The following is a 57,010-nucleotide window of genomic DNA, read 5'->3' as shown; positions in this document are numbered from 1 at the left end:
ACAGTCCCATCGTTCCGATCCTCTCGGTTTCGGGAACACGGAGGCGTCGGCTCGCACGAAAAGCCGATGATTCCGCCATGTTCGATTGCTGATGGAGCGCTAACCAGCGCACGGTACCGACGTTCCAAAAAAGCTCGCATCGCTTGCGCTGGAACAATGCCGACTGCGGGCGGACACGAAATCATGTCAAGATGCGGACGCGCGTTCCGGGCAGGTGCCCCGACTCATATGCTTAACGCGCGCCCGATATGAACCACATATGACAAAAGCGGCGGTCCACCGCAGAACCTATCGGTCGAACGCAGAACCTATCGTTGTCAAGGGCTGCACAAGTCGCTGTTTTTGCCTTAAATGAGCTACAACATGCCTAGCGGTCGAAGCCCATTTCGGGCAGTGATCGCGCCCGACCGGTCAATGTCTGGCCGATCGGTCTTGCCCCCCGCCGGGAGGATGAATGCACGGACTGCTGCCCGCGCTGAAGCGCGGCTTCAAGAGATGGATCGGCTGGCGACGGCTCGGTGTTGCCGCGAGCGTCTTCATCATCGCCTTCGCGATCACCACGCTTGCGCGCACCCTCAAGGACATCGATACCGGCGTCATCCTGACCGCGTTGACCGAGATTCCCCGCGGGAATATCGGGCTGGCGGCGATCTGCGTCGTCTTCGCGTTCTGTACGCTGACCTTCTACGACTATTTTGCACTGCGAACGATCGGCAAGAAGCATGTGCCCTATCGCATCGCAGCACTCTCCAGCTTCACGTCCTATTCGATCGGCCACAACATCGGCGCCACCGTTTTTACCGGCGGCGCGATCCGCTTCCGGATCTATTCGGACTACGGGCTGAACGCGATCGACGTCGCGAAGATCTGCTTCCTGTCAGGCCTGACCTTCTGGCTCGGTAACATCTTCGTGCTCTCGATCGGCATGGTCATCCATCCGGATGCCGCCTCATCGATGGATCAACTGCCGTCGTCGATCAACCGGCTGATCGGGCTCGGCGGCCTCGCCTCGATTGGCGCCTATCTGGTCTGGCTCTGCATGGGCGAGAAGCGCCGCGAGCTCGGCCAGAAGGGCTGGAAGGTGGTGCTGCCCTCGGCGCCGCTGACGCTGGTCCAGATCCTGATCGGCGTGGTCGATCTCGGCTTCTGCGCGACGGCGATGTACCTGCTGATGCCGGCCAATCCGTCGATCGACTTCATGTCGCTGGCGGTGGTGTTCATCCTGGCGACGCTGATCGGCTTTGCCAGCCACGCGCCCGGCTCGATCGGCGTGTTCGATGTCGCCATGCTGGTCGCGCTGCCCGAATTCGGCCGCGAGCAGCTTCTGGCGACCCTGCTGGTCTTCCGCATCCTCTATTTCGTGATCCCGTTCGGCCTCGCCATCTCCATCATGGGCGCGCGCGAGCTCTGGATGAACGTGGTGGAGCCCTGGCAGGAGCGGCGGCGGCTGGCCGAGGCCTGCGCGCAAGGCAACCTGCCCAAGCAGGTAGCAGCGATGGAACGCGAGCGGTCGTTGCGACAGGCCAGCAAGCGGTAAGGCGGGCGGGCGACCGTCAGACAGAGGTTGCGGGCGGCGCAGCAATGCTCTCTTATTTCCGCCTCAACTTTGCCGTTGAACACGCGGGCCATGATCCCTTTTTCCTTTCGTACCCTTCCCGCAGGCCTCCTGCTGCTTGCCGGGATTCTGACGTCTTTGCCGCTCGAGCGCGCCGCCGCGCAGGGCGCCGGTGCGATGCAAATATCCTGGGAGGTGCGCAACCGCTTCCGCCTGTTCCGCGAGGAGCGCGACTTCCAGCTCCATGTCGAGAACGCGCGTAACCGCAGCATCCTCGCCGCCGAGCAGTCGCTGGAGCTCCAGAGCGAGGGCCGCGGCTGGGCCCGCAACATGGTCAACCGGCTCTGCATCGACCTCCAGGGCCGGGTCAACCAGCCCTGCACCCGCGACAACGTCAAAGAGAATTACCTCACCCCGACCGATCATCCGGTGACCGTGCGCCTGACCGGCGCAGTGCCGGTCGGCGCCACCTGCGCCTGGTCGTTCGACGACGGCGACGGGCCGCAGACCTCGACTTTCGATTGCGCCGAGCCGATCAACCTGCGGGTCCGCTACGGCAAGCAGACGGTCGCGAGCGTCGACGTCTCCTCCGGCTCCGATCCGACCCAGCGCGTCCAGGCCGAGATCCAGGTCCGCGACATCTTCGTCGCCGGGCTCGGCGACAGCATCGCCTCCGGCGAAGGCAACCCGGACCGGCCGCTGGCGCTGTCGGACGAGGGCTTCTGCTTCCGCTCCTATCTCGGTACCGCCGGTGCGCAATACTACCGGCCGAGCCGTGCCGGCTATAAAGGTGGCCGCGCCTGCGAAGCACCCGACACGCTCGCCAACTGGCAGCATTACGGCGCGCTCTGGTTCAACTCGCCCTGCCACCGCTCGCTCTACAGCTACCAGGCCCGCACGGCTCTCGCGCTCGCGGTGCGCTACACCCACATCGCGGTGACCTTTCTGCCACTCGCCTGCACCGGCGCCAGCATCGGCGACGGTCTGCTGGGCTCGCAGCGCGCCCGCGAATGCCCGCCCGGCAAGACCGGCGTCTGCAACACCAGCGTGAACGCCCAGGTCGCCGAGCTGCGTGAGGCGCTCACCGCGGCGAAAAAGCGCCAGCCGGACCGCACGCTCGATCTCGTGCTGCTCTCGGTCGGCGCCAACGACGTCTATTTCTCCGGCCTCGTCGCCGACGTCATCGTCGACACCGCGACCGAGCGCGCGCTGTTCCGCCGCTCCGGCGTAATGGCGAGCGTCGACGATTCCCGCGATGCACTGGCGCGCGAGCTGCCGCAGAATTTCGCCAAGCTGCGCGAGGCGCTGAAGCCGCTCGTCAGCGGCGACCTCTCGCACGTGGTCTATGTCTCCTACGCCAATCCCGCGCTCGCCGATGGCGGCGTGCCCTGCCGCGGCGGCCGCGCCGGGTTCGACATCCATCCGTCCTTCAACGCCGATCCGCAGCGCCTGGCCCGCGTCTCGACCTTCGTCGACACCGAATTCCTGCCGCAGCTGAAGAGCCTCGCCACCTGCACGCGCGGGGCGCTGTGCCGCGATCCCGAAACCGACCGCATGACCTTCGTGGACTCGCACCAGGCGGTGTTCGCCGATCACGGCTTCTGCGCCCATGCGGGCAACGATCCCGAATTCGACCGCACGTGTTTCGCCGAGAACGGCCAGAGCTTCAATCCCGATATCGTGAGCGCGGCGAGCCAGCCGATGCTGTGCGGCCGCGGCGCCTCGGAGTATCGCGCCTACCTGCCGCGCGCGCGCTGGATCCGCGATGCCAACGACAGCTATTTTGCCGCGATGACCTATCCGCAAGGCCTGCCGGCGGCGAGCCAGCCGACCGACATCCACGACGCCACCTGGGGCGTGCTCTCCGCCGTCTACGGCGGCGCCGTGCATCCAAGCGCGGAAGGCCACGCCGCGATGGCGGACGCCGCACTGCCGGCCGCGAGCAGCGTGCTCGGCCTCGATGCCGTGCCGCCCGGCGTGACACGCGGACTGTTGGCGCCGCTGCTGGGCACGCAGCAATAGCACGACACTGCTCCCACATACTCGGTGTCATCGCCCGCGAAGGCTGGCGATCCAGTACTCCGTGACAGCGGTGATTGAATCGAGAGGCTGCGGCGTACTGGATTCCCCGCTTTCGCGGAGAATGACAGTGGTGTGCGGAGCACGACCTCGCGCATCACGATCGCACATTCTCGTCACCTCGTGATCGTTCCCCGCACCTGCCGTTCCATCGATCCAAAAACGGCATCGATCGATACTCCCTTGAACTTGGACACTTTGCCGCGCGCGCCTCTAGGAGTCGCAGAGAGGAAACATTTCGAGTTCTAAGGAGGCGCGTGATGAGCGCAGTGGTGTCGTCCGCAGCGGACGTGAGGAGGTCTCGCGTCAGGCTGTTCATCGTGACCATGTTGTTCCTGGTTACGACCGTGAACTATGCCGACCGCGCCACCCTGTCGATCGCGGGCCCCGCACTCTCGAAAGAGCTGCATCTCGATCCCGTCGCCATGGGCTGGATCTTCTCGGCCTTCGGCTGGTCCTATGTCGCGGCGCAGGTGCCGGGCGGCTGGCTGCTCGACCGCTACGGCTCGCGCCTCGTCTATGCCTTCAGCATCATCGTCTGGTCGCTGTTCACGATGATGCAGGGCTGGGTCGGCTTCCTCAGCGCCGGCGCCGCCATCATCGTGCTGTTCGCACTTCGCCTCCTCGTCGGCGTCGCGGAAGCGCCCTCGTTCCCCGCCAACGCCCGCATCGTCGCCGCCTGGTTTCCCGGCAATGAGCGCGGCACCGCATCGGCCTTCTTCAATTCGGGACAGTATTTCGCCACCGTGATCTTCGCGCCGCTAATGGGCTGGATCGCGCATGATTACGGCTGGCGCTTCGTATTCTTCGTGATGGGTGGGCTCGGCGTCATCATGGGCCTGGTCTGGATCAAGACCGTCTACGGCCCGAAGGAGCATCCCGGCATCAACGAGGCCGAGTTCGATTACATCAAGGAAGGCGGCGCGCTGGTCGATCTCGACGCGCCCAAAAACGATCTGGTGCAGGAGCGTGCGCCCGAGTCCGGCTCCGGCTGGGATCACATCCGCCAGTTGCTCTCCAACCGCATGATGCTCGGCGTCTATCTCGGCCAGTACTGCATCAACACGCTGACCTATTTCTTCCTGACATGGTTCCCGGTCTACCTCGTCAAGGAGCGCGGCCTGTCGATCCTGCAAGCCGGCTTCGTCGCGACGCTGCCCGCGCTGTGCGGCTTCATCGGCGGCGTGCTCGGCGGCGTCATCTCCGACGCCATTCTCCGCAAGACCGGCTCGCTCACCATGGCGCGCAAGATCCCGATCGTCGGCGGCATGCTGCTGTCGATGTCGATCATCGCCTGCAACTATGTCGACGGACAGGCGCTGGTGGTCGGCTTCATGGCGCTCGCCTTCTTCGGCAAGGGCATCGGCGCACTCGGCTGGGCGGTCGTCTCCGACACCTCGCCCAAGGAAGCCGGCGGCGTCTCCGGCGGCCTGTTCAACACCTTCGGCAACCTCTCCTCGATCAGCACCCCGATCGTGATCGGCTACATCCTGGCCGCGACCGGCTCATTCAACGGCGCACTGCTGTTCGTCGGCGCCAATGCGCTGGTGGCCGCGTTCGCCTATCTCGTGGTGGTCGGCAAGATCGAGCGGGTGGTGCTCAAACGTTCCTCCTGAGGGCTCCCGCGGGAGCTTGACCAGGCAACTCAACGGCGGCTCCTCAGCCGCCGTCTTTGTTTTGGGGATGATCGATGCTAGAAGTGCCGGGGAAACGCCTTATCCATCTAAGGCATGTATCGATGTTCGACCTCAACCAGCTCCGCTGTTTCGTCACGGTGGCCGAAGAACTGCATTTCGGCCGCGCCGCCGCGCGACTGAACATGACCCAGCCACCGCTGTCGCGGCAGATCCAGGTGCTCGAGCACATCATCGACGCGCCGCTGCTGGAGCGCACCAGCCGCTCGGTGCGCCTGACGCCGGCGGGGCGCAGCTTCCTGCCCGAGGCAAGGCGCATCCTGAAGCTTGCGGAAAGCGCCTCGCAAGTCGCCCGCCGCATCGCGCTCGGCAAAACCGGCTCGCTGAAAATCGGCTTCACGGCGGCTGCCGCCTACGGCTTCCTCCCGGAGCTCGTCGCCGCCTGCCGCGCCAAGCTGCCCGAGGTCGATTTCTCGCTGAAGGAGATGGTGTCCGGTGATCAGTTCGAGGCGCTCAGCTCCGGCCAGATCGACGCCGGGCTGTTGCGGCCGCCGATCGCGCGCCCCGAAGTGGCCAGCCGCCGTGTCGTCGCCGAGCCCCTGCTCGCCGCGATCCCGAAGAAGCATCCGCTGGCGAATGCCGAGACCATCACCATCAAGGATTTCGACGACCAGCCCTTCGTGATGTACTCGCCCTATGAGAGCCGATATTTCCACGATCTGCTGGTGGCGCTGTTCACCCGCGCCGACGTGCTGCCGCGCTATGTGCAGCATCTGAGCCAGATCCATTCGATCCTCGCCATGGTCCGCGCCGGCCTCGGCCTTGCCATCGTGCCGGCCGCGGCTGCGAGCCTGAAGATCTCCGACGTGCGACTGCGGCCGTTGAAGCTGCGCACCCGCGTCCCCGTCGAGCTGTTCATGGTCTGGCGCCGCGACGACGAGAACCCGCTGCTCTCCGCTCTGGTCAAAATCGCAGGCGAATTGTCCTCCGCGGAGGTAGCGGACGATTGATGCTCAATCCGCATCGGTCGATATAGGCTTTGGCTTGGACGCGCATCGAACGGTCTCCTAAACAACGGCGCATGGACGCGCAGGCTTCGGCCCGCGTCCTCCACAACACGCAAATTAAGGGAGCAGCGCCCATGAGCAAGATGACCCCGCAGGAAATGGCCCAGAAGATCGGATCGGGCCTCCTGTCCTTCCCCGTCACGCCCTTCAAGGCGGACTATTCGTTCGATGAGGCGACCTACCGCGCCAACATGGACTGGCTGTGCGGCTATGACGTTGCCGGCCTGTTCGCCGCCGGCGGCACCGGCGAGTTCTTCTCGCTGACGCCGACCGAGGTTCCGCAGGTGGTCAAGATCGCCGTCGACGAGACCAAGGGCCGCGTGCCCGTGCTCGCCGGCACCGGTTACGGCACCGCCACCGCGCGCGAGATCGCGATCGGCGCGGAAAAGGCCGGCGCCGACGGCCTGTTGCTGCTGCCGCCCTATCTGACCCATTCCGAGCAGGACGGCCTTGCCGCCCACGTGGAAGCCGTGTGCGCCGCCGTGAAGATCGGCGTCATCGTCTACAACCGCGACAACGCCATCCTGCAGCCCGATACGCTGGCGCGCGTCGCCGAGCGCTGCCCGAACCTCGTCGGCTACAAGGACGGCATCGGCGACATCGAGCTGATGACCCGCGTCTACACCAAGCTCGGCGACCGCCTCACCTATATCGGCGGCCTGCCGACCGCGGAAACCTTCGCGCTGCCCTATCTCGACATGGGCGTGACGACCTATTCCTCGGCCGTGTTCAACTTCGTTCCAGAATTCGCCACCAACTTCTACGCCGCGGTGCGCAAGCGCGACCATGAGACGATCCATGCCGGCCTGAAGAACTTCATCCTGCCGCTGATCGCAATCCGCAACCGCAAGAAGGGCTATGCGGTCTCGATCATCAAGGCCGGCATGAAGGTGATCGGCCGCGATTCCGGCCCGGTCCGCCCGCCGCTGACCGATCTCACCGAGCAGGAGGTTGCGGAGCTGACCGCGCTGGTGAAGAATCTCCCCGCCATCCGATCGTCACAACAAGCTGCAGAATAACAGACAACAACAGGGAGGAGCGTGCGATGGCCCAGACTGAGGTCTCCGGCGCACCGGTCGTCACATCGATGCGGGTGATCCCGGTCGCGGGCCGCGACAGCATGCTCCTCAATCTGAGCGGCGCGCACGCGCCGTTCTTCACCCGCAACATCGTCATCCTCACCGACAATTCCGGACACACCGGCGTCGGCGAGGTACCGGGCGGGCAAAAGATCTGGCAGACGCTCCAGGATGCCCGCGATCTCGTGATCGGCAAGACCGTCGGCGCGATGAACAACATCCTTGCCGACGTCCGCACGGCGTTCGCCGACCGAGATGCCGGCGGCCGCGGCAAGCAGACGTTCGACCTGCGCGTGATGATCCATGCGGTCACGGCGATCGAGTCCGCACTGCTCGACCTGCTCGGCCAGCACCTCAACCTGCCCGTCGCCGCACTGCTCGGCGAAGGCCAGCAGCGCAAGAGCGTCGAGACGCTCGGCTATCTCTTCTTCGTCGGCGACCGGCGCAAGAGCAAGCTTGACTACGTCAGCGGCGAGACCGGCAAGCCCGAATGGTTCAACCTGCGCCACCAGGAGGCGATGACGCCGGAGACCGTGGTGCGGCTCGCGGAAGCCACCCACGACCATTATGGCTTCGCGGACTTCAAGCTCAAGGGCGGCGTGCTCCGCGGCGAGCAGGAGATCGAGGCCGTCACCGCCATCGCAAAGCGCTTCCCCAGCGCACGCGTCACGCTCGATCCCAACGGCGCATGGTCGCTCGACGAGGCGATCAGCCTCTGCAAGGGCATGCACGGCATCCTGGCCTATGCCGAGGATCCCTGCGGCGCCGAAGCCGGCTTCTCGGGTCGCGAGATCATGGCCGAGTTCCGCCGTGCCACGGGCCTGCCGACCGCGACCAACATGATCGCGACCGACTGGCGCCAGCTCTCCCATGCACTACGCTTGGGGGCGGTGGACATTCCGCTGGCCGACCCCCACTTCTGGACCATGCAGGGCTCGGTGCGCGTCGCCCAGACCTGCCGCGACAACGGCCTGACCTGGGGCTCGCACTCCAACAATCACTTTGACATTTCGCTCGCGATGTTCACCCATGTCGGCGCCGCCGCGCCCGGCAAGGTCACCGCGATCGATACCCACTGGATCTGGCAGGACGGCCAGGCGCTGACCAAGGAGCCGCTCCAGATCAAGGGCGGCAAGATCGCCGTGCCCGAGCGGCCGGGCCTCGGCATCGAAATCGACCGCCCGGCCATCGAAACCGCGCATGAGCTTTACAAGAAGCATGGACTCGGCGCCCGCGATGACGCTACTGCCATGCAGGACCTGATCCCCGGCTGGACCTTTGACGACAAGCGTCCTTGCCTCGTGCGTTAAGAAAATCTCGGAGGACTACATGACTGCGATCCTGAAGAACTTCATCGGCGGCGAATGGGTCGACGGCTCCGGCGTCACCAAGAACATCAACCCCTCCAACACCAACGACCTCGTCGGCGAGTACGCCAAGGCCGACAAGGCGCAGACCGAGAAGGCGATCGCGGCAGCCAAGGCCGCCTTCCCGGCCTGGGCGCAGTCGACGCCGCAGGTGCGCTATGACGCGCTGAACAAGATTTCTCTCGAAATCCTCGCCCGCAAGGAAGAGCTCGGCCGCCTGCTCGCCCGCGAGGAAGGCAAGACGCTCCCCGAGGGCATCGGCGAGGTCGCGCGCGCCGGCCAGATCTTTGCGTTCTTCGCCGGCGAAGCGCTGCGCCTAATCGGCGAGAAGGGCGCCTCCGTCCGTCCCGGCCTCGACGTCGAGCTCACCCGTGAGCCCGTCGGCGTCGTCGGCATGATCACGCCCTGGAATTTCCCGATCGCGATCCCCGCCTGGAAGATCGCGCCCGCGCTCTGCTACGGCAACACGGTGGTGTTCAAGCCGGCCGAGCTGGTGCCGGGCTCGGGACATGCGCTGTCCGAGATCATCACCCGCTCCGGCATTCCGGCCGGCGTGTTCAACCTCGTGGTCGGCTCCGGCTCCGTCGTCGGCCAGACCCTGCTCGACCATCCGGATGTGGCCGCGATCTCCTTCACCGGTTCGGTGCAGACCGGCCGCAAGATCGCGCAGGCCTGCGTGCTGTCGAACCCGATGAAGAAGTTCCAGCTCGAGATGGGCGGCAAGAATCCGCTGGTCGTGCTCGACGATGCCGACCTGAAGACCGCCGTCGAGGTCGCCGTCAACGGCGCCTATTTCTCGACCGGCCAGCGCTGCACCGCCTCCTCCCGCCTGATCGTCACCGAAGGCATCCACGATCGCTTCGTCGCGGCGGTGGCCGAGCGCCTGAAGGGCCTGTCGGTGGACGACGCGCTCAAGGCCGGCGTGCATATCGGCCCGGTGGTCGACCAGAGCCAGCTCGACCAGGATCTGCGCTACATCAAGATCGGCCAGGACGAAGGCGCAAAGCTCGCCTTCGGCGGCGAGCTGCTCAAGCGCGAGACGCCCGGCCATTACCTCCAGCCGGCGCTGTTCACCGAGGCCAACAACAATATGCGCATCGCGCGTGAGGAGATTTTTGGCCCCGTCGCCGCCGTCATCCGCGCCAAGAACTACGAGGAAGCGCTGGCGATCTCCAACGACACCGAGTTCGGCCTCGCCTCGGGCATCTGCACGAGCAGCCTGAAATACGCCTCGCACTACAAGCGCAACAGCGAGTCCGGCATGGTGATGGTCAATCTGCCGACCGCCGGCGTCGACTATCACGTGCCGTTCGGCGGCCGGAAGGGTTCAAGCTACGGCGCCCGCGAGCAGGGCTCCTATGCGCGCGAGTTCTATACCACGGTGAAGACCGCCTATACCTATCCGGGTTGATAGGACACGATCGTAGGGTGGGTTAGCCCGCGGCTGCGCAACGCGCGGTCCGCTGGCGTAACCCACCTCTTCTGCCTCCGCGGATGAAGACATTGGTGGGTTACGCTACGCTAACCCACCCTACACTTTCGGAGTCCTCCCATGGACCAGGACGTCGCAGCGAAAGAGCAGCCCCGCTACATCAAGCTCAACGAGCGCGACAATGTCGCGATCGTGGTCAATGATTTCGGGCTTCCCGCCGGCTCCCGCTTCGCCAGCGGGCTGACGCTGCGCGCCTTCGTGCCGCAGGGGCACAAGACGGCATTGGTCGATATCGCGCAAGATCAGCCGATTATCCGCTACGGCGAGGTGATCGGCCACGCGTTGTCGCCGATCCTGGCCGGCGAATGGGTCGACGAAGCGCGCATCCGCATGCCGGAGGCCCCTGCCCTCGACAAGCTGGAAATCTCGACCGCCGTCCCCGCGCCGCTGCCGCCGCTCGAAGGCTTCACCTTCGAAGGCTTTCGCAACACCGACGGCTCGGTCGGCACCAAGAACATCCTCGGCATCTCCTCCTCCGTGCAATGCGTCAAGGGCACGATGGAATACGCCGTGAAGCGCATCCGCGCCGAGCTGCTGCCGAAATACCCGAACGTCGACGACGTCGTGCCGCTGACGCACGCCTATGGCTGCGGCGTCGCCATCAATGCCCCCGATGCGGTCGTTCCGATCCGCACGCTGCAGAACATCGCGCAGAACCCGAATTTCGGCGGCGAGATCCTGGTCATCAGCCTCGGCTGCGAAAAGCTCGCGCCCGAGCGACTGGTGCCGGAGGGCGTCAGCGATGCCATCGTGCGCATGCAGGACGAAGCCTTCGACGGCTTTGGCGCCATCGTCGATGCGATCATGACCCAGGCCGAAGCCCGCCTGAAGATCCTCAACACCCGCACCCGTGAGACCTGCCCGGCCGCCGACCTCGTCATCGGCCTGCAATGCGGCGGCAGCGACGCCTTCTCCGGCGTCACCGCGAACCCCGCGCTGGGCTTTGCCGCGGACCTGCTGGTGCGTGCCGGCGCGACCGTGATGTTCTCCGAGGTCACCGAAGTCCGCGACGCGATCCAGCTCCTCACCCGCCGCGCCATCAACGAGGATGTCGGCCGCGCGCTGGTGCGCGAGATGGCCTGGTACGACTCTTATCTCGCCCGCGGCGGCGCCGATCGCAGCGCCAACACCACGCCCGGCAACAAGAAGGGCGGCCTCGCCAACATCGTCGAAAAGTCACTCGGCTCGATCGTCAAGTCCGGCTCGTCTGCCATCACCGGCGTGCTCTCGCCCGGCGAGAGGGCGACGCAGAAGGGCATGCTATTTGCGGCGACGCCCGCGTCCGACTTCATCTGCGGCACGCTCCAGCTCGCCTCCGGCATGACGCTGCAGGTGTTCACCACCGGCCGCGGCACACCCTACGGTCTTGCGGCTGCGCCTGTGATCAAGGTTGCGACCCGCACCGAGCTCGCGCGCCGCTGGAAGGACCTGATCGATTTCGATGCCGGCAGCATCGCCACCGGCGAGAAGACCATCGAGGAAACCGGCTGGGACCTGTTCCGCCTGATCCTCGATGTCGCCAGCGGCCGCACGAAGCCGTGGTCGGACCGTTGGGGCATCCACAACGACCTCACGCTGTTCAATCCGGCGCCGGTGACCTGAGCATGATCCGGAAAAGTGCAAAGCGGTTTTCCGAAAGATCATGCTCAAACAATAACCTAAAGCGCGATGACGATTCATACCAATCTCATCGCGCTTTAGAAGCCGGGCCAACCGGCCTCACTGACCGTCGATCAGGTGCATGTCGCCCAACGTGACGGGCAAGCTGCGCGTGATGAGATCCGTGATCGCCGCGCGTAGCCGTTCGCTCGTAGCGGGCCCCTCGAACGTCGCGTCGATCGGTCCGCTGGGTCCGGCGAGCCGCATGGTCCCCGTGTTGTCGAGCGGCGCGGCCGCCCGCTTCTCGATCACGTCGAACGACTTGCCGTCGATCACGCGCACCTCGTAGAGCGCGTGGATCAGGCCGTAATCCGCAAGCAGCGTCCGATATTGGGCGAGCCCGATGCCCTCGACGTTGCGGCCGTTGCCGAGCTTCGATCTGGCCCGGGTGATGACGATGTACGCATCCAACCCCTGGGGCGCGACATCGCTGCGAACCAGCTCCTTGAACGGATCGCTGCGCAGGAGATTGACGGGCGCAACCGCCGAATCCCTGATCGCGGCAAACGCGGCGCGTCGGTAGCTCACCGCCTGCACGCGAAAGCGCCGCCGAGCAGTTTCGTCGCCTGCTGGACGATCAGCTCGTCCAGACCCCAAGCGCTGATCGAGAGGCTTTGCCCGGCGTTGCCGAGCGCGATCAGGCCGGCTTGCGTCAGGCTCATCTCCTCGCCGATGGCCGAGACGATGCCGACGGTCTTGATTGCCTGGAGCCGAGTCGCGCGCGTCTCGAACGCCGCGGCCGCGCCGAGGGCGATGCAAGCGATCGCCAGGCCAACCCATAGAAAAGCAATGCGGCGCATGGTGACCTATCGAATCCTGAAATCGAATGAATAGGACGCACCGAGGCCGATCGTCGTCTGGTTCGACGATCCCCGCAGCTTCACGAGCGGGCTGTCTGCGGCGTCGCCCAGCAGCTTCTCGTACTCGACATAGGCATGGACTTCCCACTGCGGATTGATGCGATAGGAGATCTGGCCGCCGAAGCCGACCGAATGCGCACCGCCTCTGGCATCGTACATCGGCAGCCCGGACGCCACGGACTGCACGGCGTCGACGCCGAAATAGGGCGCAGTCGCCTTGGTGCTTTTCCAGGTGAAGCGCGGGCCGGCCGAGATCGTGAGCCTTTGGATCAGCGGCACGATGACGTCGGCGGAGACATCGGCGACCGTGCCGGTATTTCCGCCCATGCTCTGGCGCAATTCACTGCGCAGGCGCAGCCAGTCGACCGGGAAATATTCGACGAACCCGCCGAGCTCGTATGCGGCCTTGACGTCGCCAAGGCCGGTCAGCTCGGCATATTTATCGCTCCTGCGCGACGCGACGTATTTGAACGCAGGGCCCGCGCGAAAATTTCCGACGTCGAACAGCGCGATACTGGCGCTGTCGCGGGGCCCGCGAAACTGGTCGACCGATCCGGCACGGCGAATGGAGAAGATCGGGATCGGCATGAGCTTCCCGTTCTTCGATCCGACGAAATCCGGCGTGTACTCGCCGCCGATGCCGACCATGACGGTCCAGTTGCCGGAAGGTGACGGCAGCATCGGCACGTCGAACGGCGGGGCTGGCAACGTGAACCCCGTCTGCGCCGATGCCGACTGCGGGATCGCCAGGATTGCGCCGAACGCGGCGAGGAAGGCGGTCAGCAAGGTCTGCTGCGCTCTCGCCGCAGGATCGAGAGCAGCTTCGTCAAAATGCTTCATTTACAGGGCCCCGGACCGGCCTTGCTGGCCTGGTCGACTCGTGTAGTTAGGAGCCACAGCATGTGGTCCGGCAAAATTGCGCCAAGATTGCAAGGGGCAGACAGCGCCCCGATCCATTCGCGGCGCATGCCGGGCGCGCCGCCGGATCAATGTTGCCCGAACATTGCCGGGCCGCGCTCACGCTCGCAAACTTTGAGCGCTAGAGCCGGTCGGCGCCCGCGTTCCTGCCTTTTATTCGCCAAGCTCGCTGCCTTAATGGGAACCCTGCGCACGAGCCGGAACGCCAGACTTCGGCCAGGGAGCGTCACGCTCAGGGTTTTGTTGCCCCAGCAGAGTCAAGGACGACCCGCGTGCGCTCCCTCGTAATCGAAGACGAACCGCAGATCGGCGCCTATGTCAGCCGCCTGCTCGGACAATTGCACGGCATTGTCGACGTCGTCGGCTCGATTGCCGATGCCCGTCAGGCGCTGGACAATTTCAAATATGATCTCGCGATCATCGACCGGATGCTGCCCGATGGAGATGCGCTCCAGGTGGTGACGGCGCTGAGCCGATCGGCGGACCGTCCCGCGATCATCATGCTGACCTCCAAGGACGCCAAGGAGGATGTCGTCGACGGTCTCAATGGCGGCGCCGACGACTATCTCGGCAAGCCGTTCGAGCCGCAGGAGCTCATTGCGCGGGTGCGCGCCGTGTTGCGGCGGCCCCGGCAGCTCGCGCCCTCGGTGCTGTCGCTCGGCAATGTCGAGCTGCATCTCGGCAGCAACGAAGCGGTGGTCGCCGACACGAAAATCCTGCTGCGCCGGCGCGAGGCGCTGATCCTCGGAGCGCTCCTGATGCGCCGCGACCGCGTCATCACCCGCGCCGCCCTGATCGAGGAGATCTACGGCTTCGACGACGAGATCGAATCCAACACGCTCGAAGCGCAGGTCTCGCGCTTGCGGAAGAAACTGACCGAGCTCGGCGGCGATGTCGAGATCCGCAGCATGCGGGGCATCGGCTACATCCTGCGGCTGGCAACACCGCGATGACGTCGATTGCCCGAACGTTTGCGCTGTCGCTTGGCATCGCCGCGACGACGATCTTCCTGATCATGCTCGGTGTCTTCATCTGGCGCTACCCGATGGAGGAACGCGAGTTCAGGGCTTGCCGCGTTGTGGTCGCCGTTCTCGATCGCGCCACAGTGATCGAAGGGCAGAACCTGACGGTACGTCCGACTCCCGCCCTCGAGGAGCTCAGGACGGACAGCCCGAACCTCTGGTACGTCGTGTCCGCTGGCGATCTGGTCAGCGAATACGGTAGCGAACGCCGGCCCGCCCTCCCCTTCGCGTTTCCCTATCACGGGCCGATCGGCTCGTCCGTCTTCAGCACGCTCGACCAGAAGAGCACCTTCTGTCTCGCCGTCGCGCAACGGGGCCCGTTGCAGCTTACGATGATGGTCGGCGCCCCCCAGGTCCGCTTCGGCCGGATTGCCAGGAACTTCCTTGCCCGCAGCATTTTCGGGATCATCACGCTGGCGCTGGCCTTTGCGGCGACGGTTGCCATCGGCTCGATGCTGGCCGCACGTTTCGTCTCGCGCGGCATCGAACGGGTGGCGCATCGCGCGCTCGCGATCGACCCATCGGCCCCGCAGGGCCTGATATCCCTGTCCGAAGTCCCCACCGAGCTGAAGCCGCTGGTCGCAGCACTGAACCGCGCCTTCGGCGAGATCGACGCCTACATCAGGATGCAACGCCGCTTTCTCGGCAACGCCGCCCATCAGCTACGCACGCCGCTCACGCTGCTGCGCGCGAAAATCGAGGACGTGCCCGAGCCGGCGCTGAGGGCGGAATTGGTGCGCGACGTCCGCCGCCTGACGTCGCTGGTCTCCGCCATGCTCGACCTGGCGCGATTGCAAAATCATGCGATCGAGAAGCGACCGATTGATCTTGCCGAGATCACGCTGGACGTGCTCGCCGATTTCAGCCCCTCGGCGCTGGACGCCGGCATAGAGCTTGCGCTGGAACACGCCGAAGAAGGTCCGTTCCTGGTGCAAGGCGTCGACGCCGCGGTACGCAGTGCGCTTGCCAATCTCGTCGGCAACGCGCTCATCCACGCCCATGGTGCGCGGCGCATCGTTGCGACGGTTAGCCGCGGCGACATCTCGATCGACGATGACGGCGCGGGCCTGCCCGACGGTGCGGAGCACAGGCTGCTCGAGCCATTTCAGACCGGCAACAGCGCGGGCGACGGCGCCGGCCTCGGCCTGTCGATCGTCCGCGAGATCATGGCCGCGCACGGCGGAGAGCTGGTCATCTCCTCCGCGCCGGGCCGCGGCACGACGATGAGCTTGCGCTTTCCCGAGGCCACCGCGACGACCAGATCGCCGCACCTCGATCTGCAAACGGGCTGACGAGCCGCTTCTAGCCCTTTGGCGAAACCGTCCGGAAACATTGGCGTGGAAAACTTCTTCCGCGTTTCACGTCTGTCGCATCACGCAATCAAATAGATCCGCCGGCGGCGGTCGAATGTTCGCACACAAGCGAACCTGGCGTGGCATCGCCGCGACCAAACCTCCGATTGCCATCTTCCACGGAGATTTTCCAATGCGCGTTCTTTCAATATTTGCCGTTGCCGGCGCCATGATTGCGAGCTCGGCCGGTGCATTTGCCGGCGAGCTTCCCTCTTACGACGTGAAGTCGTTTCCGATTTCGACGACGCAAGTGCAGGTGCTCGGCGGCGCCGGGGTCGAGGAGCAGTCGTCTGCGCCCGCGATGATCGTCGCCGGCATGCCGGCCTCGCCCGCGCAAATGTCAGTGCTGTCGCCGCGCGTCAAGCGGCTGGCGAGCGCCAACGCCACGAGCGAAGAGCGCTGAGACAGTTTTCGACCCCGGCTGCCCTTGCCGGGGTCGTCGCTCCCGCCGTCAGCGTGAGATATAGCCTGCCGCGATCGGCTTGAACCGATAGATCAGATACGGCGTCTTGTTTTCGGCCTTGCCGCCATGGAACATGGCGGCTGCGGAGACCTGAGACGCGGACACGTACATGTACCCGTCGGGAGAGGCAGTAATCCCGTCCGGCCACACCATGTCCGGATCGCTCAAATAAGTGCGAAACTTCCGGTCGGCTCCTATGACTCCAATCGATTTGGTCTCGACCGCAGTCAGGTAGATGTTGCCCGCATAGTCGATCGACAGGCCGCCATTGTTCGGTTTGTCCGAGTAGCGTTCCACCCGCGCGCTCAGCTCTTCGGCGGGCAGCTTCTCGTTGCCGAGGTCGGTGGCCTTGATGCGGTACAGCGACCGGCCGCTGAGGGCGCGAAATAGACCCATTCGGACCTGGCATCCATCGTGATGCCGTCGCAGCCGACCTTAATGAGCGAAGGCTTGCCGTCCTTGCCAGGCACGGTCAGATCATTGCCATCCACGGTGATCGGCACATTTTCAGGGACGGTGGATCGATCGCCGTCCAGCACGCGCCGGGCGGCACCCGTATCCATGTCGATGACGATGATCGCAGCGTGAGAGCCATCGCCGCCGGGCCCGATGTTTTCGTCGGCGATGTAGAATTTCCGGTTCTTCTGGTCGATCACGATGTCCTGCGGCTGCGAGCCTTTCACGGTCACGGGCTCGGGCATGTAGTGGATGCGCTCCAGCCTGTTCGTGCGCGTGTTCCAGCCGACCAGCTTCGGCGTGATCTGCGTCCGGAATCCCATGTCGATGATCCACACGACACCGCTTTCGTCGGAACGAAGACCCAGGACGTTATCGAGGTACTGATCGGTGCCTTTTCGTGGCGTATTCCATTCCGCATTTGGAAACGGCTCGAACGTCGTCGGCGATGTCAGCCGCGCCACACGAACGTCGGGACTGAAGAATGGATGGTGACTGAAGATCAGCTGATTGTCCGGCGTAAACGCAATGTTGCCGACCGACTGAGGGAGCTTCGCAAAGACTTCCGCGTTGCCGCCTCCGTTCTCGGCACAGGCCGCGCCCGTGACGATTGCCGCCGACAGAAAAATGACAAGTCGAATTCCTCTCCTCACGCTTCGCACCGCTCCCTCCCTTTGTTTTCCACGGTTATTCCGGCGCGCGTGCGCCCGGTCCGCGCCGGCAACCGCCGCAGGATTTGAATGCAGAGACCCAAATGCGAGCCGAAGCGGCCGCTCGTTCACCGCCTCGCCGATATCGATCTTTGCGAGAGCCACGATGCGCGCTAATTTGCGGACTGACAATTACGCACAGGCCAGTCCTCTAGTATCACGGAGTGAACCATGCAGAAGCTCGGCAGCAAGACGTATGATTGTGCCGTGGGATGCCCCGTGGAGGCCACCCTCGATCTGATCGACGGCAAGTGGAAGGGCGTGATTCTCTACCACCTGCTCGACGATACGATTCGCCTCAACGAGCTCAAGCGGCGCCTGTCCCGGATCACGCAGCGCATGCTGACGCGCCAGCTCCGCGAGCTCGAGGCGGACGGCCTCATTCATCGCGAGATCTATGCGGAGGTCCCGCCGCGGGTCGAGTATTCCCTGACGGCGCTTGGGCGCTCGCTCGAACCGGTCGTTCGCATGCTCTGGACATGGGGCAATCAGTATCTCGCGACGGAAGCGGCTCGTGCCGGTGCGGTCAACGGCGCCGTTTCGCTCTCGCCGCGGGTCAGACGGAGCCTGCCGGCAGGTCGCGCGTAGGCGGGCCCCTGCGTATCCACGATGCCTTGCGGCGACTGCAAGTAAATCGCACACGTCGATCAAGACGGCGTGGGCCTACGCCGCGACGAGACACGATTCTCCATCCTCACATGAGGCCATCCGCGCGCCGCCATCAAGCGGCGCGCGCTCTACTTATATAAATACTAATTCCAAATCTGATGATTGAGGGACCATTGCGCCCCTCCCGCACTTCAAGCCATCGACTGCGCTTGTTAGTCGTCCGCCCCGCAAATGATGGGGTCGCGAATGACTACATATCTCAGAACGACGGCAGGATTGATCGGCGGCGCGCTGCCGCTGTTGGCAGGCCTGATGGATGCGGCGCCGGCCGAGGCGCAATCATCGTCGCAGGAATTGCCCGCCGTCGTGGTCGAGCAATCGTCGCGGCCGGCAGCGCGCACACGTCCGTCTCCCTCCCGTCAGGCCGCACAGGCGGCAAGCCGCCGTCGCCAGGCCGAGCGCGCACCATCGAACGCCGATACACAGGCGGCCGGCGCGAGCACGGGCGCGGAGACCGCGACAGGCCCCGTCCGCGGCTACGTCGCGACCCGCAGCGGCACCGGCACGAAGACCGATACGCCGCTGCGTGAGACACCGCAGTCGATCACCGTGGTCACCGCCGACCGCATCATCGACCAGGGCGCGACCACCGTTCAGGAGGCGCTGCGCTATGTCCCCGGCGTGTTCGCCGACGCCTACGGCGCGGACTCGCGCGGCGACTATCCGCGCATCCGCGGCCAGGACCCAAATATCTATCTCGACGGCACCCGCATGGTGAACACCAACAACTTCAACGAATGGCGGCCGGAGCCGTACACCCTTGAGCGCATCGAGGTCTTGCGCGGCCCCTCTTCCGTGCTCTACGGCGACACCTCGACCGCCGGCCTGTTGAACCTGATCTCGAAGCGCCCGCAGGCCGAATCCGCCAACGAGATCGGCGTGCAATATGGCAGCTTCAACCGTAAGCAGGTGCAGCTCGACTCCACGGGAAAGCTGACCAAGGACGGCGAGTGGCTCTATCGCTTCATCGGCGTATACCGCGACAGCAACACGCAGACCGATTACGTCAAGGACGGCCGCATCGTGCTCGCGCCATCACTGACCTGGCGGCCGACCAACAACACCAGCTGGACGGTGCTCGGCACCTATCAGAAGGACACCACGGGGTCCTCCACGGCCTTCCTGCCGCATGAGGGCACATTGTTTGCCGGCCCCAACGGCTACATTCCGGTGCGGCGCTTCGCCGGCGAGCCCGGCTTCGACCAGTACCAGACCGAGACCGGCGCGATCAGCAGCCTGTTCGAGCACAGCTTCAGCGACAGTCTGAAGATCCGGCAAAACCTGCGTTACGCCCATGTCGAGGGCATTTACCGGTCGACGTGGCCGGACCTGAACTTCGTCGATCCAAGCGATCCGAACTATCCATTTCTCGACGCCAGCCGACGCTCCGTGGCGCGCAGCGTATGGAGCCGCGAGACGGTCAAGGACAACCTGACCTCGGACAGCAATGCCGAGCTGAAATTGCACACCGGACCCGTCGCACACAAAGTGTTGTTCGGCACCGACTACCGCGAGTTCAGGGAGCACGCGCAATCAGGCTTCACCACAGACCCGACGCCGTTCGATCTCTACGCGCCGGTCTACCGCGGCGTACCCGCGCCGACGATGTCTCCCGAACCGGATCTGCGCCAGACCCAGCTCGGTATTTACGCTCAGGACCAGTTGCGCCTCGGACCGTGGCTCGCCGTGCTTGGGCTGCGCCACGACTACGTCACCAGTAACACGCAGGCCTCGCCGGTCGAAAACTACCAGGCGACCACCGGCCGCGCCGCGCTGATGTACGAGCTGCCATTCGGCGTCACGCCTTACGTGACCTATGCGCGGTCGTTCAACCCGGTGTTCGGCAGCGGCGTCTGCGCCACGGTGTGCGCGCCGCAGCGCGGCGAGATGGTGGAGCTCGGCTTCAAGTACAATCCGACACCGGGCAATGCGATCAACGGCGCGATCTTCGACACCACCGAACGGAATCGGCTGGCCAGCGACCCCGATGATGACCGCTTCTCGATCCAGACCGGGAAGGTGCGCATCCGCGGCGCCGAGCTCGAGGTGCTGGCGCGCGTCACGCCGGAGCTCGACCTGATCGGCGCCTATACCTATCTCGATGCCCGCGTGGAAAGCGGCGACAATTCCGGCAAGCATGTCGAGACCGTGCCGGATCACCAGGCCTCGCTCTGGGCGAAGTACCGTCTGTCCCTGCTCGGCCTGCCCGGCGTCACGCTCGGCGGCGGCGTGCGCTACATCGGCACCTCCTGGGACGGCACCGACACCCTCCGCACACCCGACTATACGCTGTTCGACGCCATGGTTCGTTACGAGACCGGTTCCTGGCGGCTTCAGGTCAATGCCAGCAATCTCTTCGACAAGCGTCACCTCACCACGTGCCTGGCGCGCGGCGACTGCTTTCTCGGAATCGGCCGCACGGTGCTCGGCAGCGTGACGTACAAATTCTAGCCACGACCGCTACGTCATGCTGCCGGGCATGAAGCAGCGCACGCGCGGATGGCCGTCGACATAGTGCTTCCACACCATGGTTCGACCGATCTTGTTCGGCTCGGTGATCACGGCACCGTCGGGCACGACGACCCATTCGTCGTCGATGCGCACGCGGTAGTGGCCGCGATCGGATTCCCAGTCGACGTCGGCTATGACGTAGCCGTCGGCATCCGAGCAGCATTGCCCGTATTGGCTGTGCAGGCTCTCGAACCAGGGTTTTAGCGGCGAGTTGGCATAGCGGCCGTCGTCGCGCGCCAGCGCCGAGGTCGCAAGCAGCGCCATCGGCCCCAGCAGCGCCGCCGCACATAGTCTGGCAAGTCGCATATCGTCTCCGCGGATCGCAATCAGCGCCGCGAGGGACAGACACCGCCGTCCGCCTTCCGCACGGTCGCGGCAGGCGTGGAGACGGCGACTCGCTCCCCAGCGGCTTTGCGACAGCTATGCAAATCCGGCGCCAGCGCGCATTCCGGGGAACTACGGCCGCACGGCGTTGCCCCGGCCGGCGCGCACGTCCTGCATGTCCAACGCGTCGGCAATTTGCCGCAGCTGTTTTGGAGGCTTTCCTTGTTCCGCGAGGACGTGTACGAAACGGCCGCGGACGCGGGCCGCATCTTTTAATCAACTGTTTCAATTAGAGAAATCAGGTGTTGGCGTGACTGGCATTGGACCGTCAGCGCTATGAGTTCGAGAGAGTTGCTTCCTGGCCAGCAGGATTCGACCGACTTGCCCGCAAGCGAAGTGCAGTTTGCGCTCGTGATTTCGCGCATGCTCGAGACGGTGAAGGACGACGCGGACGCCAGGCGGCAGATGGTCTACGACCTTGCCCGCTACAAGCTCCAGGAGCAGTTCACCTACGCCGACGCCAGGAACATCGACCAGATGAAGCGGGCGCTCGAGGTCGCAATCGAGGAGGTCGAAAAATTCTCGCGCGACCAGGCGCCGCTGGAGCGCTTGCCGTCACAACAGCTCACGTCGTCAAAGGCGACCGAGACAGGCGGTCTCCTGGTGTCCGGCGACGCGACCGTTTTGCGATCGAGGATCGAGATATCCCGCAGCAAGCTGCCTGCGATCTCGGGCCCGCTTCTACCGGTGATCAAGCGTACGGCGGCCATCCTGCTTGCCGTTGGCGCAGTCATCCTGATCGTCTCGCAGCGAGACAACATCGCCGCGCTGCGCCGGCAGATTTCGTCCCAGGCTCAGGAGATCGCGCAGGTATCGCCCAAGCCGGAGACGACGATCACGGTCGCCAAACCGGAAATGATCACCCCCGCCCCGCCTCCCCCGACGCGCGTATTGCCAACCGACTACGGCATCTACGCATTGATCGACGACAAATCGCTGGCGGAATTGAATGCGACCGGCGTGATGGCGCCGGACATGCGCATCGCGATTTCACCGGAGTTCAAGAAGCCCGATCGCCCGCATCTGCCGAACGGCCGCGTCAAATTCATCGTGTTTCGGCGGGACGCCGCGAACGTGATCCCCGAGCGCGTCGAGGTTCGGGTCGTCGCGAAGATCGCCAGGGAGTTTTCGACCGACGCTGCAGGCAAAAATCTGGGCGGCGGAGAAGATGTCGGGGTGATCCGAAACTTCTCCTATCCGTTCCGGGTGTCGCCGATCCCGGGGAAGCCCGAGATGTACGAGCTTCACACCGGCGATTCAGGGCTCGAGCTTGCGCCGGGACATTACGTCCTGAGCCTGGGACCGCAGGCCTATTATTTCCAGGTCGACGGCGAGATCACCGATCCCCGGCAATGCCTCGAGCGGGTCGTCGCCGGCAACGGCACGTTCTACGCACCTTGCAAGAAGGCACGGACGTATTGACGGTCGTCAAGACCGTCGCTGCTGAGGCAGGCCCGAGCCACACACTCAACTGTCATCGCCCGACTTGATCGGGCGATCCAGTATTCCAGAGACAGCGCGAGGATACGGAGGGGCCGCGACTCCCCGCTTGCCGCCTACGCTGAAGCTTCGGCGCCCCTGGACTGAAGCCCCGGCGAAGCCTTGGCGTAGCCGGGTCGCGGGAATGACAGCCGCATGTGAGGCAATGGTCGAGACGACAGCGGACGCGCAGAGAACCTACTGCTTCGGCGCCGGCGCCATCATCGCGCCGCCCTTCTTCGCCGCGGGCGCGGGCGCCGGCTTCGTCGTCGCGGCGGTCGCCTGTGCCGGAAGATATTTGGCGACGATGGCAGGATCGACCTGGGCGATGTAGGCGTCGGGAAGACGCTTCCAGGTCTCGTCCTTGCCGAACAGGGAAATGCCGAGGAAGCCGCGCATGGTCAGGGTCTGGCCATCCGGGCTGACCGACATCTTGGCCTTCCAGATGTTGCCGTCGCGTGGATTGACCACGTTGCCGCCGTCATACTTCAAGCCGTCGCGCTTCATGTCGCGGATGAAGGAGAGCCCGAGCACCGGCGCGTTCTTGCGATCATCCGTGCATTTCGCACAGACCTCATTCGGGTCGTCGCCGGGGCGCGGAAAGGTTTTTGCGATCACGCCTTCGAAGACGCCGTTGTGGTCGACGAACAGAAACCATCCCACCGTCTTGCCGTCCTCGATCTTCTGCCAAAGACCCGCGGCGGTTGGCTGCTGCGCCTGTGCGGCAGCCGGTTTCACCGCGCCTGGCGTCAAAGCAAGAGCGAGCGCGAGGAGCGACAGCAGCCGAGAGCTGGAAAAGAGAGTCCGCATTATGATCACCTTGCTAAGCCGCCACTGCAATGGCCGCAGACTACGGCGATTTCGCGAACGGTTCCAGCACCAGAAACATGGGGCATTGCCTGCCGAACCCGGTGCCGTCAGTTGACACCGAGCTTCTTTTGCAGACTGGAGGACGAGGTCGTGTACTGGAACACGAGCCGCTTCTCCGGATAGACGTAGCGATGGGCTTTTTGCGCCATCAGCGCGCCCTCGTGGAAGCCGCACAGGATCAGCTTGAGCTTGCCGGGATAGGTGTTGATGTCGCCGATGGCGAAGATGCCGGATACGTTGGTCTCGAACGCGGACGTCTCGACCGGCACCAGATTGTTCTCCAGCGCGATGCCCCAGTTCGCGACCGGACCGAGCTTCATGGTCAGCCCGAAGAACGGCAGCATGGTGTCGCAGGAAATTTCGCTCACGCTGTTGTCGTTGCCCTTGACGGTGGCGCCGGTCAGCTTGCCCTCGGTGCCGGAGAGCGCGGTGACCTGCCCGAGCCGCAGATCCATCTTTCCGTCGGCCACCAGCGCGCGCATCTGCTCGACGCTGTGGGGCGCGGCGCGAAAATCGTCGCGCCGGTGCAGCAGCGTGATGCGCTTGGCGAGCGGATGCAGATTGAGCGTCCAGTCGAGCGCGGAATCGCCGCCGCCGACGATCAGAACGCTCTTGTCGCGGAACGTCTCCATCTTGCGCACGGCGTAGTGCACCGAGGTGCCTTCATAGGCCTCGATGCCCGGCACCGGCGGGCGCTTGGGCTGGAACGAGCCGCCGCCGGCCGCGATCACCACCACCTTGCATTCGAACACCTTGCCCGCGTCGGTGGTGCAGCGAAACAGGGGATCGCCGATCTTCTCCACCGTCTCCACCATCTCGCCGAGATGGAAGGTCGGATGGAACGGCTTGATCTGCTCCATCAGCGCGTGGGTGAGGCCCTGCCCCGAAACGTGCGGAATGCCGGGAATGTCGTAGATCGGCTTTTCCGGATAGAGCTCGGCGCACTGGCCGCCGACCTTGTCGAGGATGTCGATGAAATGCGCCTTCATGTCGAGAAGGCCAAGCTCGAAGGCGGCGAACAGACCACAGGGGCCGGCGCCAATAATCAGCACATCGGTTTTGATCACGTCGCTCATGTCGTCTCTTTATCGATCGTTATCGGTTGGACGCCGCCCGGGGGCAGAAGTGACCCTCCCTGTCTAGCCAACGGGGATGGATCAGGGAAGGCATAAAAGCGGGAGCACCCCGCAGCCGCGCCCACTTGCCGGGTCAGGATAACTGGGCTGTAACGGGATGCGATATGACGGAGATCAATCGGTGAACGCACCAAGCCGCCTCGATACGACGCCGCGCCTGGAGGACTATCCCTATCGTCTCGGCGACAATGTCCGCTTCGGCGATCTCGATCCGAACCAGCACGTCAACAACGCGGTCTACGCCACTTATTTCGAGACCGGCCGTGTCACGCTGATGAAGAGCCCGGAATACGGGCTGACGCCGTCGGGCCTCGCCTGGATCATGGTGCGGCTCGACATCCATTTCCGCGCCGAGCTGCACTGGCCGAACAAGATCGAGCTCGGCCTCGGCGTGGTCAAGCTGGGACGGACGTCGGTGACCTTCGAACAGGTGGTGTTTTCGGAAGGAAAGTGCATCGCATCGGCGATGTCGGTCGGCGTCATGCTCGACGAGGCCACGCGGCGGCCCGCACCGCTCACCGCTGAGATCATCGAGAAGCTCAGGCCCTGGCACAAGCGCGGTATCGAGGTCGCGCCGCCGAGCATCTAATATAGTGAGGGACGATCAGGCCTGCCGTTCCGGCGTCGCCACGACGAGCCCGTCGAGTTCGTCGGAGACCTTGATCTGGCAGGACAGCCGCGAGTTCGGGCGCACGTCGAAACCGAAATCGAGCATATCTTCTTCCATGGGCGTCGGGCTGCCGACCTTCTCGCGCCAGGCTTCGTCGACATAGACATGGCAGGTTGCGCAGGCACAGGCGCCGCCGCATTCGGCCTCGATGCCGGGAATGCTGTTGCGGATGGCGGCTTCCATCACGGTCGCGCCGTTCTCGACTTCCACCGTACGGGTTTCGCCCTTGTGGTCGACAAAGTTAATCTTGGCCATGTGTGCTCGTGCTGCCGCGATGTTGCGAATGAAGGAGGGTCCGGGCTGTCCTATAACGGGTCGATCCGCCCGGCGCCATAGGGTTTTGAAGCGACGTGAATCCCGCTTCGCGGGAAGAAAACGCGTCAAAACAAAAGACTAGAGCGCGGTTTCTCGCCCTGTCGCCCTAGGGCTTCAGGATCGCCTCGATGGCGGCGCGAGCCTCGGTCACCGCCTCTTTCAACGCGGCGAAGGCGTGGGGCTGGCCATGGCCGGTCCGGACCGCGGTCTCCAGGCTGGCCGCGGCATCGGCCACCGCAAAGGCGCCGATTCCGCGCGCGGAGCCCTCGAGCTTGTGGGCGAGTGTGCCGGCCTCGGCCGGCAGTGCTGCCATCGCCGCAACCAGGCGAACCGCCTGCTCGGCGAACATCGCGAGCACTTCCTGTTCCAGCTCAGTGTCCCCGAGCGTCATGCGCGAGAGGTGATCGAGGTCGAGCGGGCTGTCGATGGGTGCAAGCGGGGGCGAAGGCATCCAGTCCATCCGTTGCAGTTCAGGCGTCATGGCGCAGACCCCGGCATCGCGCGATGTCCGCCGATCCGGCGGTCAAGTTTCCCCACCGAAGCATGGAAATGGTTAACGAAGTGTTTGGGCCGTTTTACGCAAATCCGCCCGTTTATTGACGAAAAGTTGCCGCAATCCGGCGAGTCCGGTGGAGAATTCCATTTATTGCTAAGGCGTTACGGCGCTATCCTGTTAACGATGATTAAGATTGTCTTAATCCCGGGCATTTCATTCGCGACGCTCTGCCAATAGGATGTTGGGAGAAATTAGCGGACAAGCCGTCCGGGTGGGGACGGCTGGGAATCCGCGTAAGCGGCATGATCCGGTCTGTGGGCTTGCGTAGCGCGCTGGGCTCGCGGGAGGACGCGTACAAGTAACGAGGGCTCGGACTGAACATGGCGAACACTCCGAAAAAGGTCAAAGACCCCACAGAAGTTGCGCTTTCTGCGATCCAGGAAGCCCTGAACATCAGCGACACGGCCGCGGACACCAGCCGCAACGCCTCGATGCGCAACGAAACGTCGGCTCCGGTGGGGCCGCCGGCTCCCCCGATCTTCGACGAGCCGACCTTCGAGCCGCGTCCTGCCGCCAACGAGCGCACCACCGTGTTCGATACGATCGAGGAGCCGCGCACCTCGCGCCGCGCCGCCAACGATGACCGCGAGACCATCGGTCAGTTGCTCCAGGCGCTTCAGAAGGGCCGCCCTGCCCGCAGCGTCTACACCTTCGCCACCATCTTCGCCGGCGTCTGGCTCGCAGCCTGCGCCGCGCTCACCGTCGGCTTCCTGCCCTCGATCCAGGCCGCCATGGGCCAGAGCGGCGGCGTGCTCGTCATCGCCGGCCTGATCGCGATGTTCTTCGCGCCGATCATGCTGTTCTACTTCCTGGCGAGCCTGGTCTGGCGCGGCCAGGAAATGCGCATGATCGCGCAGGCGATGGCGCAGGTCGCGATCCGCTTCTCCGAGCCCGAGGGCTCGGCGTCCGATTCCATGGTGACCGTCGGCCAGGCCATCCGCCGCGAGGTCGCGGCGATGGGCGACGGCATCGAACGCGCCATCGCGCGCGCCGGCGAGCTCGAGACGCTGGTCGCCAACGAGGTTGCGGCGCTCGAACGCGCCTATTCCGACAACGAAGTGCGCATCCGCTCCCTGCTCCAGGACATCGCGCACCAGCGCGACAATCTGGTCGGCCAGGCCGAGCAGGTCCGCAGCGCCATCTCCGGCGTGCAGATCGATCTGCGCCACGACATCGCGCTGATCTCGGACGCGATCGCCTCGCGCGTCGACGAGGTCGCCAAGAGCATCACCGGCGCGCTGGAAGAGCGCGGCGCCCACATCACCGGCGCCCTGAGCAACGCCGGCGACAACATGATCCTCGCGCTCGGCGAGCGCGGCGGCGACCTGCTCGACCGCCTCGAGGAGGCCAGCAACGAGACCACGCGCGCCGTGCTCGACGCCAGCGAGCGGCTGACCACCAGCCTCAACTTCAAGACCGGCCACGTCCACGACGAGTTCGTCGACCTCGCCGACCGCGTCCACGAGATGCTGAACGAGCGTATCGACCGCATCACCGGCGAGTTCGAGCAGCGCTCCGCCGCCATCGTCGACGGCATCTCCGAGCGCACCGAGCAGGTGCACGACAGCCTGAAGAATTCGTCGGACTCGCTGCTGCTCGAGCTCGAGCTGCGCTCCAACGACCTCTCCGCCAAGATCGACGATGCCGGCAACCGGCTCGCCGGCCACATCATGACCTCCGGCGACAAGGCGAGCGAGGCGCTCGACGCCACCGTCAACACCCTCGTCGCCAAGGTCGTCAGCCAGACCGAGACCGCGCACGACTCGCTGTCGCTGCAGATGAGCGCGTTCGACGAGCTGGTGAAGAACCAGGGCACCGAGCTGGTCGAGAGGTTCGCCCGCGACTCCGGCACGCTCGGCGCGCTGATCACCCGCCACATCTCCGAGTTCGACCGCACCGTGAAGACGTTCGGCGGTGATATCGTCGATCGCATGGGCCAGCGCACCCAGGACATCGCCGAGAGCCTGAAGACCTATGTCGACAATTTCGATACCCGCTTCACCTCGAACGGCGGGGCGATCACGGCCGTGCTCGACCAGCGCCTGGTGCAGTTCGAGACCACGGTCGGCGAACGTGTCACCAACCTCGACGCCTCGCTGAACGACAAGATCGTCAGCCTCGACGGCACGATCGAAGGCCACATCAAGACTTTCGACGACCAGCTCGTCGGCCGCGTCGCCGCGCTCGAGCAGTCGTTCGACACCCGCGCCAAGTCGGTGACCGAAACCATCGACGGACGCCTCAACACCCTCGCCTCGTCGCTGACCGACGGTGCCGCGCAGGCGATCCAGTCGATCGACTCCCGCCTCACCCACCTCACGACGTCGCTCACTGACGGCGCATCGCAGGCCATCGAGACGATCGATACGCGCCTCAACTATCTCGCGACCTCGCTCACCGATGGCGCATCGCAGACCATCCAGTCGATCGATACGCGGCTGACGCACCTCACGACGACGCTCTCGGGCGGCGCCTCGCAGGCGCTCGAATCCATCGACACGCGCCTCACCTACCTGACGACTGCGGTGACGAACGGCGCCTCGCAGGCCGTGCAGTCGATCGACACGCGCCTCACCCTCCTGACCTCGACGCTCACCGACGGCACCGCGCAGGCGATCGAGGCGGTCGACCGCCGCATCACCGGCGTCGCCGAGATGATCGACGGCCGCAGCACGCACCTGACCGACACGGTCACGGCGCGCTTCCAGGACATCCACCAGGCCATCGAGACCAAGGTCGGCTCGGTCGCCAGCGACATCGACGTGCGCGTGGCGCAGTTCGAGGACCTGCTCGGCTCGCGTGTCGAAGCCGTCGCCGGCCGCATCGAAAGCAGTGGCCGTCAGGCCAGCGAGGACATGATGTCCCGCGCCGAGATGATCTCGACCGCGATCCGCTCGCATGTCGAGGACGCCGAGCGCTCGCTCACCAACCTCGTCGTCAACACCAGCGAAACGATCCAGACCGGTGCGCGCACCGCGCAGCAGTCGCTGATGACGGTCTCCTCCGACGTCAACGCCCAGCTCAAGATGACCTCCACCGAGGTCGAGCGCGCGCTGACCGCGGTCGGCACCGGTGCTGCGAACTCGATCCTGAGCAGCGCCCGCGAGGCTCAGTCGACCCTGGTCGCGGCCTCGGGCGATGCCTCCAACCAGATCAAGGGGCTCGCGGTCGACGTCGAACGCACGCTATCGGCGGCTGGTTCTGCCACCGCAGCCTCGATCCTGGCCGGCGCCCGCGAGGTGCAGACCACGCTCGTCACGGCGTCTTCGGACGCGGCCAACCACGTCAAGACGCTCACCGCCGACGTGCAGCGTTCGCTGTCGCTGGCCGGCGCCACCACGGCGGAATCGATCACCGTCGGCGCCCGCGATGCGCAGAGCGCGCTGATCGCGGCCTCGACCGAGACCGCCAACCAGATCAAGGCGCTGTCCTCGGACGTGCAGCGCTCGCTCTCGATGGCCGGCACCTCGACGGCCGAGATCATCATGACCGGCGCCCGCGAAGCCCAGACCACGCTCGTCAATGCGTCCTCGGATGCGGCGAGCCAGGTCAAGTCGCTCGCGGTCGACGTGCAGCGCTCGCTCTCGATGGCCGGCACCTCGACGGCCGAGACCATCATGACCGGCGCCCGCGAAGCCCAGACCACGCTCGTCAACGCGTCCTCGGATGCGGCGACCCAGGTCAAGTCGCTCGCGGTCGAAGTGCATCGGTCGCTCTCGCAGGTCGGCCAGTCGACCGCCGAGACGATCACGACCAGCGCCCGCGACGCCCAGAGCACCCTGCTCTCCGTCTCGGCCGAACAGACCAGCCAGGTCCGTTCACTGGCGGCCGAGATGCAGCGCGCGCTGGCGACCGCCGGCGGCGCCACCATCGAGGCGCTCACCAGCGGCGTGCGTGAGGCCCAGGGCGCGCTGATCACCGCCTCGACGGACGCGGCAAGCCAGATCAAGTCGCTGACCACGGACATCGAGCGCACGCTGACCTCGGTCGGCGCCGACACAGCCTCGACCATCCTCAACAGCGCGCGTGAGGCCCAGACTTCCCTGACTTCGACGTCGGCGGATGCCGCAAGCCAGATCCGCACGATCTCGACCGAGATCGAGCGCGCATTGAGCACGGCCACGACCAACGCCACCAACGACATCCAGACCAGCGCGCTCAACGCCCAGAACGCGCTGATCAACGCCTCCAACGAGGCAAGCTCGCGCGTCAAGTCGAGCTCGGCCGACATCGAGCGTTCGGTGCTCGCCGCCAGCAGCAGCTTCGGCCAGGCCATGACCGGCAAGACCGACGAGATCGTCACCTACGTGCAGCAGCAGGCCGACCGTCTGTCGAACATGATCGACTCCAAGCGCGGCGCGCTGGTCGATGCGATCGGCTCGAAGACCAGCCAGCTCACGCTCGACATCGACCGCGTCACCTCGGATGCGCTGAAGTCGATCGAGACTCGCGGCCATGCGTTCTCGCAGACGATGATGGGCAACGGCTCCGAAGTCGCCCGCACCATCAACGCGGCGAGCGAGATGGCCACCGGCGCGGTCGGCAAGTCGCTCAAAGACCTCGAACAGGCCTCCCGCTCGGCGATCGACCAGTCGCGCCAGGTCTCGATCGCAGCGGTCACCGAGATGCAGGAGACCAGCAAGATCCTGCGCACCGACACGGTGGCCCTGTTCGAGCGTCTGCGCGAAGGCAACATCCTGCTCCAGGAGGTGCTGACCGGTGCGCACGACAACCTCAACTCGCTCGAGCGGGCGCTGGTGACGCGCGTCGCCGACTTCGTCTCGGCGATGAACGACGTCACCTCGCGCAACGGCGCTGCGACGCAGAACCTGGAAGACCAGCTCAACGTCTTCAATACGAAGACCACGCGGGCGCTGCAGGACCTCGGCGAGCTGTCGACCCAGTTCGACGCGCACGGCAAGGCGCTGGTCGAAGCCGCGCAGGTGGTCGAGGTGAGCAACAAGAACACCACCGCTTCCCTCGCCGAACGCAAGCAGGCGCTGGAATCGCTGGTCACGACCATCGACCTGCGTACGGCCGATCTCGACCAGCGTCTGTCGCGCTTCACCGGCCTGCTCGATGAATCGCTGGCCGCCGCCGAAGAGCGTGCCCGCGACATCGCCCGCGTCGTCGCGGAGACCGCCGGCGCAGGTTCCGCCGCGATCACCCGCCAGTTCGAGGCGGTGCGCGTGGCGTCCGAGGAGGAGCACCGCCAGACCATCGAGGCCATGCACGACATCTACCGCCAGACCACGGACGAGGCGGATACGATGTTCAAGCAGTCGACCGAGAAGTTCACCAACCTCGTCTCCAGCATGAAGCAGATGGCGTTCGAGATGCACAACGAGCTCGAAGCCACCCGCAACGAGCTGCGCCGCGGCGTGCTCGAGATGCCGCAGGAGGCCGCCGAGAGCACTGCGCAGATGCGCAAGGTGATCGTCGACCAGATCGAGGCCCTCGCCGAGCTCAACCGCATCGTGGCCCAGCATGGCCGTGGCCTCGACGTCTCCACGACGGGCCGCGCCAGCGCGCAGCGCCAGGAAGAGCCGTTGCTGGCAGCCGTCGGCACGCGCAACACCGAGACCCGCGGCCGCGACACCGGCAGCGCCTCGACGCTGCCGCCGCCGGACCTCGGCATGCCCGCCTCCTCGCGCCGCACCGAAGCGCCGCCGGTCGCGCCCGCAGGCAACGACCAGGGCCGCGACGGCTGGCTGTCGGACCTCCTGAACCGCACGGACGCCAACCAGGGCGCTCCGACCGGACGTGAGGCCCCGCGTGGCCGCGCGGCACCCGCGCCGCAGCCGCAGGCTCCGCAGGGTGGCAGCAATCCGCTGGAGTCGCTGTCGCTCGACATCGGCCGCCTGATGGACCGCAACCTCGCCGCCGAGATGTGGGACCGCTACCAGCGCGGCGAGAACAAGGCGTTCACCAAGCGCCTCTACACGCCCGCCGGCCAGAAGGCCTTTGACGAGGTCGCCCGCAAGTACCGCGCCGACCGCAACTTCAAGGGCACGGTCGACCGCTACGTCGCCGAGTTCGAGCGTCTGCTCGACGAAGTCGCCCGCGACGGCCGTGGTCCGCAGGAGCTGCGCAGCCACCTGACCTCGGAGACGGGCCTGGTCTACACGCTGCTCGCGCATGCAGCGGGCCGGCTCGGGTGATCAGCCCATAGCGACAACGAATAGCGAATGAGAACGGAGGCCTCACGGCCTCCGTTTTCGTTTGAGCTCGTCATTGCGAGGAGCTCTTGCGACGAAGCAATCCAGACTGCTTCCTCGGAGACGATCTGGATTGCTTCGCTACGCTCGCAATGACGAGGTGAGGTCCGTGTACTAAACGCCTACTGCCGCCTGCCGCTCGCGGCGGGCGCCTGCCTCGGCGGTTCGGCCGGCGGCGGCGCGGCGGCCGGGGCGCTGTTGCTGGCGCCGAACAGCACGCGGGTCGGATTGCGGTCGAAATTGTTCACGGCGCGGCTGATGTCGCCGAGCGTGCGGCGGCCGTCGGTCATCAATGCGCCGGAGCGTTTGTCGAAATCATCGGCCAGCTCGCGGATCGACTTCACCGCCTGGAACAGCTCGCCGCCGTCCTTGCCGCCGGCAAGCGTGTTGAGGCCGAGCATGAGGCTGTCGGCCTTGTGCATGACGCCGTCGACCTTGGCCATCACGCCGTCGATCTTCTCGGAGTTGCGGGCGAGCGAGTTGGTGAAGGTCTCGAGGTTCTTCAGCGAGTTCTTCACCGACTCCTGATTGTCCGCGACGATCTTGTTGATGTTCTGGAGCGTGCCGCGGATCGCCTCGGTGACGTCCTGGAGCTTGTTGGGATCGGCCGTCAGCGACGGGATGCCGTCCTCATCGAGCGGCGGCGGAGGTGCCGCCTCCTCGCCGCCCTTGAGCGAGATCGCGGCGACGCCGGTCAGGCCCTGGAATTCGAGGCCGACCAGGGTGTCCTTGCGGAGCGGGGTGTTGTTCTCGACCATGGCGAGTGCGACAACCCGCCGCGGGTTGTCGAGCTTCACCGAGACCACCTCACCTACCCGGATACCGTTGAAGTTGACGCTGCCGCCGTTGCGCAGGCCCGCCGCCGGGCCCTCGAACACGACGCGCAGGGGGCTGCGCTGCTTGGTGGTGTGCAGCGACTGGAACCACAGCACGAAGCCGATCGCCGCGGCGATCACCGCCAGCGTGAATGATCCGATCAGTACGTAATTGGCCCGCGTTTCCATCAGCTACTCCGGCACCTCAGCCCATCACCGCACGGGCGCGCTTGCCGTGGAAATATTGTCTCAGCCAGGGATGCTGCGAGGCCTGCATGTCGGCGATCGACCCTGCCGCAATGATCTTACCGTTCCCTAAAACGGCGATGCGGTCGCAGGCTGTGTAAAGGCTGTCGAGGTCGTGCGTTACCATGAAAACGGTCAGGCCCAAAGTACGCTGCAGCGTCCTGACCAGTTCGTCGAAATCGCCGGCGCCGATCGGATCGAGGCCCGAGGTCGGCTCGTCGAGGAACACGAGATCGGGATCGAGCGACAGCGCGCGCGCCAGCGCCACGCGCTTGATCATGCCGCCCGACAGTTCCGAGGGAAAGCGATCCGCGACTTCCGGCTTGAGCCCGACCATGGTGAGCTTGGCCAGGGTGATCTCGTCCATCAGCCGCTGCGAGACCCGGAGATATTCGCGCATCGGAAACTGGATGTTCTGCCGCACGGTCAACGAGGAGAACAGCGCGCCCTGCTGAAACAGCACGCCCCAGCGGCGCTCGACGCTGCGGCGCTGCGAGGTGCTGGAGGAATCGAGGTCGACGCCGAACACCTCGATGGAGCCCGCGACCTTCGGCACGAGGCCGATGATGGTGCGCGTCAGCACCGACTTGCCGGCACCGGATGGGCCGACGAAGCCGAGGATTTCGCCGCGCTTGACGTCGAGGTTGAGGCCATCGAGCACGCGCGTCGCGCCGAACTGCACGGTGATGTCGCGAACGCGGATGATCGGATCTTGAATCGCGTCTTGAGTTTCTTGCGCCATCGTCACATCCCGATCGAGGCGAAGAAGATGGCGAACACGCCGTCCATGACGATGACGAAGAAGATGCCCTTCACCACGGAGGCCGTGGTGTGCTGTCCGAGAGATTCCGCGCTGCCCTGCACGGCGAGCCCCTCGACGCAGGCGACGATGCCGATCACGGCCGCCATCACCGGTGCTTTGACGATGCCGACGATGAAATGGTCGATCGAGATGGCGTCGCGCAGGCGCAGCAGGAAGGCTTCGGGATCGACGCCGCCATAGAGCCAGGCGACGAGGCCGCCGCCATAAAGCGCGGCCATGGCGCCGAGGAAGGCGAGGATCGGCAGCGCCAGCACCAGCGCCAGCATGCGCGGCAGCACCAGGACCTCGATCGGGTCGAAACCCATCGTGCGCAGCGCGTCGATCTCCTCGCGCATCTTCATCGAGCCGAGCTCGGCCGTGTAGGCGCTGCCCGAGCGACCCGCGACCATGATCGCGACCAGGAGAACGCCGATCTCGCGCAGCACCAGCACGCCGAGCATGTCGACGACGAAGATGTCGGCGCCGAACCTGCGGAAATGGAAAATGCCCTGCTGGGCGATGATGCAGCCGATCAGGAACGTGATCAGCACGATGATCGGCACCGCGCGCCAGCAGACCTGCTCCATGTGGTGCACGGTCGAGGTCAGGCGGAACGAGCGCGGGTGGATCAAGACGCGAAACCCCGCCGCGAGCACCGCGCCCAGCATGTCGACGAGACCAGCAACCGTGCCGGCGACCCCGGCCACGGCCCGGCCGATCTGCTCCAGCATGCCGGTGATGGTGACCGCGCTGCTGTCGACGACCGGCGTCGCCCTGACCCGCCGCACCTCGTCCACGAGGCTCGAATAATTGGCGGAGAGCCCCGCGATCTGCGCCTCGACGGCCCCTTGGGTCAGGCTGCGGCGCAGCCGTTCGATCAGCCAGGCGCCAAAGGTGTCGAGCTTGGCGACCTCGGAGACGTCGATGAATATGTTTTGTGAACCGCCGGCGAGCTTCTCGGCGTCAGCCACCATCCGCTCCAGGACCGGCGCGAAGCTCGCGGTCCAGGTTCCGGTGGCGCAGAGTGCCAGCGCATTGCCCTTGGCAATCCGTTCCAGCTTCGGATCGCCGCTCAAGGTCTCCGCTCCCGGGCCGGGGCGCGAGAAACGGGTAGAATCAGATGGTTGTGCACACGCCCTTACCCGGAGAAGGTATCCCCAACTGGTTAATGTTAGTTGCTAGAGGTAACTAGCAGGTTCAGATTTCGCCAGAGTTCAAAATGACTTCCAGCAAAGTTCCGGCCCTGGCCGCGCGAATCGAGCGATTTCCCATCGCCGGCAGTTTTACCATCAGCCGGGGCGCCAAGACCGAGGCCGTGACCGTTGTGGCCGAAGTGAGCCGCAACGGCCTCACCGGTCGCGGCGAATGCGTCCCCTATCCCCGCTATGGCGAGACGCCCGAGGCGACCCTTGCGGCCATCCAGGCCATGCAGGCGGCCGTCGCCGGCGGCCTGTCGCGAGAGGCCCTGCAAGCCGCCATGCCGCCGGGAGCCGCCCGCAACGCGCTGGATTGCGCCCTGATCGACCTCGAGGCCAAGGCGACCGGCCTGCGGGCCTGGAACCTGCTGGACCGCCCGGTGCCGGGCGAGCGCACCACCGCCTTCACGATTTCGTTGGGCACCCCCGAGGCGATGGCGGCGGCGACGGCCAGGGCCGCGCACCGGCCATTGCTCAAGATCAAGCTCGGCGGCGACGGCGATCCGCAGCGGATCGCGGCGGTTCGGAAGGCCGCCCCCGAATCCGAACTGATCGTGGATGCCAACGAGGCCTGGACCGAGGCCAATCTGGAGCAGAATCTCGCCGCCTGCGACGCCGTCGGCGTCACCCTGGTCGAGCAGCCGCTGCCGGCCGGGAAGGATGGCGCGCTGGCGCGGATCAAGCGGCCGCTCGCGGTCTGCGCCGACGAGAGCGTGCATGACCGCAAATCGCTGGCGCCGCTCCGCGAGCGCTACGACGCCGTGAACATCAAGCTCGACAAGACCGGCGGCCTCACCGAGGCGCTCGCGATGGCCGACGCGGCGCAGGCGCTCGGCTTCGAGATCATGATCGGCTGCATGGTCGCGACCTCGCTGTCGATGGCACCCGCAATGCTGGTGACGCCGCAGGCGCGCTTCGTCGATCTCGACGGCCCGCTGCTGCTCGCGCGCGACCGCGACCACGGGCTGCGCTACGACGACAGTCTGGTCTATCCGCCCGCCTCCTCGCTCTGGGGATGAGCCTTGAGTCGATGCCGCGCCGACCAGATCACGAGCGCGCCGGCCGCGGCCATCGCGGCCATGACGTAGTACAAGCTGTCGCCGATGCGGGCGTAGATCGCACCTGACGCGATCGATGTTGCTGCGCCCAGCAACCCGTTGCACGCGGCATAATAGCCCTGCCCCCGCGCGATCTGATGCGATGGCACGCGCTGCACCAGCAGGTTCATGGTGCCGACGATGGTCATGCCGAAGGTGAGGCCGTGGCCGAGTTGCACGATCACGAGCAGCGCGAGCGGCGGCTCCTGCGCAGTGACGATCCAGCGCACCACGGCGCTCACGCCGCCGATTGCGATCAGCGTGGACGGATGCAGCGAGAACCGCGGCGACAGCGCAAAGACGACGATCTCGGCGATCACGCCCAGCGTCCAGAGGCCCGCGATCGTCAGCCCGCCGAAGCCGTGGAGCTGCCAGTTGATGGCCGAGAACGTGTAATAGGCGACGTGGCTGCCCTGGATCAGTGCGGCCGACGCGATGACGGCCCAGAAGCCGCCATCGCGCAGCAAGGCCTTGCCGGCATGCGTCTCCTTCGTCCTCCGCCTGACATCGTCGAGCGGCTGCAGCAGCAGGCTGGCGGCGACCGCAACGACGGCCCACGCGACGATGATCCAGATCAGATCGCGCGCAGCGATGTGGTCGACGAGAAAGCCGCAGGCGAGCGAGCCCGCGGCGAAGGCCGCCGAACCCCACAGTCGCAACGGTCCGTAATCGAGCCCGTAGCGGGCGACGCCGCGCAGCGCATAGGCATCGGTCAGCGGGGTCGTCGGCGTCCACATCATGCAGGTCAGCGCATAGATCAGGAACAGCGCCAGCGGCTGCTGCTGCAGGCCGACCGCCGTGAACCCGATCGCGGTTGCCAGCACCGACACCATCATGCCGGCGCGAATGGCATGTCGCCTTTCGGCAAGGGCGGTGATCTGCGGCAGCGTGGTGAAGCGCGTGATCGCCGGCAGCGCGTTGATGAGGCCGATCCAGCTTGCGTCGATGCCGATCGCCTTCAGCCAGAGCGGAAAGAACGGCAGATGCGTGCCCGACACCGCGAAGACCGCCGAATAGAACAGCGCCAGGCTCACGGCGAATCGCCGCTTCACGGCAGCTTGCGTGGGGATTTGTGATTCGCCTGCCATCAAACCAATTGCGATTCGGTCGATATCGTGGTGATCGTTACAGTAACGCGTAGTGATTTGCGCGACGAGATTGTCATGGCCAACGAAGCATTCGCCCTCTCGCCTATGTCTGCCCGTGCGGCCGAGCCGAACGAGCAGGATTACGACGCGATCCGCGAAGCCTTCATGGAGACCGCGCGCGGCCGCTGGTTCCTCGGCGAATATGCCAAGCGCAATCGCAATGCAGATACCCGCATGGTGCTCGATGCGGTCGCGAAAATCGAAGAAACCCTTGCGGCACAGCGACAACCGGTCGTCGAGGATCGCCTGCCCGAGGCGCTGGTCGAGATCCGCCGCGCCATCCGTGAGGCCGAGACGATCGCGATCGCCGCCTTCGATCCTGCGGCGATCGAGGCCAGCCTCGCGCCGATTCCGCGCGGCGTGCGCATCATCAAGGAGATCTCCTGGCGCTGGCGCGAGATCGGCGCCGACGGGCGAATCTGCGATCTCATTGATTCGCAGCTCGCCTCCATCGAGGCGGCTTGCGGACAGCTATCGACCATCGACCCCCGCGTCGAGCTCAAGGCTGCATTCGATCTGCTCAGGGATCGGGTCGAGCAGCTCGATGGTGACGGCGACACAGCGCCGCAAGCGGCGGTGCATCCCGCGCCTGCTGCGATGGCCACCGAAGCACCCGTGGCTCTTACGGAGGCGCCGCAGGACATCGCAGCGACTCCCGCGCCCGAAGCAGCGGTCGAAGCGGCCGGCGCCATCGAAGCACTCGCCGTTGGCGAGGAGGCAATGGACGTCGCCATCGAGCCGGAGTTCATCGCCGGCAATCACGTCGGACCCGAAGAGGAGGTCGCAGAGGCCGCCGCTTTCACTGAGGTGACTGACGGGGTCTCGCTCGACGCCGCCGCGGAAGCCGAGGACGAAGCCATACTCGATGCCATCGCGCTGGAAATGGCCGCGCCCGATCCGGAGTTCGACGAGATCACCGAACCGGTCGAGCTGGAAGCGGCCATTCCGGAGTCGATGGCCGCAGAAGTCGCAGCCCCGATTGCCGCAGAGCTTCCCGAGCCGGTCGCAGCCGAGCCGGCCGCCACCGCAGTCGCGGAGGAGCCCGCCGAAGACGCGCCGATCGCGATGGACTCGCTCGCGCGCCTCACCGACGCCATTGCGGAGGCCGCCGCCGAAGTGATGGAGCAGCCGGTCCCGGCCATGGCGGCCGCCGCGACATTCGGTGCGGCGCCGACCGCGACGCTTCCGATGCCCTCGCCCTTGTCCGCCTCCTTGCCCGAGCCCTCGCTCGGCGCCACCATCCTCGCCAGTGGCATCCTGCAAAAGCCCCGCGCGGCGGCCAACGACCCCATGGCGCCAATCCGCCGCATGACCCAGGCCGAGAAGATCGCGTTCTTCTCGTAAGGGGCGCGCGCTCTCCACATCGTCATTGCGAGCGCAGCGAAGCAATCCAGAGTCTTTCCGCGGAGAGATTCTGGATTGCTTCGCTGCGCTCGCAATGACGGAACAAGGTGAATCACCGCACCCTCTCTCGTGTCCCGGACAAGCTGCAACGCGTAGGCAGTTGCGGCGCAGAGCCGGGACCCAGGCTGCTGCACGGGTGGTCTCGCAAACCTAGCCGCGCTACGCGAAGGGGGCCTGCCCGGTCGATGCGTCGACGCCGCCGTCGACTGGAAGGTTCACCCCATTCACGAAGCTGGCGTCGTCGCTTGCGAGAAATGCGATGACGCTCGCGACTTCCTCGGACTGGGCTGCGCGCCCCAGGGGATACGTTCCACCAGCTTCGCGAACAATTCCGGATATTGCTCCATGATCGGCATCGTCAGGTCGGTGAGGGTCAATGATGGGCACACCGCATTGATGCGCACGCCTCTCGGGCCAAAGTCGAGCGCCAGGCTGCGTGTGAGATTGCTGACGGCACCCTTCGTGGCGTTGTAGAAGCTCAAACCCCGGTCACCGCCAAGCCCGCTGAGAGACGACACGTTGACGATCGAGCCGCCGCTTTCGATCAGGTGCGGAAGCGCGGCGCGCGTCATGTAGAGGACACCGTCGACATTGACCGCGAAGAGATCTCGCCACAGCTGGACCGGCGAGCCCAGGAAATCGATCAGTGCGCCCGTCCCGGCATTGTTGACGAGAATGTCGATCCTGCCGAATTGCCGGACCACGTCTGCGACCAGGCGCTCGACATCTGCGGCGATCGAAACGTCGGCAGATCGGATCATGCAGCGATCGGTGCCGAGTTCGGCGGCGACTTCAGCCAGCTTGACCTCCCGGCGCCCGTTCAGCACGACAATGGCGCCTTCGCCGTGAAAGCGCCTTGCGGCTGCGGCGCCGATGCCGCTGCCGGCGCCGGTAACGATGACGACTTTATCCTTGAACCGATCATTCATGCCAATAACTCCATCCGAAACCGCGAGGTCCGGACAAGAGCTAGGACACCGGAAAGACAGCCCGGTTTCAGCCGAACCGGATTCGGTTACGATTGAAATCTGTCGCGCGAAGCATTCCGCGAATCGATGCGAGGCTGATCAGCCGCAGTTCCAGACCGCGCCGATCGGGGTCCGCGTCCAGCACGGTCCGAAGCTGCCGCCATTGTAGCGGCCGCCGCCGAAGCCGGGCCGACCGAAATAGCGCCATTCGCCATCCCAGCCGTAATATTGGGGCACCGGGTCGATGTACCAGTGGCGGCGGTCGCTGCGCGACATGCGCCGCATCGCCTCCTTCTGCTTGTAGAGCGGAATGCTGTTGCTCAGCGGCTGGCGATAGCCCGGCAGAAAGCCGTAGCCATGCCAGGCCTGTTTGGGGCGTTTTTGATTGGACGCAGCCGGCGCGACGGCGGGCAGCAGCGACAGGATGACAGCAATGGATAGACACATAAGGCGCGACATGGACCGACCATAAACAGTAAGGTTCAGACAGGCCACTCAAATTCGAGTGCGAGACTATCGCTGCCTCGATCAAATCCCGCACACGCAGCCATGCCGGCTTTCGCGGAATCGTTATGCGTTGGCTCGCGGCGATCGGGCGGCTGGACCGATTTGATGACGTGCTCCCGGCTGATCACGCCCATCCGAAACGCGGGCAGCCCGACCATCGTGCAATGATTGATCCGACCTATCAGCACTCCGTTGCTGTACTGTCTGCTTCGCTATTCATGGTGCCCTGTCGGAAGGAGCGCACATGTCCACGGCGATCTCGACGCTCGGCGGGGTAGGTCTCTTCCTGCTCGGCATGACCGTGATGACGGATGGCCTGAAGACGCTGGCCGGCTCTGCGCTACGCGCGGTGCTCGGCAAGGCTGCGTCGACGCCGCTGCTTGGCTCGTTTTGGGGAGCCGTGGTCACGCTGCTGGTGCAGTCCTCCAGCGCAACGACCATGACGACGATCGGTCTCGTCAGCGCCGGCCTCTTGACCTTCCAGCAAGGGTTGAGCCTCGTCTTCGGCGCGAATATCGGCACCACCGGCACCGGCTGGCTGGTCGCGCTGATCGGCGTCCGCGTCTCGCTCACGGCCGCGGCGCTGCCGATGATCTTCGTCGGCGCGCTGACCAAGCTTCTCGGCAGGGGACGAATCTCCGGGGTCGGCGCCGCGCTCGCCGGCTTCGGACTTGTGCTGTTCGGCTTGACGACCCTGCAGCAGGGCATGGGCGGGCTGGCTGAACGATTGCACCCGGCGGACCTGCCCGCAGTTCTCGGCAGTCCCGGTGTGTCATGGTGGTCGGGCCTCTTCGGCGTGCTGACGCTGGTCGTGATCGGATTGGTCATGACCGCGCTGATGCAATCGTCGACGGCCGCGATCGCGGTGACCCTGTCCGCCTATTTCGCGGGCGCGATCGGGTTGGACCAGGCCTGCGCCCTGATCATCGGCCAGAACATCGGAACAGCGACGAGTTCCGCCCTGGCCGCGATTGGCGCGAGCCCGACCGCGAAGCGGCTGGCCATCGCCTACGTTCTTTTCAAGCTGATTGCCGCACTCATCGCGTTGGTGGCTTTTCCCATAGTAACGCCCTTGCTGCTGCTCGCCTCTGACACGATCGACGGCGTCACGCTGCTGGCCGGCTACCACACGGCCTTCAACGTCGTCGGTGTCGCGGTCCTGCTGCCCCTGATCAACCCGTTCGCGCGACTGGTCGAACGGATTCTGCCCGAGCGCGGCTCGCCGCTGACGCGATGTCTCGATCCTTCGGCGCTTGAGACCCCGATCGTGGCGGTGGAAGCGGTACGGCGCACGATCGCGCGCGTGCTCTTGACGGTGTGCAGTTCGGTCGAGACGAAACTGGCCGGCCGCGCTGGATCGATACGCCTGGGGAAGGACGCTGTATCCGTAGAGGAGGCGGCCGATGCCGTGCGCCAGGCACAAATATTCCTGTCGGATGTAGCTGGACCGCCTGAGACCGACGACGGGCAACAGCGTCTGACGAGCACGCTGCACGCCCTCGACCACGCGTCTCGGCTGACGGACCTCGCAAGTGAAGGAAACAATTTCGCTTCGGTGGCAGGCGGACCGGGGGATATCCGCGCCGGAGAGCTATGTGCCGAAGTCATGCGAAGCGCGGCTGCGATTGCGCGCGGCGTGGGGGTGCCGCCCCGCGTCGACGGATCGCTGCACTCCGTACCCGCCTCGCGTGCCGGCGACGCCACGGCCGGTCCGCGCGCCGACCCGCCCGACGAGGCGATCGCCGAGCTCGAGCGTTGTACGACACAGCTCGCCGAAATGCTGCGCACCCATCGCATAGCGACGCTCGGTGCGGTGGCCAATGGAACCCTGACCGCCGACGCCGCCCTGCTTCGTGTCGAGGCGGTGCGAAACCTCGAAGCCCTGTCGCAGCACGCCTGGCGCTCGGCGGCTCATCTGGTGGGGCGGGGCTAGCGCGGAGATTTGTTCAAACAGCAGCCTGGAGCGCGATGACCGTTCGCCCCAATCTCATCGCGATTCAGGTCACGCCCTTCCTGATCAGGAGGCATCCATAGTCCCTGCTGTCGCCGACCTGCACCACACCAAAGCTCGCCGCCGCCGCGCGATGGAATTCCGGGCGCGAGAGCTTGCCGAGCATGTGACGGCATGTCCCCAAAAAGCATGGTCTTCGCGGGCCGAACCGACGCGGCCGGTCATCGGCCGTTCACCATAGCAGGTTCCAAAGCGTGATTCAGATCACGCAGCTTACCATGGTGATGCGATCACGGACCACGGGCTCGAACGCGGCCAAGCTTCCTCGCAACCAATCTCGCATCGAGATGAGTGCCAAAGGAGCACGCCATGTTCCGCCTAAAGCCTTTCCTGATGACGGCTAGCCTCGTGGGAAGCCTGTTCGGCTTCGCCTGCGGCCCCGCTTCCGCGCAAGTCGCCCCGGTCCAGCCTGCCCCCGCCGCGCTGCAAGGGCCGGAGCAGCGGCTCGCGCTGGTGATCGGCAATTCCAACTACAAGAACGCGCCGCAGCTCCAAAACCCCGACAATGACGCGGAGTCGATGGCGCAGTTCCTGAACTCCGCCGGCTTCGAGGTGGTTGCCGCGACCGACCTGACCCAGAACGACATGCTCCGCGTCGTTCAGGACTTTTCCGCCAAGGTCTCCGCGCGGGGTCCGAACACTGTCGCCATGGTCTACTACGCCGGTCACGGCGTGCAGCTCGCCGGCGAGAACTATCTCGTTCCCATCGATGCCAAGGTTTCGAACCCCACCGAGCTCGTGAGCAACTCGGTGCGCCTGGTCGACGTGATGTCGACGCTGGAGACGATCCCGAGCCGCATGCGCATCGTCATCCTCGATGCCTGCCGCAACAATCCGTTCCCTGATGTCAACGACGCCGGCCGCGGCCTCGCCATCGTCGATGCGCCGAACGGCTCGATCGTCGGCTACTCGACCGCGCCGGGTGCGGAAGCACAGGACGGCGCCAACGGCCACAGCCCCTACACCCAGGCCTTCCTCAACGTCGCGCGCGAACCCAACGTGCCGATCGAGCAGCTGTTCAAGCGCGTGCGCCTCGAAGTGAACCAGACCACCAGCGGCGCGCAGATCCCGTGGGAAAGCTCGTCGCTGACCTCGGACTTCACCTTCTTCGGCGACACCGCTGTCGCCGCCACCCGCGCGCCGGTGAATGCGCCTGTGGTGCAGATGGCCTCCAACCTGCCGGGCCGTTCGACGCGCCAGGCCTATGACTATGTCGTGTCCGAGGGACGTCCGGAGTACTATCAGGAGTTCATCCAGATGTACCCGCACGACCCGCTGTGCGACCATATCCGCTGGCTGCTCAACAACCTGCTGATCACGCAGGCCTGGCACAAGGCGGTGCTCGCGAACTCCCCGCTCGGCTACAAGAGCTTCTATGACAGCTACGGCAACAGCCCCTATGCGCAAGTCGCGCTGAAGCTCCAGGTGCAGCCAAAGCTGATCCCCCTGATGCAGGCGACCAAGTTCCTGGCGCCGCAGAACATTGCTCCGACGTTCAAGGTCGGCAATCTCGGCCAGCCCAAGTACATGCCGCTGATGCAGCAGGGCAATGGCGGTGCGCAAGTGAACGGCAACCTGCCGGTCGTGCAGAAGCCGGTGGACAGCAACGTCATCGGCAAGCTCGGCAGTGGCGGTCAGGTCGTCAACCTGCCGGCGGGCAACAACCAGCCGAACGGCACGCCGTCGCAGACCCCGGGCAAGATCGTCACCCTGCCTGCGCCGACCAACACGACCAACACCAATGGCGGCACCGGCAAGATCGTGACGCTGCCCGCGACCAACAATACGCAGAATGGCGGCAGCAACAATAACGGCACGACCAAAGGCACGCCTGGCAAGATCGTCAGCATGCCGGTGAATGTCGGCAAGGGTGGCACGACCGTCGATACGAAGCCGGTCGTTCAGACGCAGAACAACCCGATCCGCGTCAACACCGGCGTGAAGCTCAACAACAACCCGGTGAACAAGGTGCAGGTCCAGAACAACCAGCAGAACAACCGCCCGCAGTTCAATGCGACCAACCGTGTGGTCAACAACGGCGGCAACAACTTCCGGGAGTCGATGAACCAGGCGCCCTCCATGGGCAGCGGAAACAATCACCGCGGCTTCATGCGCTGATCGCCACAAGCGAAACGACAAAGGGGCGGAGCGGCGACGCTTTGCCCCTTCGTCATGTTAGAAGGTCCGAAACCTAAGCAACCAGCTCGGCAAACAGATCCGCATCCACATTGCCGCCGGAGAGCACGATGACGACGTTCTTCCCGGCGACGTCGAGGCGGCCGGCAAGCAGCGCGGCAAGACCGACAGCACCGCCCGGCTCGACCACCAGCTTCAGCTCGCGATAGGCAAAGGCCACGGCCGCACCGACTTCCTTGTCGGATGCAGTCACGCCGCGCGCCAAGAGCTTGCTGTTGATCGCAAAGGTCATCTCGCCGGGGATCAGGGCCATCAGCGCATCGCAGATGGTGCGGCCCGCGGGCCCGTGCGGCTCGCGGTGGCCGGCGGTGAGCGAAATGCCGTGATCGTCGAACGCCTCGGGCTCGGCCACCACGATCTCGGCTCGCGGATAGCGCGCCTTCACTGCCGTGGCGACACCCGCGATCAGGCCGCCGCCGGAGGCCGGCGCCACCACGATGTCGGGACTGAGGCCGAGCGCAGCCATGTCCTCCGCGATCTCACGACCTGCGGTGCCCTGCCCCGCGATCACGAACGGATCGTCATAGGGCCTGACCAGCGTCGCGCCGCGCTTCTCGGCGATGCCGCGCGAGATCGCCTCGCGGTCGTCGCGGTCGCGATCGTACAGCACGACCTCGGCGCCGTAGGATTTGGTGCGCTCGCGCTTCGACAGCGGCGCATCCGCGGGCATCACGATGGTCGCGTGCATGTCGAGGATCTTGGCAGCCGCCGCCACGCCCTGGGCGTGGTTGCCGGACGAGAACGCGACGACACCGCCGGCGCGCTTGTCCTGCGGGATCGAGGCGACCTTGTTGAAAGCGCCGCGGAACTTGAAGGAGCCGGTGCGCTGGAGCATCTCGGGCTTCAGGAAGACCTTTGCGCCGACGCGCTCGTTGAGCACGGGAAAGGACAACAGCGGGGTGCGGATGGCGAAGGGCGCGATCACGCGTGCTGCTGCATCGATATCGGCAGGGCCGATCGGGAGGAGCTGTTCGGTCATGCCTAATGTTATCGCGCCGGACGAGGCGCGGGGCAAGATGGACCTTGGTTTTCAGGCTACGAAACTAACCTGCTCCGCCCCATTCCTGCCTGGAAGCACCGCGCCAACCGCCTTGATGCTGTCCACAAACGCCCTCGCCGAGGCCTCCCAGGTGTAATTGGCGGCGAATTCGACGCAGTCCTGCCGGGACACGTCGAGCGCCGCGAAGCAGGCGTTGCGCAGATCGTGATCGAGGGCGCCGACCGGTGCATCGCCGATCACGTCGCGGGGGCCCTTCACCGGGAACGCCGCAACCGGCAGGCCGCTGGCGAGCGCTTCCAGCAGGACCAGGCCGAACGTGTCGGTCTTGCTGGGGAACACGAACACGTCGGCCGCCGCATAGATTGCCGCCAGCGCCTCGCCGTGCTTCTCGCCCAGGAAGATCGCATCCGGATAGGCTTCTTCCAGTGCGACCCGCGCCGGGCCGTCGCCGACGATCACCTTGGTACCGGGCAGATCGAGATCGAGAAACGCCTCGAGATTCTTCTCCACCGCAACCCGGCCGACCGAGAGAAACACCGGCGCCGGCAGGCAGAGGTCGATCCCACGGGGGTGGAACAGGCTGGTGTCGACGCCGCGCGGCCACAGCACGACGTTGTCGAAGCCACGCTCGCCAAGCTCGCGAGCGAGCGCAGGCGTTGCCGCCATCACGGCGCGGCTGGGCGCGTGAAATCGGCGCAGCGCCCGCCAGATCAGGGATTCCGGAACCGGCACGCGGGCGCGGACATATTCGGGAAAGCGGGTGTGGAAGCTGGACGTGAACGGCAGCTTGCGCTGGCGGCAGTAGCGGCGGACCATCAGGCCGATCGGCCCCTCCGTCGCAATGTGGATGCTGTCGGGGCGCGCCTCTTCGATCAGCTTCGCGATTCGCGCCGGGCGCGGCATGGCAAGCCGCACGTCGCGGTAGCTCGGCATCGCGAAGGTGCGGAACGATTGCGGCGTCAGGAACGTGAACTCGACGCCGAACCCCTTGGCGGCGTCTGCGAGCTTGGTCAGCGTCCGAACCACACCGTTGACTTGCGGGTGCCAGGCGTCGGTCGCGACCAGGATGCGCATCAAGCGGCCCTTGCTGCGACCTGCGGGACTTGTGCCGGCTTCCGCGCCTGATCCGCCCAGGTGATGATCTCGAAATGACCATCGTCATGCTCGACCAGCGCCGTGCAGCTCTCGACCCAGTCGCCGCAATTCATGTAGCGGATGCCGCCCTCGTCGCGGATCACGGCATAGTGGATGTGGCCGCAGATCACGCCGTCGGCGTCGTGACGCCGCGCCTCGGCGGCGAGCGCCTGCTCGAACGCGCCGATATAGTTGACGGCGTTCTTGACCTTCTGCTTGGCCCATTGCGACAGCGACCAATAGGGCACCTTGAACATGCGCCGGAAGAAGTTGACGAAGCGATTCATCTGGATCGCGAAGTCATAGGCCTTGTCGCCGAGATGGGCGAGCCAGCGCGCGTTCTGCACCACGAGGTCGAAGATGTCGCCGTGGATGACGAGATAGCGCTTGCCGTCCACGCCGGTGTGGACGGTGTTCTCGACCACGTCGATGCCGCCGAAATGCGTGCCGTAATAGTTGCGCAGGAACTCGTCGTGATTGCCGGGAATGTAGATGACCTTGGCGCCCTTGCGCGCCTTGCGCAGCAGCTTCTGGACCAGGTCGTTATGCGATTGCGGCCAGTGCCAGCTCGATTTCAGCGCCCAGCCGTCGACGATATCGCCGACGAGATAGATCGTGTCGGCATCGTGGTAGCGCAGGAAGTCCAGCAGCAGATCGGCTTGAGAACCGCGGGCTCCGAGATGAACGTCGGAGATGAACAACGTGCGAAAGCGCCTTTCAGGGCTCTCGTCACTCACATCGTAACTTCCCATGCGACAGCCTGTAACAATATCCCGTGACAGGGGGATGACCAATGAACCTTTGAGGCACCCTCGGATACGAATCAAACCTCGCCTCGCCCGTCCCGCGAATATCAGTCGCATGCGACAATCAGGCGACATGACGCCGCAAGGGCCTCCGCAAGACCCCGGAACTGCATGGCTGAACAGGTTAATGGCAGCGGTCCCGCGCGCCGCTGGCGGTGCGCTCGCGGCCCGGATCAGTAAAATTTGTGGAAATGATGGATCGGCCCGTGGCCGTGGCCGACGCTGAAGCGGTCGGCGGCCGCGATCGCTGCGCTGATCCAGGCCTTGGCGTTCCGCACGGCGCGCTCCAGATCCTCGCCCCTGGCAAGCCCCGCCGCGACGGCCGAGGACAGCGAGCACCCCGTGCCGTGGGTGTTGCGGGTGGCGACCCGCGGCGCCGCAAGCGCGATCGTGTTGTCGGCATCGACGAGATAGTCGATGCTTTCGGCGCCCTCGCCGTGCCCGCCCTTGATCAGGACCGCACGGCAGCCCAGCCCCAGCAGCCGGCGCCCCTGGCTCTCGATCTCGGCCTCGCGTGTCGCGACGGGCTCGTCGAGCAGAGCCGCGGCCTCCGGCAGATTAGGCGTGATCACCGACGCCAGCGGCATCAGTTTTTTGCGCAGGGCTTCCACGGCCTCCGCGGCGAGCAGGCGATCGCCCGAGGTTGCGACCATCACGGGATCGAGCACGATATGCTCGGGCTTCCAGCGCGACAGCGCGCCCGCGATCGCATCGATGCTGGCGGCCTGCGCCACCATGCCGATCTTCACCGCGCCGACCTCGAGATCGGAAAACACGGCATCGATCTGCGCGGTGACGAATTCGGCGGGCACCGCGTGGATGCCGGTGACGCCGCGCGTATTCTGCGCCGTCAGCGCCGTGATCGCGGAGGCGCCATAGACGCCGAGCGCGGCAAAGGTCTTCAGGTCGGCCTGGATGCCGGCGCCGCCGCTCGAATCGGAGCCGGCGATGGTGAGCGCCACGGGCGTCGTCATGGGGCGATTTTCCGCTTCCTCGGGACCATAGTCCGTCCTAGCGCGCATGCCGGGGGGCGGCAAGTTCGCTTGCGCCCGAGGGCAGCAAGTTTGCTTGCTAAATCCGGCCGGTTTTGGCCTATTAGAGCGTTTTCGAGCGAAGTGGATACCGGTTCGCGTGAAGAAAACGCGTCAAAACTAGAATCTAGAGCCCCGTTCCGATTTCATCGGAGCGGAAATGGCTCTAGCCGCCAGATATGCCTTCGGAGTGACTGCAATGGTTCCTTTTTTCGTCCAGATCAAATGCAAGCTCGGCCAGTCCTACACGGTCGCCAACGCGCTTGCCGAAGCCGAGATCGCCTCCGAGATCTACTCCACGGCCGGCCATTACGATTTGCTGGTGAAGTTCTACGTCGACAAGGACACCGACATCGGCCACTTCATCAACGAGAAGGTGCAGGTGCTGCCGGGCATCCAGGACACCCTCACCATCATCACCTTCAAGGCGTTTGGCGCAAGCTAGGGTTTGCACTCACAGCGGGCCGGATGGGAAGTCCGCTTCCGAGACAGCGCAGCGGACCAATTGTGCTCAAAGTGAGTTCTTCGGATTTTAGCCATCGCACACATCATCCAGCGCTCGACACCCTCTCGCGCTGGCAAGGCTCAACGCGCTTCATCGATGACGACCGCGTCGAACTCCACAACAATACGGTCGAACGATTAATCCGCGGCATCGACCCGCTTGCCTATCTCAACGACGTCCTGACGAGAATCGTCAACGAACATCCAAGTCGCGACATCGACCAGCTACTGCCCTGGGCCTATCGCGAGCAATCCCTCAAAGCCGCGGCCTGAGAACGACGCTTCGCGAACAGGCCGTCGCGCCAATGTCCGGTCAAAAAACGGATAGTCTCCAAGTGGTTGGGGCCTTTGCATCGTAGCCCACGCGCTTAGGTCCGCGGAGGAACAATTCGGCGGCCCGATCGCTTGCACCTATGCCGCGCGCAAAGTGTGAAATATTTCATTGAACATACAACCCTGGAATGCTCTTTTCGCACGGATCGTGAGCGCCGGGGGCCGGCAATGCCCAAAGGACCGCTTGTTTCGATAGCAGTGGCTGTCTGGGTGCTTTGTACAGGCGGCTTAGCCTGGGCGGTTCGCCCAGCAGCGATAGACCCCGCTGCCATCCTCCGTAACCAAGTCGACAAGATTGGTCCGGGTTCAGTTGTCTTTAATCCTCCGACGGAAATGACGGTCGGCTACCAGGAGCCAATAACCGTCCGGCCGCACCAACGTCATGGCGTGGCTCAAACTGAACAGATCGAGGTTGGCAGCTTCATGCGGGCTCGCCTATTCGGTGAAGGATTCACGGCAACAACGAGTAGCGATGACGCGCAAGCCGCGTGGCTTTATGCTGAGCTTCCAGCGAAGTCGGGCGACCAGACCGGTGCACCGCGCGACAAAATGTATCTCTTCGTTTCGCGAGTTCTGGGCAGCACGGAGGAGGTCTGGCAGGCAATCTTCGCATCCGATCGCCTAACTTATCGGCCACCCCGTCTCGTCCTGTACACAAGCGCCACCTACGCGGCCTGCGGATTAGCCGAGAAAATCATGGGACCATTCTATTGTCCTGATGATCAGAAAGTCTACCTCGACCTTTCGTTCTTCCAAGAGATGCAGACTGACCTTCACGCCTGCGATTCGAGCGGCGCCGACTGTCAACTTCCTCAGGCCTATGTGATAGCCCACGAAATCGGACACCACGTTCAGAACTTGCTGGGAATTATGCCAAAAGTGCGCGAGCTTCAAGGGAGCATGGAAACGGAGGCGGAGAGAAACCGGTTACAAGTTCTTCTCGAATTGCAGGCCGATTGTCTCGCCGGCATTTGGGCGCGTAAAATTAAAGAGAAAGCGAAGATCAACGCGAGCGACATAGCAGCGGCAATTCGCACGACAGAAGCACTAGGCAATGACACCCTGCAGAAAAGTGCCTTGGGGTACGTAGTGCCTGACTCGTTCACTCATGGCAGCGCTGCGCAGCGCCATCATTGGTTCGATGTCGGTTACGCAACTGGATTGGTGAAGAGCTGCAACACCTTTGCTGGAGCGTGGCAATGAGGCCCGGCCTTCCCAACTCTCAACAGCCGATGTCCGACGACGACTGCATACTACCGAGCGGGGCCGCTGGGGAGCCCCCACTGGACGAAGAGAAACTCCGCGACGAACGCCTGCTCGGTCTCTTGCATTTTCATTTTGAGGGGAGTGCCGTGCCCCAGCATTGGTTGAAATACTTGGCTGTTTGGTCAATTGCTTTCGCAACGAGCTTCGGGAGCAGCTACGCGCAACCGATCGTCGCCGAGCGAGACGTCCTTCAAATTTGCGAAGCGTTTTCGCGGAAGGCCCCAGAGCGAATGCCGGCAATTGTCCAGCCGGAAGCTGCCAAAAATTTCGTTGGGAGATACGCTCGCTTTTCGGACCGGCTACGAGGCTGCCTATCGGCATCGGAGCGCGAGCGCGAACCAAATAGCGTGACTTTTTTGATTCAGAACACACAGTACGAGAGTTACTGGAAGTTCCTCACTGATCCCAACTCAATTCAACGGATTTCTATCGAGAGGTTTAGGCCCATCACGCTGGCAGATGATGAGCCATGGCGCGCGCCTTTTGATGTGATAGTAGCCCCGATCAAGCCGACGATTAAACCCGGCGGCACTAAAATAGACCCGGATATCCAAGGCGGTGCAATTCAGAAAGGGAATCAAAGTACAGCGAGTGGGGCTAACGATACGGACAAATCCTTAGAAAACGCAGCGCAAGACTCCAAAATCGACACACGTATCGTTGAGTTTTTCTATGCAACGAACCGCAAACAGTCGGACACTCCCCCCGATGTCGAAGGCCATCCCCAGCCCGCATTCACAAGCGATGGACCTCCTGTCTACAGCTTAAACGGCTGGACTGCTGTCAGCGGCTACACAGGCGAGCGCAACCCTGATCTGAGTGTCGGGATCGTTCGCGTCCGGGTGCCTGAAGGACACCACATCGGAAACATAGAATTGCCCTCGAGCCTTAAGCTCTTCGGATTTAAGTTGAGAAGAGACACACTTGACCCAACGAAGCATTTTACTATTCGCAGCATCGAGAAAACAGACGAAGCGAAATGGATAAAAACGCTAGCGTCAACGAAGAAGAGAAAGGCTCTCGTGTTTGTCCATGGCTTCAATACCAAATTCCGCGACGCCGTCTTCCGGGCAGCGCAGATAACTTGGGATCTTCAGTTCAGAGGCACCACAATCTTATTCTCATGGCCGTCTCGCGGGGATATCGCGGACTATCTCTATGACAAAGAAAGCGCGTTGGCTTCGCGCACGGCCTTTCTTCGCGTGATCGACGATCTTTACAAAGCCGGATATGACAACATCGATGTGATAGCTCACAGTATGGGGAACTTGATCGCAGTTGAGGCCCTATCAAATAGCGCCGCGACACGATCACCCACGGCTATCGCGCAGTTGATTATGGTCGCCCCCGATGTGGACCGAGACATGTTTGTTCAAGACATCTCCGGCGTTGCAAAGGTCACTAAGGGGCTTACACTTTACGCATCCAAGAACGACAAGGCCTTGCAGCTATCGAAGCGTATTGCCGGAGGTATCCCGCGCGCAGGAGATGTACCTGATGCCGGGCCAGTTGTTTTGCCTGGACTTTGGACGATTGATGTCAGTCTAATTGGAGATGAACTGTTCGGACTAAATCATAACACGTTCGCCACAACACGAAATGTGCTTAACGATCTTGCGATACTACTTATGGAAGGCAAGCCTCCACCACGGCTAGTTGAAATCCGGGGCTTCCCTGAGCCTCCCCAAAAAGCCGCATACTTCCGCTACATACCCTAGACTAGCTGCCTTCCTTGCGTTTCGGCCGCGGCGGCCCGTCCACCGGCGGCAGCGATTTGATGTAATCCGCCATCGCCGCGAGATCCTCGTCCGGCAATTGCGAGGTGTTCTTGATCACGCGCGTCATCGCGCTGCCGACACTGTCGCCGTCGGGCAATTCGCCGGTCTTGAGGAAATAGGCAATATCCTTCGCGCTCCACTCGCCGAGACGCTTCTGTGTGATGTTGGGCACCCAGCCCTCGCCTTCCGGATTGGGGCCGCCGGCAAAGCGTTCTCCGGAGATAATGCCGCCAAGCGCATTGCGCGGGCTGTGGCATTCGGCGCAATGGCCGAAACTGTTGACGAGATAGGCGCCGCGATTCCATTGCGGCGACTTCGTGCCGTCGGCGACGAAGGGCTTTCCGTCCATAAACAAGAATTTCCAGATCCCGATGTTACGCCGGATGTCGAACGGAAAGCGCACGTCGTGGTCACGCACCTTGCCTGCAACGGGCGGCAACGTTTTCAGATAGGCGAAGAGGTCGAGCACGTCCTCGCGCCTGGCGTGCTGATAGGACGTGTAGGGAAAGGCCGGGAAATAATGCTGTCCGTCCGGCGAGACCCCATGCATGACCGCGTTGACGAAATCGGCGTCGGTCCATTTGCCGATGCCGTAGGTCGGATCGGAGGAGATGTTCGGCGCGTAGAACGTTCCGAACGGCGACTTGATCGCGACGCCGCCGCCGAGCCTGGTGCGATCGGGCTGGTCGGGGACGGCATGGCAGGACGTGCATCCGCCGGCGTTGAACATCACCTCGCCATTGGCGAGATTGGGGACATGGGTAGGCGCTGCGGCGGCACCGGCCGCCACCACCGGCGCGCTGAGCCACCAATAGACGCCCACAGCAGCGACCGCGGCAAGCAGCGCCACGACAATTGTTCGTTGCAACATGCAGATCCATTCATTGCTTGCCGCGAACTTATGACCGATGTCCACGCGGCTCCAGCCACGAAGAATTTAGCCCGCCCCGGCCGGATACGGGAATAAACTGAAACGGCCAATGTTGGAAGGTTGGCAGGCCAACGAGGTCTCAGGGAGAATGTCATGAACAAGACCGTCATCGCCATGGTCGCGCTGGGCGCCGCAGCTTTTGCAGCCCCCGCCGGCGCCGAAAAGCTGAAAGCAACGCTCGACGGCAAGTCCGAGGTGCCAGCAACCACCACCAGCGGCACCGGAACCGCCGATCTGGACTATGATGCCGCCAGCAAGAAGCTGTCCTGGAAGGTCACCTATTCCGGTCTGTCCGGCCCGGCAACAGCCGCCCACTTCCACGGGCCGGCCGAGGCCGGCAAGAACGCCGGCGTCGCGGTCGCGATCCCGAATGCGACCTCCAGCCCGGTCGAGGGCTCGGCGACGCTGACCGATGCGCAGGCCGCTGACCTGCTCGCCGGCAAGCTCTACGTCAACATCCACACCGCGGCCAATCCGGGCGGCGAGATCCGCGGCCAGGTGACGAAGTAACCTCAAGGCTGCTTCGTACGCGAAGGCCGGGCGCCGGAGGGAGCGTCCGGCCTTTTCGATTCCGCACGCCGCGAGGCGGCCGCGCACGCTCATTCCGGCATGCCGGCAACCCGGAGCGCTTGCGTCAGCTTTTCGACATCTTCCCGTCGGCGGTATCGCCGTGTGTAGGCATCGATACGCTTATTGGGACATAGTTGCATCGCACGGTCGCAAATCCGCCGGGCTTCCCCAACCCGGTCTGACGCCGCATGGCATGCCGCCAGAATGAATTGCGCAGGCGGAAAGATCGGTATCAGCCTGATGGCGGCTGCCGCGCAAGCCAAGGCGTCATCATGACGGTCAGCAAGAAAATGAGCGTAAGCCAAGCCCGTCTGGGCATTGGCGCCCCCATGCGGATGAAGCGGGTTCAAACGCAATGCGGTGTTGAACTGCTCGATTGCGGCGTCACCACGACCAAGCCAGAGTTGGCTCCAACCGTTCCAATGTCGTGCGATGACGAGGTTTGGGTCCAGCTTTATCGCGCGCACGAGAAGAGCATCGCCTTCCTCGACCTCGCCTGCCACCTGGGAGAGCGCGTGTCCGGCCATCGCAAGCACCGACGGATCGTTCGGGTCAAGCTCGACCGCCCGCCTCGCCAGCCGCGCGGCTTCACTGTGTTCATGGGCTTCATCAGTGATCCAGTCGAAAACATTCCTCAGGACATAGCAACGGGCGCCGAGCGCGTATGCACGCGCGAATTCGGGATCGATCTCGCGGGCAGTTTTTGCGAGCTCGATAGCCTCGATGCTTGCTTCCTCGGTGAATTTGAAGAAGGAGGCAAATGCCCGAAGATAATAGTCGTAAGCCTGAAGGTTGTCGGTCGGCTGGCGTTGGGCGCGCTCGATTTCGGCGCGCTCCAGTCGCGGGGAGATTGCGCCGATGACGCTGCTCGTCAGCCGATCCTGCAGGTCGAAAAGATCTTCGATCTCACTGTCAAACCGGTCCGTCCAGAGATTCAGGCCGGTCGTCGCGTCGATCAACTGACCGGCAATTCGGACTCGATTGCCGGCCTTGCGCACACTGCCTTCGAGCACGTAGCGAACGCCCAACTCCTGACCGATCTGTTTGACGTCGATCGCCCTGCCCTTGTAGGCCAGAGTCGAATGTCGCGCGATGACGAAAAGAGACTTCGAACGCGACAGTCCCGAAATGATGTCCTCGACCATACCGTCGGCAAAATAGTCCTGCTCCGGATCCGGGCACAGGTTGGCGAATGGAAGGACCGCGATCGAGGGTTTGTCGGGGAGCGAGAGCGCAGGTTTCGGCGTCTCGGCTCCGCCGTCGGCGGCCGCTGCGCCCTCGGCGGCAAGCGTTTCCCGGACCTGACCCACGAAGCGGAAGCCCCTGCGTGGCAGTGTTCTTATCAGCCGCTGCTCTTCGCCAGAATCCCCGATCGCGCATCGCGCACTGTTGAGGCGGGTCGTCAGCGCGGCATCGGACACGCAGCGCCCCTGCCAAATGGCATCGATGAGTTCATCCTTGCCTACGACGCGCTCCCTGTTGCGGATCAGGTAATCGAGGAGATCGAACACCAGTGGCGTAACTGAGATCCGATCCGCTCCGCGATGCAGCTCTCGCCGACCGGCGTCGAATGCATACTCCTCAAAGAGATAGCGCACGGTGCGAATCCCTTGGGTGAGCCCTCCGGGGCGACCGGGGTGGGCTTTTTGGCCCGCTGGACGTCGCAAGAATAAGCTGCCGGTAGGAAAAATGTAAGCTGTCGGTCAAGCACGCGCGTCGGTCTTCGGGCACCTTCTCGGGGTGAAAAACACCCTCCGAAGGCACTGCAATGACCCTGATCCAAGGTACAATGTGGCCGGAACGGGCGTCCATATCGTCCCGGCATGTCCGCGGCCTGATCTGGAAGTACTGGGATGTCTTTCAGGCACGTCGCGATCGCCAGAGAGTGCGCGGCACGTTGTCCGGCTTGAGTGACCGGGAGTTGATGGACATCGGCACGACGCGCGGCGAGATCGACTACGTTGCCTCCAGCCGCGATATCGACCCGCGAGACATCGTGAGCCATTCGCGCGGAGCGTAAGTCCGGAGCCATTCGGCCTGCCAGGGGACACCAGCCTGACCAACGGCTTGGCACCTTGGCTCGCGCGAGCGGCGGCATGGCCGACCTCATTGCGTTGCTTGGGGACGCTTCGGCAATGTCGGGGCTACGCCCTCAAGCCGCGTTCAGCGCCTGTGTGAGGTCCGCGATCAGGTCCGACGGGTTTTCGATGCCGATCGACAGCCGGATCGTGGAATCAAGCACACCGATTTTGCGGCGGATGTCGGCGGGAACGCCGGAATGGGTCATGGTTGCAGGCAGGCTCGCAAGCGACTCCGTTCCGCCAAGACTCACCGCCAGCTTGAGGATTTGCAGCGCGTTGAGGAATTTCACCGCCGCGTCCTTGCCGCCGACGATGTCGAACGAGAAGGTGGAGCCCGCCCCCAGGCACTGCCGCGCGAACACCATTCCGGCCGGCGAAGCCTTCTCGAGATGGCCGAGATAGTGGACCTTGGCCACCTTGGGGTGATCGCGCAAATAGTCCGCCACGAGGCGCGCGTTGCTGTCGGCCTTTTCCATGCGCAGGCTCAGCGTCTCGAGCGAGCGGTTGATCATCCAGCAGGAATGCGGATCGAGCTGGGTGCCGATCGCGCCCCGGAGCGCCTTGATGCCCTTCACGATCGCCTTCGCGCCGAGCGCGGCACCCGCGATCAGGTCCGAATGACCGCCGACATATTTCGTGAGCGAGTACAGGGAAATGTCCGCACC

49 protein-coding genes and 2 pseudogenes (2 of these 51 running past the window's edge) are annotated in these 57,010 nt (G+C 64.6%); 26 read left to right on the top strand and 25 right to left on the bottom strand.

The window, feature by feature from the left end:
- A protein-coding gene (locus AB7G19_RS14610) for a YciE/YciF ferroxidase family protein (RefSeq protein WP_439035215.1) crosses the window boundary here: on the bottom strand, positions 1-10 show its 5' end (the start). It extends 497 nt beyond the left edge of the window; 10 of the gene's 507 nt are visible here — the first part of the coding sequence; its start codon is at positions 8-10; its stop codon lies beyond the left edge, outside the window.
- Positions 11-454: 444 nt separating this feature from the next.
- On the opposite strand from AB7G19_RS14610, the gene AB7G19_RS14605 reads away from it, so the two are divergent.
- From AB7G19_RS14605 to garD, 8 genes are all read left to right on the top strand, one after another.
- Positions 455-1,537: a lysylphosphatidylglycerol synthase transmembrane domain-containing protein gene (locus AB7G19_RS14605; RefSeq protein WP_063982249.1), complete on the top strand. Its 1,083-nt coding sequence runs from the start codon at positions 455-457 to the stop codon at positions 1,535-1,537.
- A gap of 90 nt (positions 1,538-1,627) precedes the next feature.
- Positions 1,628-3,577, top strand: coding sequence for a hypothetical protein (locus AB7G19_RS14600; protein WP_283017058.1), 1,950 nt, complete (start codon positions 1,628-1,630; stop codon positions 3,575-3,577).
- A 317-nt stretch (positions 3,578-3,894) separates the two neighbouring features.
- Positions 3,895-5,250 (top strand): MFS transporter, encoded by a 1,356-nt coding sequence (locus AB7G19_RS14595; RefSeq protein ID WP_063982247.1) that lies wholly within the window; start codon positions 3,895-3,897, stop codon positions 5,248-5,250.
- A 122-nt stretch (positions 5,251-5,372) separates the two neighbouring features.
- Complete coding sequence (locus AB7G19_RS14590; protein ID WP_063982246.1) at positions 5,373-6,278, top strand: LysR substrate-binding domain-containing protein; 906 nt, start codon at positions 5,373-5,375, stop codon at positions 6,276-6,278.
- A 131-nt stretch (positions 6,279-6,409) separates the two neighbouring features.
- Positions 6,410-7,354 carry a 5-dehydro-4-deoxyglucarate dehydratase gene (kdgD, locus tag AB7G19_RS14585; protein WP_441267896.1) on the top strand — a complete coding sequence of 315 codons (945 nt, stop codon included), beginning with the start codon at positions 6,410-6,412 and terminating at the stop codon, positions 7,352-7,354.
- Between the two features lie 26 nt (positions 7,355-7,380).
- Complete coding sequence (gene gudD, locus AB7G19_RS14580) at positions 7,381-8,724, top strand: glucarate dehydratase (RefSeq protein WP_441267895.1); 1,344 nt, start codon at positions 7,381-7,383, stop codon at positions 8,722-8,724.
- A 19-nt stretch (positions 8,725-8,743) separates the two neighbouring features.
- A complete protein-coding gene (locus AB7G19_RS14575; protein WP_063982243.1) occupies positions 8,744-10,192 on the top strand; it encodes an aldehyde dehydrogenase family protein in 1,449 nt (482 codons plus the stop codon).
- Positions 10,193-10,333: 141 nt separating this feature from the next.
- Positions 10,334-11,875, top strand: coding sequence for a galactarate dehydratase (garD, locus tag AB7G19_RS14570; protein ID WP_135214562.1), 1,542 nt, complete (start codon positions 10,334-10,336; stop codon positions 11,873-11,875).
- Positions 11,876-11,992: 117 nt separating this feature from the next.
- Here the strand turns inward: garD and AB7G19_RS14565 are convergent, their stop codons facing one another.
- Genes AB7G19_RS14565 through AB7G19_RS14555 form a run of 3 tightly spaced genes read right to left on the bottom strand, consistent with a single transcriptional unit; the run spans position 11,993 to position 13,632 of the window.
- Entirely contained in the window at positions 11,993-12,460 is a 468-nt protein-coding gene (locus AB7G19_RS14565) for a hypothetical protein (protein WP_354097378.1), read from the bottom strand.
- Positions 12,457-12,732, bottom strand: coding sequence for a hypothetical protein (locus AB7G19_RS14560; protein ID WP_354097377.1), 276 nt, complete (start codon positions 12,730-12,732; stop codon positions 12,457-12,459). The genes AB7G19_RS14565 and AB7G19_RS14560 overlap by 4 nt, the downstream gene beginning before the upstream one ends.
- 6 nt (positions 12,733-12,738) lie before the next feature.
- A complete protein-coding gene (locus AB7G19_RS14555) occupies positions 12,739-13,632 on the bottom strand; it encodes a MipA/OmpV family protein (RefSeq protein WP_354097376.1) in 894 nt (297 codons plus the stop codon).
- 350 nt (positions 13,633-13,982) lie between these two features.
- Between AB7G19_RS14555 and AB7G19_RS14550 the strand changes: the two genes are divergently transcribed.
- The 3 genes from AB7G19_RS14550 (at position 13,983) to AB7G19_RS14540 (ending at position 16,487) form a co-directional block, all read left to right on the top strand.
- Positions 13,983-14,663 carry a response regulator transcription factor gene (locus AB7G19_RS14550; protein ID WP_071912145.1) on the top strand — a complete coding sequence of 227 codons (681 nt, stop codon included), beginning with the start codon at positions 13,983-13,985 and terminating at the stop codon, positions 14,661-14,663.
- Positions 14,660-16,024 (top strand): sensor histidine kinase, encoded by a 1,365-nt coding sequence (locus AB7G19_RS14545; RefSeq protein ID WP_354130465.1) that lies wholly within the window; start codon positions 14,660-14,662, stop codon positions 16,022-16,024. Before AB7G19_RS14550 ends, AB7G19_RS14545 begins: the two co-directional genes overlap by 4 nt.
- Before the next feature lie 193 nt (positions 16,025-16,217).
- Positions 16,218-16,487, top strand: coding sequence for a hypothetical protein (locus tag AB7G19_RS14540; RefSeq protein WP_283017063.1), 270 nt, complete (start codon positions 16,218-16,220; stop codon positions 16,485-16,487).
- A gap of 48 nt (positions 16,488-16,535) precedes the next feature.
- Here AB7G19_RS14540 and AB7G19_RS14535 read toward each other — a convergent pair whose 3' ends face one another.
- Both AB7G19_RS14535 and AB7G19_RS14530 read right to left on the bottom strand, forming a co-directional pair.
- Positions 16,536-16,844: a hypothetical protein gene (locus AB7G19_RS14535; protein ID WP_441267894.1), complete on the bottom strand. Its 309-nt coding sequence runs from the start codon at positions 16,842-16,844 to the stop codon at positions 16,536-16,538.
- 8 nt (positions 16,845-16,852) lie between these two features.
- Positions 16,853-17,845 (bottom strand): L-dopachrome tautomerase-related protein, encoded by a 993-nt coding sequence (locus tag AB7G19_RS14530; protein ID WP_441267893.1) that lies wholly within the window; start codon positions 17,843-17,845, stop codon positions 16,853-16,855.
- A 39-nt stretch (positions 17,846-17,884) separates the two neighbouring features.
- On the opposite strand from AB7G19_RS14530, the gene AB7G19_RS14525 reads away from it, so the two are divergent.
- Together AB7G19_RS14525 and AB7G19_RS14520 are read left to right on the top strand one after the other, a co-directional pair.
- Entirely contained in the window at positions 17,885-18,301 is a 417-nt protein-coding gene (locus AB7G19_RS14525; protein WP_354131380.1) for a winged helix-turn-helix transcriptional regulator, read from the top strand.
- A gap of 267 nt (positions 18,302-18,568) precedes the next feature.
- Complete coding sequence (locus AB7G19_RS14520) at positions 18,569-20,833, top strand: TonB-dependent siderophore receptor (RefSeq protein WP_354130467.1); 2,265 nt, start codon at positions 18,569-18,571, stop codon at positions 20,831-20,833.
- Between the two features lie 9 nt (positions 20,834-20,842).
- On the opposite strand, the gene AB7G19_RS14515 is transcribed toward AB7G19_RS14520, so the two are convergent.
- Positions 20,843-21,199 carry a hypothetical protein gene (locus AB7G19_RS14515; protein WP_028158285.1) on the bottom strand — a complete coding sequence of 119 codons (357 nt, stop codon included), beginning with the start codon at positions 21,197-21,199 and terminating at the stop codon, positions 20,843-20,845.
- Between the two features lie 399 nt (positions 21,200-21,598).
- Between AB7G19_RS14515 and AB7G19_RS14510 the strand changes: the two genes are divergently transcribed.
- Positions 21,599-22,699, top strand: coding sequence for a hypothetical protein (locus tag AB7G19_RS14510; protein WP_283017066.1), 1,101 nt, complete (start codon positions 21,599-21,601; stop codon positions 22,697-22,699).
- 255 nt (positions 22,700-22,954) lie between these two features.
- On the opposite strand, the gene AB7G19_RS14505 is transcribed toward AB7G19_RS14510, so the two are convergent.
- The gene (locus tag AB7G19_RS14505; protein ID WP_231142334.1) at positions 22,955-23,566 is read right to left on the bottom strand and encodes a DUF2147 domain-containing protein; all 612 of its coding nucleotides are present in this window, start codon (positions 23,564-23,566) and stop codon (positions 22,955-22,957) included.
- A gap of 107 nt (positions 23,567-23,673) precedes the next feature.
- Positions 23,674-24,702, bottom strand: coding sequence for an NAD(P)/FAD-dependent oxidoreductase (locus AB7G19_RS14500; protein ID WP_354130468.1), 1,029 nt, complete (start codon positions 24,700-24,702; stop codon positions 23,674-23,676).
- A gap of 181 nt (positions 24,703-24,883) precedes the next feature.
- On the opposite strand from AB7G19_RS14500, the gene AB7G19_RS14495 reads away from it, so the two are divergent.
- On the top strand, positions 24,884-25,351 hold the full coding sequence (locus AB7G19_RS14495) for an acyl-CoA thioesterase (protein WP_354130469.1): 468 nt from the start codon (positions 24,884-24,886) through the stop codon (positions 25,349-25,351).
- Positions 25,352-25,366: 15 nt separating this feature from the next.
- Here AB7G19_RS14495 and AB7G19_RS14490 read toward each other — a convergent pair whose 3' ends face one another.
- Both AB7G19_RS14490 and AB7G19_RS14485 read right to left on the bottom strand, forming a co-directional pair.
- A complete protein-coding gene (locus AB7G19_RS14490; RefSeq protein ID WP_014493954.1) occupies positions 25,367-25,687 on the bottom strand; it encodes a 2Fe-2S iron-sulfur cluster-binding protein in 321 nt (106 codons plus the stop codon).
- Between the two features lie 166 nt (positions 25,688-25,853).
- Complete coding sequence (locus tag AB7G19_RS14485) at positions 25,854-26,228, bottom strand: Hpt domain-containing protein (protein WP_187388006.1); 375 nt, start codon at positions 26,226-26,228, stop codon at positions 25,854-25,856.
- A gap of 395 nt (positions 26,229-26,623) precedes the next feature.
- Between AB7G19_RS14485 and AB7G19_RS14480 the strand changes: the two genes are divergently transcribed.
- A complete protein-coding gene (locus tag AB7G19_RS14480; RefSeq protein ID WP_354130470.1) occupies positions 26,624-32,464 on the top strand; it encodes a negative regulator of septation ring formation in 5,841 nt (1,946 codons plus the stop codon).
- 179 nt (positions 32,465-32,643) lie between these two features.
- On the opposite strand, the gene AB7G19_RS14475 is transcribed toward AB7G19_RS14480, so the two are convergent.
- From AB7G19_RS14475 to AB7G19_RS14465, 3 genes are read right to left on the bottom strand one after another with little or no spacing between them, the layout of a single operon-like run.
- The gene (locus AB7G19_RS14475; RefSeq protein ID WP_028153328.1) at positions 32,644-33,525 is read right to left on the bottom strand and encodes an MlaD family protein; all 882 of its coding nucleotides are present in this window, start codon (positions 33,523-33,525) and stop codon (positions 32,644-32,646) included.
- A gap of 16 nt (positions 33,526-33,541) precedes the next feature.
- Positions 33,542-34,324, bottom strand: coding sequence for an ABC transporter ATP-binding protein (locus tag AB7G19_RS14470; RefSeq protein ID WP_354130471.1), 783 nt, complete (start codon positions 34,322-34,324; stop codon positions 33,542-33,544).
- Positions 34,325-34,326: 2 nt separating this feature from the next.
- On the bottom strand, positions 34,327-35,460 hold the full coding sequence (locus AB7G19_RS14465; RefSeq protein ID WP_166090162.1) for an MlaE family ABC transporter permease: 1,134 nt from the start codon (positions 35,458-35,460) through the stop codon (positions 34,327-34,329).
- A 143-nt stretch (positions 35,461-35,603) separates the two neighbouring features.
- On the opposite strand from AB7G19_RS14465, the gene dgcA reads away from it, so the two are divergent.
- Positions 35,604-36,599, top strand: a complete 996-nt coding sequence (dgcA, locus tag AB7G19_RS14460) for an N-acetyl-D-Glu racemase DgcA (RefSeq protein ID WP_354130472.1) — start codon at positions 35,604-35,606, stop codon at positions 36,597-36,599.
- Here dgcA and AB7G19_RS14455 read toward each other — a convergent pair.
- Entirely contained in the window at positions 36,569-37,765 is a 1,197-nt protein-coding gene (locus AB7G19_RS14455) for an MFS transporter (RefSeq protein WP_441267892.1), read from the bottom strand. The genes dgcA and AB7G19_RS14455 overlap by 31 nt on opposite strands.
- 75 nt (positions 37,766-37,840) lie before the next feature.
- Between AB7G19_RS14455 and AB7G19_RS14450 the strand changes: the two genes are divergently transcribed.
- Entirely contained in the window at positions 37,841-39,169 is a 1,329-nt protein-coding gene (locus AB7G19_RS14450) for a hypothetical protein (RefSeq protein ID WP_354130474.1), read from the top strand.
- Between the two features lie 219 nt (positions 39,170-39,388).
- Here the strand turns inward: AB7G19_RS14450 and AB7G19_RS14445 are convergent.
- Both AB7G19_RS14445 and AB7G19_RS14440 read right to left on the bottom strand, forming a co-directional pair.
- A pseudogene (locus AB7G19_RS14445) lies at positions 39,389-40,158 on the bottom strand (SDR family NAD(P)-dependent oxidoreductase).
- A gap of 138 nt (positions 40,159-40,296) precedes the next feature.
- Positions 40,297-40,656, bottom strand: coding sequence for a hypothetical protein (locus AB7G19_RS14440; protein WP_354130475.1), 360 nt, complete (start codon positions 40,654-40,656; stop codon positions 40,297-40,299).
- 292 nt (positions 40,657-40,948) lie between these two features.
- Here AB7G19_RS14440 and AB7G19_RS14435 point away from each other — a divergent pair, with 292 nt between their 5' ends.
- Positions 40,949-42,637 (top strand): Na/Pi cotransporter family protein, encoded by a 1,689-nt coding sequence (locus AB7G19_RS14435; protein ID WP_441267891.1) that lies wholly within the window; start codon positions 40,949-40,951, stop codon positions 42,635-42,637.
- 64 nt (positions 42,638-42,701) lie between these two features.
- Here the strand turns inward: AB7G19_RS14435 and AB7G19_RS14430 are convergent, their stop codons facing one another.
- Positions 42,702-42,821 carry an RbsD/FucU domain-containing protein gene (locus AB7G19_RS14430; protein WP_441267890.1) on the bottom strand — a complete coding sequence of 40 codons (120 nt, stop codon included), beginning with the start codon at positions 42,819-42,821 and terminating at the stop codon, positions 42,702-42,704.
- Between the two features lie 203 nt (positions 42,822-43,024).
- Here AB7G19_RS14430 and AB7G19_RS14425 point away from each other — a divergent pair, with 203 nt between their 5' ends.
- Positions 43,025-44,833, top strand: coding sequence for a caspase family protein (locus AB7G19_RS14425; protein WP_441267889.1), 1,809 nt, complete (start codon positions 43,025-43,027; stop codon positions 44,831-44,833).
- 73 nt (positions 44,834-44,906) lie between these two features.
- Here the strand turns inward: AB7G19_RS14425 and AB7G19_RS14420 are convergent, their stop codons facing one another.
- The 4 genes from AB7G19_RS14420 to thiD form a co-directional block, all read right to left on the bottom strand.
- Positions 44,907-45,890, bottom strand: coding sequence for a threonine/serine dehydratase (locus tag AB7G19_RS14420; RefSeq protein WP_282523676.1), 984 nt, complete (start codon positions 45,888-45,890; stop codon positions 44,907-44,909).
- Between the two features lie 51 nt (positions 45,891-45,941).
- On the bottom strand, positions 45,942-46,985 hold the full coding sequence (locus tag AB7G19_RS14415) for a glycosyltransferase family 4 protein (protein WP_354130478.1): 1,044 nt from the start codon (positions 46,983-46,985) through the stop codon (positions 45,942-45,944).
- Positions 46,985-47,797, bottom strand: coding sequence for a UDP-2,3-diacylglucosamine diphosphatase (locus AB7G19_RS14410; protein ID WP_028153339.1), 813 nt, complete (start codon positions 47,795-47,797; stop codon positions 46,985-46,987). Before AB7G19_RS14410 ends, AB7G19_RS14415 begins: the two co-directional genes overlap by 1 nt.
- A gap of 227 nt (positions 47,798-48,024) precedes the next feature.
- Positions 48,025-48,825, bottom strand: coding sequence for a bifunctional hydroxymethylpyrimidine kinase/phosphomethylpyrimidine kinase (gene thiD / locus AB7G19_RS14405; RefSeq protein ID WP_231142347.1), 801 nt, complete (start codon positions 48,823-48,825; stop codon positions 48,025-48,027).
- 256 nt (positions 48,826-49,081) lie between these two features.
- Between thiD and AB7G19_RS14400 the strand changes: the two genes are divergently transcribed.
- The 4 genes and pseudogenes from AB7G19_RS14400 (at position 49,082) to AB7G19_RS14385 (ending at position 52,703) form a co-directional block, all read left to right on the top strand.
- A complete protein-coding gene (locus AB7G19_RS14400) occupies positions 49,082-49,327 on the top strand; it encodes an Lrp/AsnC ligand binding domain-containing protein (protein WP_014493934.1) in 246 nt (81 codons plus the stop codon).
- Positions 49,328-49,449: 122 nt separating this feature from the next.
- Positions 49,450-49,659 (top strand): annotated as a pseudogene (locus tag AB7G19_RS14395) (transposase domain-containing protein); the annotation flags it as partial.
- A gap of 228 nt (positions 49,660-49,887) precedes the next feature.
- The gene (ypfJ, locus tag AB7G19_RS14390; protein WP_354130480.1) at positions 49,888-50,922 is read left to right on the top strand and encodes a KPN_02809 family neutral zinc metallopeptidase; all 1,035 of its coding nucleotides are present in this window, start codon (positions 49,888-49,890) and stop codon (positions 50,920-50,922) included.
- Positions 50,919-52,703, top strand: coding sequence for an alpha/beta hydrolase (locus AB7G19_RS14385; protein WP_354130481.1), 1,785 nt, complete (start codon positions 50,919-50,921; stop codon positions 52,701-52,703). The genes ypfJ and AB7G19_RS14385 overlap by 4 nt, the downstream gene beginning before the upstream one ends.
- 1 nt (position 52,704) lies before the next feature.
- Here the strand turns inward: AB7G19_RS14385 and AB7G19_RS14380 are convergent, their stop codons facing one another.
- On the bottom strand, positions 52,705-53,634 hold the full coding sequence (locus AB7G19_RS14380; protein WP_063986235.1) for a c-type cytochrome: 930 nt from the start codon (positions 53,632-53,634) through the stop codon (positions 52,705-52,707).
- 153 nt (positions 53,635-53,787) lie between these two features.
- Between AB7G19_RS14380 and AB7G19_RS14375 the strand changes: the two genes are divergently transcribed.
- Entirely contained in the window at positions 53,788-54,204 is a 417-nt protein-coding gene (locus AB7G19_RS14375; protein ID WP_014493929.1) for a CHRD domain-containing protein, read from the top strand.
- A gap of 89 nt (positions 54,205-54,293) precedes the next feature.
- Here the strand turns inward: AB7G19_RS14375 and AB7G19_RS14370 are convergent, their stop codons facing one another.
- Positions 54,294-55,862, bottom strand: coding sequence for a winged helix-turn-helix domain-containing tetratricopeptide repeat protein (locus AB7G19_RS14370; RefSeq protein ID WP_354130482.1), 1,569 nt, complete (start codon positions 55,860-55,862; stop codon positions 54,294-54,296).
- A 170-nt stretch (positions 55,863-56,032) separates the two neighbouring features.
- Here AB7G19_RS14370 and AB7G19_RS14365 point away from each other — a divergent pair, with 170 nt between their 5' ends.
- Entirely contained in the window at positions 56,033-56,284 is a 252-nt protein-coding gene (locus AB7G19_RS14365) for a DUF1127 domain-containing protein (RefSeq protein WP_063982216.1), read from the top strand.
- A 132-nt stretch (positions 56,285-56,416) separates the two neighbouring features.
- Here AB7G19_RS14365 and AB7G19_RS14360 read toward each other — a convergent pair whose 3' ends face one another.
- A protein-coding gene (locus tag AB7G19_RS14360) for a cystathionine gamma-synthase family protein (RefSeq protein ID WP_063982215.1) crosses the window boundary here: on the bottom strand, positions 56,417-57,010 show its end. The gene runs 690 nt beyond the window's last position; 594 of the gene's 1,284 nt are visible here — the last part of the coding sequence; the start codon falls outside the window, past its right edge; it ends in the stop codon at positions 56,417-56,419.

Source organism: Bradyrhizobium sp. 215_C5_N1_1 (assembly GCF_052075935.1).
Lineage (GTDB): Bacteria > Pseudomonadota > Alphaproteobacteria > Rhizobiales > Xanthobacteraceae > Bradyrhizobium > Bradyrhizobium barranii.
The sequence above is the reverse complement of the archived record's forward strand: the minus strand, read 5'-3'. Positions and strand labels throughout refer to the sequence as shown.

What these genes read in the sequence shown, in the direction of transcription:
- AB7G19_RS14500 (WP_354130468.1), bottom strand. Translation starts at nt 24,702, where the DNA reads ATGAGCGACGTGATCAAAACCGATGTGCTGATTATTGGCGCCGGCCCC.
- AB7G19_RS14440 (WP_354130475.1), bottom strand. Translation starts at nt 40,656, where the DNA reads ATGTCGCGCCTTATGTGTCTATCCATTGCTGTCATCCTGTCGCTGCTG.
- AB7G19_RS14385 (WP_354130481.1), top strand. Translation starts at nt 50,919, where the DNA reads ATGAGGCCCGGCCTTCCCAACTCTCAACAGCCGATGTCCGACGACGAC.
- dgcA (WP_354130472.1), top strand. Translation starts at nt 35,604, where the DNA reads ATGACTTCCAGCAAAGTTCCGGCCCTGGCCGCGCGAATCGAGCGATTT.
- AB7G19_RS14555 (WP_354097376.1), bottom strand. Translation starts at nt 13,632, where the DNA reads ATGAAGCATTTTGACGAAGCTGCTCTCGATCCTGCGGCGAGAGCGCAG.
- AB7G19_RS14455 (WP_441267892.1), bottom strand. Translation starts at nt 37,765, where the DNA reads ATGGCAGGCGAATCACAAATCCCCACGCAAGCTGCCGTGAAGCGGCGA.
- kdgD (WP_441267896.1), top strand. Translation starts at nt 6,410, where the DNA reads ATGAGCAAGATGACCCCGCAGGAAATGGCCCAGAAGATCGGATCGGGC.
- AB7G19_RS14505 (WP_231142334.1), bottom strand. Translation starts at nt 23,566, where the DNA reads ATGCGGACTCTCTTTTCCAGCTCTCGGCTGCTGTCGCTCCTCGCGCTC.
- AB7G19_RS14590 (WP_063982246.1), top strand. Translation starts at nt 5,373, where the DNA reads ATGTTCGACCTCAACCAGCTCCGCTGTTTCGTCACGGTGGCCGAAGAA.
- AB7G19_RS14415 (WP_354130478.1), bottom strand. Translation starts at nt 46,985, where the DNA reads ATGCGCATCCTGGTCGCGACCGACGCCTGGCACCCGCAAGTCAACGGT.
- AB7G19_RS14490 (WP_014493954.1), bottom strand. Translation starts at nt 25,687, where the DNA reads ATGGCCAAGATTAACTTTGTCGACCACAAGGGCGAAACCCGTACGGTG.
- AB7G19_RS14470 (WP_354130471.1), bottom strand. Translation starts at nt 34,324, where the DNA reads ATGGCGCAAGAAACTCAAGACGCGATTCAAGATCCGATCATCCGCGTT.
- AB7G19_RS14605 (WP_063982249.1), top strand. Translation starts at nt 455, where the DNA reads ATGCACGGACTGCTGCCCGCGCTGAAGCGCGGCTTCAAGAGATGGATC.
- garD (WP_135214562.1), top strand. Translation starts at nt 10,334, where the DNA reads ATGGACCAGGACGTCGCAGCGAAAGAGCAGCCCCGCTACATCAAGCTC.
- thiD (WP_231142347.1), bottom strand. Translation starts at nt 48,825, where the DNA reads ATGACGACGCCCGTGGCGCTCACCATCGCCGGCTCCGATTCGAGCGGC.
- AB7G19_RS14520 (WP_354130467.1), top strand. Translation starts at nt 18,569, where the DNA reads ATGACTACATATCTCAGAACGACGGCAGGATTGATCGGCGGCGCGCTG.
- gudD (WP_441267895.1), top strand. Translation starts at nt 7,381, where the DNA reads ATGGCCCAGACTGAGGTCTCCGGCGCACCGGTCGTCACATCGATGCGG.
- AB7G19_RS14515 (WP_028158285.1), bottom strand. Translation starts at nt 21,199, where the DNA reads ATGCGACTTGCCAGACTATGTGCGGCGGCGCTGCTGGGGCCGATGGCG.
- AB7G19_RS14410 (WP_028153339.1), bottom strand. Translation starts at nt 47,797, where the DNA reads ATGGGAAGTTACGATGTGAGTGACGAGAGCCCTGAAAGGCGCTTTCGC.
- AB7G19_RS14600 (WP_283017058.1), top strand. Translation starts at nt 1,628, where the DNA reads ATGATCCCTTTTTCCTTTCGTACCCTTCCCGCAGGCCTCCTGCTGCTT.
- AB7G19_RS14475 (WP_028153328.1), bottom strand. Translation starts at nt 33,525, where the DNA reads ATGGAAACGCGGGCCAATTACGTACTGATCGGATCATTCACGCTGGCG.
- ypfJ (WP_354130480.1), top strand. Translation starts at nt 49,888, where the DNA reads ATGCCCAAAGGACCGCTTGTTTCGATAGCAGTGGCTGTCTGGGTGCTT.
- AB7G19_RS14525 (WP_354131380.1), top strand. Translation starts at nt 17,885, where the DNA reads ATGCAGAAGCTCGGCAGCAAGACGTATGATTGTGCCGTGGGATGCCCC.
- AB7G19_RS14400 (WP_014493934.1), top strand. Translation starts at nt 49,082, where the DNA reads ATGGTTCCTTTTTTCGTCCAGATCAAATGCAAGCTCGGCCAGTCCTAC.
- AB7G19_RS14545 (WP_354130465.1), top strand. Translation starts at nt 14,660, where the DNA reads ATGACGTCGATTGCCCGAACGTTTGCGCTGTCGCTTGGCATCGCCGCG.
- AB7G19_RS14420 (WP_282523676.1), bottom strand. Translation starts at nt 45,890, where the DNA reads ATGACCGAACAGCTCCTCCCGATCGGCCCTGCCGATATCGATGCAGCA.
- AB7G19_RS14485 (WP_187388006.1), bottom strand. Translation starts at nt 26,228, where the DNA reads ATGACGCCTGAACTGCAACGGATGGACTGGATGCCTTCGCCCCCGCTT.
- AB7G19_RS14365 (WP_063982216.1), top strand. Translation starts at nt 56,033, where the DNA reads ATGACCCTGATCCAAGGTACAATGTGGCCGGAACGGGCGTCCATATCG.
- AB7G19_RS14430 (WP_441267890.1), bottom strand. Translation starts at nt 42,821, where the DNA reads ATGCTCGGCAAGCTCTCGCGCCCGGAATTCCATCGCGCGGCGGCGGCG.
- AB7G19_RS14560 (WP_354097377.1), bottom strand. Translation starts at nt 12,732, where the DNA reads ATGCGCCGCATTGCTTTTCTATGGGTTGGCCTGGCGATCGCTTGCATC.
- AB7G19_RS14595 (WP_063982247.1), top strand. Translation starts at nt 3,895, where the DNA reads ATGAGCGCAGTGGTGTCGTCCGCAGCGGACGTGAGGAGGTCTCGCGTC.
- AB7G19_RS14375 (WP_014493929.1), top strand. Translation starts at nt 53,788, where the DNA reads ATGAACAAGACCGTCATCGCCATGGTCGCGCTGGGCGCCGCAGCTTTT.
- AB7G19_RS14480 (WP_354130470.1), top strand. Translation starts at nt 26,624, where the DNA reads ATGGCGAACACTCCGAAAAAGGTCAAAGACCCCACAGAAGTTGCGCTT.
- AB7G19_RS14540 (WP_283017063.1), top strand. Translation starts at nt 16,218, where the DNA reads ATGCGCGTTCTTTCAATATTTGCCGTTGCCGGCGCCATGATTGCGAGC.
- AB7G19_RS14380 (WP_063986235.1), bottom strand. Translation starts at nt 53,634, where the DNA reads ATGTTGCAACGAACAATTGTCGTGGCGCTGCTTGCCGCGGTCGCTGCT.
- AB7G19_RS14575 (WP_063982243.1), top strand. Translation starts at nt 8,744, where the DNA reads ATGACTGCGATCCTGAAGAACTTCATCGGCGGCGAATGGGTCGACGGC.
- AB7G19_RS14450 (WP_354130474.1), top strand. Translation starts at nt 37,841, where the DNA reads ATGGCCAACGAAGCATTCGCCCTCTCGCCTATGTCTGCCCGTGCGGCC.
- AB7G19_RS14435 (WP_441267891.1), top strand. Translation starts at nt 40,949, where the DNA reads ATGTCCACGGCGATCTCGACGCTCGGCGGGGTAGGTCTCTTCCTGCTC.
- AB7G19_RS14425 (WP_441267889.1), top strand. Translation starts at nt 43,025, where the DNA reads ATGTTCCGCCTAAAGCCTTTCCTGATGACGGCTAGCCTCGTGGGAAGC.